At 42.8% G+C, this 57,671-nt stretch carries 46 protein-coding genes and 5 tRNA genes (1 of these 51 only partly in view); 29 read left to right on the forward strand and 22 right to left on the reverse strand.

Annotation, left to right across the window (positions count from 1 at the left end; all coding sequences use genetic code 11):
• The 5 genes from QEP06_RS08180 to QEP06_RS08200 form a co-directional block, all read right to left on the reverse strand.
• Positions 1–137, reverse strand: partial view of a peptidoglycan DD-metalloendopeptidase family protein gene (locus tag QEP06_RS08180; RefSeq protein ID WP_285269828.1) — the 5' end (the start) only. It extends 1,447 nt beyond the left edge of the window; the window shows 137 of its 1,584 coding nt (coding positions 1–137); its start codon is at positions 135–137; its stop codon lies off the left edge, out of view.
• Entirely contained in the window at positions 134–922 is a 789-nt protein-coding gene (gene lolB1, locus QEP06_RS08185; RefSeq protein ID WP_285269829.1) for a lipoprotein insertase outer membrane protein LolB1, read from the reverse strand. The genes QEP06_RS08180 and lolB1 overlap by 4 nt, the downstream gene beginning before the upstream one ends.
• A gap of 101 nt (positions 923–1,023) precedes the next feature.
• Positions 1,024–2,043 carry a sugar phosphate nucleotidyltransferase gene (locus QEP06_RS08190; RefSeq protein WP_251832342.1) on the reverse strand — a complete coding sequence of 340 codons (1,020 nt, stop codon included), beginning with the start codon at positions 2,041–2,043 and terminating at the stop codon, positions 1,024–1,026.
• A 44-nt stretch (positions 2,044–2,087) separates the two neighbouring features.
• Positions 2,088–2,525, reverse strand: coding sequence for a dUTP diphosphatase (gene dut / locus QEP06_RS08195; RefSeq protein ID WP_285269830.1), 438 nt, complete (start codon positions 2,523–2,525; stop codon positions 2,088–2,090).
• Between the two features lies 1 nt (position 2,526).
• Positions 2,527–3,984: a lipopolysaccharide biosynthesis protein gene (locus QEP06_RS08200; protein ID WP_285269831.1), complete on the reverse strand. Its 1,458-nt coding sequence runs from the start codon at positions 3,982–3,984 to the stop codon at positions 2,527–2,529.
• Positions 3,985–4,115: 131 nt separating this feature from the next.
• Between QEP06_RS08200 and QEP06_RS08205 the strand changes: the two genes are divergently transcribed.
• Positions 4,116–5,450 (forward strand): dihydroorotase, encoded by a 1,335-nt coding sequence (locus QEP06_RS08205; protein ID WP_285269832.1) that lies wholly within the window; start codon positions 4,116–4,118, stop codon positions 5,448–5,450.
• Between the two features lie 105 nt (positions 5,451–5,555).
• Complete coding sequence (locus tag QEP06_RS08210) at positions 5,556–8,480, forward strand: M16 family metallopeptidase (RefSeq protein ID WP_425256195.1); 2,925 nt, start codon at positions 5,556–5,558, stop codon at positions 8,478–8,480.
• 165 nt (positions 8,481–8,645) lie between these two features.
• Here QEP06_RS08210 and QEP06_RS08215 read toward each other — a convergent pair whose 3' ends face one another.
• The 3 genes from QEP06_RS08215 to QEP06_RS08225 are packed head-to-tail and all read right to left on the reverse strand — an operon-like array spanning position 8,646 to position 11,246.
• Entirely contained in the window at positions 8,646–9,236 is a 591-nt protein-coding gene (locus QEP06_RS08215) for a hypothetical protein (protein WP_285269833.1), read from the reverse strand.
• Positions 9,236–11,062 (reverse strand): AAA family ATPase, encoded by a 1,827-nt coding sequence (locus tag QEP06_RS08220; protein WP_285269834.1) that lies wholly within the window; start codon positions 11,060–11,062, stop codon positions 9,236–9,238. Before QEP06_RS08220 ends, QEP06_RS08215 begins: the two co-directional genes overlap by 1 nt.
• Entirely contained in the window at positions 11,046–11,246 is a 201-nt protein-coding gene (locus QEP06_RS08225; RefSeq protein WP_285269835.1) for a hypothetical protein, read from the reverse strand. Before QEP06_RS08225 ends, QEP06_RS08220 begins: the two co-directional genes overlap by 17 nt.
• A 234-nt stretch (positions 11,247–11,480) precedes the next feature.
• Here QEP06_RS08225 and QEP06_RS08230 point away from each other — a divergent pair, with 234 nt between their 5' ends.
• The 3 genes from QEP06_RS08230 (at position 11,481) to QEP06_RS08240 (ending at position 13,571) form a co-directional block, all read left to right on the forward strand.
• Positions 11,481–11,609 carry a hypothetical protein gene (locus QEP06_RS08230; RefSeq protein WP_285269836.1) on the forward strand — a complete coding sequence of 43 codons (129 nt, stop codon included), beginning with the start codon at positions 11,481–11,483 and terminating at the stop codon, positions 11,607–11,609.
• A gap of 372 nt (positions 11,610–11,981) precedes the next feature.
• Positions 11,982–12,860: an SDR family oxidoreductase gene (locus QEP06_RS08235; protein WP_285269837.1), complete on the forward strand. Its 879-nt coding sequence runs from the start codon at positions 11,982–11,984 to the stop codon at positions 12,858–12,860.
• A gap of 69 nt (positions 12,861–12,929) precedes the next feature.
• Entirely contained in the window at positions 12,930–13,571 is a 642-nt protein-coding gene (locus QEP06_RS08240) for an SOS response-associated peptidase (protein WP_285269838.1), read from the forward strand.
• A 21-nt stretch (positions 13,572–13,592) separates the two neighbouring features.
• On the opposite strand, the gene QEP06_RS08245 is transcribed toward QEP06_RS08240, so the two are convergent.
• Together QEP06_RS08245 and QEP06_RS08250 are read right to left on the reverse strand one after the other, a co-directional pair.
• The gene (locus QEP06_RS08245) at positions 13,593–14,795 is read right to left on the reverse strand and encodes an oxygenase MpaB family protein (protein WP_285269839.1); all 1,203 of its coding nucleotides are present in this window, start codon (positions 14,793–14,795) and stop codon (positions 13,593–13,595) included.
• A 110-nt stretch (positions 14,796–14,905) separates the two neighbouring features.
• Complete coding sequence (locus tag QEP06_RS08250; RefSeq protein WP_285269840.1) at positions 14,906–16,381, reverse strand: aminotransferase-like domain-containing protein; 1,476 nt, start codon at positions 16,379–16,381, stop codon at positions 14,906–14,908.
• Between the two features lie 87 nt (positions 16,382–16,468).
• Between QEP06_RS08250 and QEP06_RS08255 the strand changes: the two genes are divergently transcribed.
• Positions 16,469–18,352, forward strand: a complete 1,884-nt coding sequence (locus tag QEP06_RS08255; RefSeq protein WP_285269841.1) for a TonB-dependent receptor plug domain-containing protein — start codon at positions 16,469–16,471, stop codon at positions 18,350–18,352.
• Positions 18,353–18,642: 290 nt separating this feature from the next.
• Here QEP06_RS08255 and QEP06_RS08260 read toward each other — a convergent pair.
• Positions 18,643–18,713, reverse strand: a tRNA-Gln gene (locus QEP06_RS08260).
• A 147-nt stretch (positions 18,714–18,860) separates the two neighbouring features.
• Here QEP06_RS08260 and recA point away from each other — a divergent pair.
• Both recA and htpG read left to right on the forward strand, forming a co-directional pair.
• Positions 18,861–19,862 (forward strand): recombinase RecA, encoded by a 1,002-nt coding sequence (recA, locus tag QEP06_RS08265; protein ID WP_285269842.1) that lies wholly within the window; start codon positions 18,861–18,863, stop codon positions 19,860–19,862.
• A gap of 125 nt (positions 19,863–19,987) precedes the next feature.
• Complete coding sequence (gene htpG, locus QEP06_RS08270; RefSeq protein WP_285269843.1) at positions 19,988–21,880, forward strand: molecular chaperone HtpG; 1,893 nt, start codon at positions 19,988–19,990, stop codon at positions 21,878–21,880.
• 79 nt (positions 21,881–21,959) lie between these two features.
• Here the strand turns inward: htpG and QEP06_RS08275 are convergent, their stop codons facing one another.
• Positions 21,960–22,265, reverse strand: a complete 306-nt coding sequence (locus QEP06_RS08275; protein WP_285269844.1) for an MGMT family protein — start codon at positions 22,263–22,265, stop codon at positions 21,960–21,962.
• Positions 22,266–22,316: 51 nt separating this feature from the next.
• Here QEP06_RS08275 and QEP06_RS08280 point away from each other — a divergent pair, with 51 nt between their 5' ends.
• Complete coding sequence (locus tag QEP06_RS08280; RefSeq protein ID WP_251832325.1) at positions 22,317–23,291, forward strand: deoxyhypusine synthase family protein; 975 nt, start codon at positions 22,317–22,319, stop codon at positions 23,289–23,291.
• A 79-nt stretch (positions 23,292–23,370) separates the two neighbouring features.
• On the opposite strand, the gene QEP06_RS08285 is transcribed toward QEP06_RS08280, so the two are convergent.
• The 6 genes from QEP06_RS08285 to QEP06_RS08310 all read right to left on the reverse strand — a co-directional run bounded on the left by QEP06_RS08285 (position 23,371) and on the right by QEP06_RS08310 (position 32,100).
• The gene (locus tag QEP06_RS08285; protein ID WP_285269845.1) at positions 23,371–23,754 is read right to left on the reverse strand and encodes a GreA/GreB family elongation factor; all 384 of its coding nucleotides are present in this window, start codon (positions 23,752–23,754) and stop codon (positions 23,371–23,373) included.
• 333 nt (positions 23,755–24,087) lie between these two features.
• On the reverse strand, positions 24,088–24,480 hold the full coding sequence (gene arfB, locus QEP06_RS08290) for an alternative ribosome rescue aminoacyl-tRNA hydrolase ArfB (protein WP_285269846.1): 393 nt from the start codon (positions 24,478–24,480) through the stop codon (positions 24,088–24,090).
• Positions 24,481–24,485: 5 nt separating this feature from the next.
• A complete protein-coding gene (locus tag QEP06_RS08295) occupies positions 24,486–25,541 on the reverse strand; it encodes an AMP-binding protein (protein ID WP_285269847.1) in 1,056 nt (351 codons plus the stop codon).
• A 168-nt stretch (positions 25,542–25,709) separates the two neighbouring features.
• The gene (gene argS, locus QEP06_RS08300; RefSeq protein WP_285269848.1) at positions 25,710–27,488 is read right to left on the reverse strand and encodes an arginine--tRNA ligase; all 1,779 of its coding nucleotides are present in this window, start codon (positions 27,486–27,488) and stop codon (positions 25,710–25,712) included.
• Between the two features lie 85 nt (positions 27,489–27,573).
• Complete coding sequence (locus tag QEP06_RS08305) at positions 27,574–29,172, reverse strand: SusD/RagB family nutrient-binding outer membrane lipoprotein (RefSeq protein ID WP_285269849.1); 1,599 nt, start codon at positions 29,170–29,172, stop codon at positions 27,574–27,576.
• Positions 29,173–29,178: 6 nt separating this feature from the next.
• Positions 29,179–32,100 (reverse strand): SusC/RagA family TonB-linked outer membrane protein, encoded by a 2,922-nt coding sequence (locus tag QEP06_RS08310; protein WP_285269850.1) that lies wholly within the window; start codon positions 32,098–32,100, stop codon positions 29,179–29,181.
• A gap of 134 nt (positions 32,101–32,234) precedes the next feature.
• Between QEP06_RS08310 and QEP06_RS08315 the strand changes: the two genes are divergently transcribed.
• Positions 32,235–32,852 (forward strand): ribonuclease HII, encoded by a 618-nt coding sequence (locus QEP06_RS08315; protein WP_251832318.1) that lies wholly within the window; start codon positions 32,235–32,237, stop codon positions 32,850–32,852.
• Positions 32,853–32,916: 64 nt separating this feature from the next.
• On the opposite strand, the gene yidC is transcribed toward QEP06_RS08315, so the two are convergent.
• Both yidC and QEP06_RS08325 read right to left on the reverse strand, forming a co-directional pair.
• A complete protein-coding gene (gene yidC / locus QEP06_RS08320; protein ID WP_285269851.1) occupies positions 32,917–34,731 on the reverse strand; it encodes a membrane protein insertase YidC in 1,815 nt (604 codons plus the stop codon).
• A 139-nt stretch (positions 34,732–34,870) separates the two neighbouring features.
• On the reverse strand, positions 34,871–36,487 hold the full coding sequence (locus QEP06_RS08325; protein WP_285269852.1) for a CTP synthase: 1,617 nt from the start codon (positions 36,485–36,487) through the stop codon (positions 34,871–34,873).
• A gap of 209 nt (positions 36,488–36,696) precedes the next feature.
• Between QEP06_RS08325 and QEP06_RS08330 the strand changes: the two genes are divergently transcribed.
• The 4 genes from QEP06_RS08330 (at position 36,697) to QEP06_RS08345 (ending at position 40,090) form a co-directional block, all read left to right on the forward strand.
• Positions 36,697–37,509 carry a phosphatase PAP2 family protein gene (locus QEP06_RS08330; RefSeq protein WP_285269853.1) on the forward strand — a complete coding sequence of 271 codons (813 nt, stop codon included), beginning with the start codon at positions 36,697–36,699 and terminating at the stop codon, positions 37,507–37,509.
• 171 nt (positions 37,510–37,680) lie between these two features.
• Entirely contained in the window at positions 37,681–39,027 is a 1,347-nt protein-coding gene (gene radA, locus QEP06_RS08335; protein ID WP_285269854.1) for a DNA repair protein RadA, read from the forward strand.
• Positions 39,028–39,103: 76 nt separating this feature from the next.
• On the forward strand, positions 39,104–39,442 hold the full coding sequence (locus tag QEP06_RS08340) for a four helix bundle protein (RefSeq protein WP_341850013.1): 339 nt from the start codon (positions 39,104–39,106) through the stop codon (positions 39,440–39,442).
• 69 nt (positions 39,443–39,511) lie between these two features.
• Positions 39,512–40,090 (forward strand): acyl carrier protein phosphodiesterase, encoded by a 579-nt coding sequence (locus tag QEP06_RS08345; RefSeq protein WP_285269855.1) that lies wholly within the window; start codon positions 39,512–39,514, stop codon positions 40,088–40,090.
• On the opposite strand, the gene QEP06_RS08350 is transcribed toward QEP06_RS08345, so the two are convergent.
• The gene (locus QEP06_RS08350) at positions 40,087–40,605 is read right to left on the reverse strand and encodes a DUF6702 family protein (protein WP_285269856.1); all 519 of its coding nucleotides are present in this window, start codon (positions 40,603–40,605) and stop codon (positions 40,087–40,089) included. The two genes, QEP06_RS08345 and QEP06_RS08350, sit on opposite strands and share 4 nt — an antisense overlap.
• Positions 40,606–40,729: 124 nt before the next feature.
• On the opposite strand from QEP06_RS08350, the gene QEP06_RS08355 reads away from it, so the two are divergent.
• From QEP06_RS08355 to QEP06_RS08385, 7 genes are all read left to right on the forward strand, one after another.
• A complete protein-coding gene (locus QEP06_RS08355) occupies positions 40,730–41,308 on the forward strand; it encodes a HupE/UreJ family protein (protein WP_285269857.1) in 579 nt (192 codons plus the stop codon).
• A 68-nt stretch (positions 41,309–41,376) separates the two neighbouring features.
• Positions 41,377–43,749 carry a M1 family metallopeptidase gene (locus tag QEP06_RS08360; protein WP_285269858.1) on the forward strand — a complete coding sequence of 791 codons (2,373 nt, stop codon included), beginning with the start codon at positions 41,377–41,379 and terminating at the stop codon, positions 43,747–43,749.
• Positions 43,750–43,914: 165 nt separating this feature from the next.
• Positions 43,915–44,193 carry a co-chaperone GroES gene (locus tag QEP06_RS08365; RefSeq protein WP_285269859.1) on the forward strand — a complete coding sequence of 93 codons (279 nt, stop codon included), beginning with the start codon at positions 43,915–43,917 and terminating at the stop codon, positions 44,191–44,193.
• Positions 44,194–44,307: 114 nt separating this feature from the next.
• Positions 44,308–45,930, forward strand: coding sequence for a chaperonin GroEL (gene groL, locus QEP06_RS08370; protein ID WP_251832307.1), 1,623 nt, complete (start codon positions 44,308–44,310; stop codon positions 45,928–45,930).
• Positions 45,931–46,500: 570 nt separating this feature from the next.
• Positions 46,501–47,010 (forward strand): ferritin, encoded by a 510-nt coding sequence (locus QEP06_RS08375; RefSeq protein ID WP_285269860.1) that lies wholly within the window; start codon positions 46,501–46,503, stop codon positions 47,008–47,010.
• A 13-nt stretch (positions 47,011–47,023) separates the two neighbouring features.
• Entirely contained in the window at positions 47,024–48,910 is a 1,887-nt protein-coding gene (locus QEP06_RS08380) for a DUF3857 domain-containing protein (RefSeq protein WP_285269861.1), read from the forward strand.
• Positions 48,910–50,838 (forward strand): DUF3857 domain-containing protein, encoded by a 1,929-nt coding sequence (locus QEP06_RS08385; protein WP_285269862.1) that lies wholly within the window; start codon positions 48,910–48,912, stop codon positions 50,836–50,838. Before QEP06_RS08380 ends, QEP06_RS08385 begins: the two co-directional genes overlap by 1 nt.
• A gap of 40 nt (positions 50,839–50,878) precedes the next feature.
• On the opposite strand, the gene QEP06_RS08390 is transcribed toward QEP06_RS08385, so the two are convergent.
• Positions 50,879–54,043: a UvrD-helicase domain-containing protein gene (locus QEP06_RS08390; protein ID WP_285269863.1), complete on the reverse strand. Its 3,165-nt coding sequence runs from the start codon at positions 54,041–54,043 to the stop codon at positions 50,879–50,881.
• Positions 54,044–54,132: 89 nt separating this feature from the next.
• Here QEP06_RS08390 and rpsU point away from each other — a divergent pair, with 89 nt between their 5' ends.
• From rpsU to tuf, 8 genes are all read left to right on the forward strand, one after another.
• Positions 54,133–54,330: a 30S ribosomal protein S21 gene (rpsU, locus tag QEP06_RS08395; RefSeq protein ID WP_251832302.1), complete on the forward strand. Its 198-nt coding sequence runs from the start codon at positions 54,133–54,135 to the stop codon at positions 54,328–54,330.
• A gap of 79 nt (positions 54,331–54,409) precedes the next feature.
• A complete protein-coding gene (locus tag QEP06_RS08400; protein ID WP_285269864.1) occupies positions 54,410–55,303 on the forward strand; it encodes a tyrosine-type recombinase/integrase in 894 nt (297 codons plus the stop codon).
• A complete protein-coding gene (locus QEP06_RS08405) occupies positions 55,300–55,590 on the forward strand; it encodes an HPF/RaiA family ribosome-associated protein (RefSeq protein ID WP_251832300.1) in 291 nt (96 codons plus the stop codon). The genes QEP06_RS08400 and QEP06_RS08405 overlap by 4 nt, the downstream gene beginning before the upstream one ends.
• A 103-nt stretch (positions 55,591–55,693) precedes the next feature.
• Positions 55,694–55,767 (forward strand) — tRNA-Thr (locus QEP06_RS08410).
• Positions 55,768–55,783: 16 nt separating this feature from the next.
• Positions 55,784–55,866 (forward strand) — tRNA-Tyr (locus QEP06_RS08415).
• Positions 55,867–55,950: 84 nt separating this feature from the next.
• A tRNA-Gly gene (locus QEP06_RS08420) sits at positions 55,951–56,023 on the forward strand.
• 51 nt (positions 56,024–56,074) lie between these two features.
• A tRNA-Thr gene (locus QEP06_RS08425) sits at positions 56,075–56,149 on the forward strand.
• A 293-nt stretch (positions 56,150–56,442) separates the two neighbouring features.
• Positions 56,443–57,630 carry an elongation factor Tu gene (gene tuf / locus QEP06_RS08430; protein ID WP_251832299.1) on the forward strand — a complete coding sequence of 396 codons (1,188 nt, stop codon included), beginning with the start codon at positions 56,443–56,445 and terminating at the stop codon, positions 57,628–57,630.
• Positions 57,631–57,671: the final 41 nt, after the last annotated feature.

Raw genomic sequence — 57,671 nt, forward strand, 5'->3', positions numbered from 1 at the left:
GTTTTGGCCAGGTTTGAGTTGATCGCCGCAATTTGTTTTTTCAGTTCTGCATTCTGCTTTTGTAATTGTTCCTTTTTTTGAGAAAATAAAATTCCGAACAAAAAAATCCCTATAAAAAAGCTTATTTTCCTTATCATTTGATCTCAGTTTTCGTATAGTTAGCCGGCACCGAGTACGGTGTCGCCATTTTCGAGCCTTCAAATTTCGTGTTTTCAAGCGCAATCTGGCTCGTTTTCTGGCCCTTTATATTTATTTTAACGTTTTTAGGCAAACGCATATTTTCGAAAGTTACCCAGTTGCTGTAAGAAACCTCAAGCCTGTCCGAAGATTTTACATCCGTCAAAACCACATTCATCAGATCAAAAGTCGGAGAATACTGCAGAGCTACCGCGTAATCAGATTGGTTGCCATTGCTCCCGAAGCGAATGTTTTTTGTAGAATTGAGCCTGTATCCCTGCACGGACTGACTGAAACTGAAATCTTTCTCCTGAACAGGAATGAAAGTACGTCCGAGCAAAAGGTTTTGCAGCGCCGCAAAGTCGATGAAATCTACATTCAGCATCTTGTTCAGATAAGAAAAATCGGACTCAATGTATGTTTTATTCCATTTCTCATAACCCTGGATTCCGTTTGGTGTTGCGATTCCGCGGCCCACATTCAGGAACACGGCGATCATATTCATCCAAACTTTTTGGCCATCTTCAATGTAGATTGTCGCATCAAGTGTTGGGATGAATGCACCTGTTTCTACATCAACCCGCGAGCTGATTTTCACCTGATCGAAATCAGGTTTCTTCGAGATTTCCCGGAAAAACGCTGCGTTCGCAACAGGTACGGCAATTGGCTTTTCGGGCTTCGCAGTGGCAGTTTTGCAAGAGACTAATGCAAACGAAAGGAGTAGAAGGATGATATAATTTTTCATAATCAGTATCTTTTTTTGGTAGTGTTGAATTTTTAATAACGGCAAACGCTGCCTAATGTTTTACCGCACACTTTACGCCAAAAGACATTTTCAGGCTGAATTTAGCTTTTAGAAAGGAAGTCGAGCACCGAATAGTCGCCAAGTGAAATCTCTCGAGCCACCCCGAAGTACTGCGCAGAATTCCCGATCATCGAGTTGCTTAGATTGCCGTGGTCAATCAGCGTATTTTCCTGAATGAGTGAATGATCGATGTTTGAATTGATGATCTTCGTGTTGTTGCCAATGGATACGCACGGGCCGATTTTAGAATTTGAAATCTCCACATTTTCGCCGATGAAACACGGCGGAATGATAAGGCAGTTCTCTATTTTGGCCGACGCGGGATAATTCGCCACATTATCTTTTTCATATTGCAACACTTTGCCGTTCGTCTCTACCGTGGCGTTCTTGTTCCCGCAATCCATCCAGTCATCCACCTTTCCGAGGGAGAATTTTCCGCCTTTCTGTCTGAGGTTTTCAAGCGCGGTCGTCAGTTGGAACTCGCCGCCTTGCTTGATGTCATTGCTCATGATGTAATTGATCTCATCCATCAGCTTTTCGGCGGAGTTGAAATAATAAATCCCAATGATCGCGAGATCAGATACAAACGTCTGTGGTTTTTCAACAAAATCTGTGATAAAACCATAATCATCCAGTTTCACCACCCCGAAAGCCGATGGATCCTCCACTTTTTTCACCCAGATCACGCCGTCTGAATTTTTATCCAGCGCAAAATCAGCTTTGAAAAGAGTATCGGCAAATGCTACCACCACATCGCCCTGCATCGAGGCTTCCGCACATTTTATAGCGTGCGCTGTTCCTAGCGGTTCATCCTGTGTATACACACTGCCTTTGGCGCCAAGCGATTCAGCAATTCCGATTAGCGAGGCTTCTACTTCCGGCCCGAAATCGCCGATAATGAAAGCAATTTCCTCTATTTTTTCACCTGCAACTTTCGCGATGTCTTCTACCAGCCGCTGCACGATGGGTTTGCCCGCAATAGGGATCAGTGGTTTAGGAACGGTGAGTGTGTGAGGTCTTAGTCTGGAGCCGCGGCCCGCCATTGGAACGATGATTTTCATATTTGTCTTAATTATTTTGCACGCAGCTGCGTGGTTTCTTTATTTTATATATTGTTTGAAGTGCTGCCGAAACCGCCCTCGCCACGCGAAGTTTCGATAAGTTCTGCAGTTTCCTGCCAGGTAATGGTTTCGTGTCGGGCAATGACCATCTGTGCGATTCTGTCGCCGTCATTAATAGTGAAATTTTCTGAAGACAGATTGATTAGAATGACCCCGATTTCACCGCGGTAATCTGCATCAACGGTTCCCGGTGCATTCAGCACGGTGATTCCGTTTTTAATGGCCAGTCCGCTTCTGGGTCTTACCTGCGCCTCGAAGCCTGCAGGTAATTCAAGGAATAAGCCTGTAGGAATGAGTTTTCTTTCGAATGGTTTCAGCGTGAGGCTTTCGTCAATATTGGCGTACAGGTCCATGCCGGCTGAAAGTTCTGTCTGATATTTCGGTAGCGGATGTCTTGATTTGTTAATGAGTTTTATATTCATTCTATCTTTTGATTTTTTGAAGAAGACTTTCGGGTATTAGTTTTTGAACTTTTATTAAAATCGCCGCTAAAACTATAAATATTAAGTTGCCGAGCCAAATTTCGCTCCTGAAATTCTGGTAAATCACCAGAGAAAATATCATTGTGAGCAGGATGATGACTACGTTATTGAACACATTATAAGGAATCGGGTGTTTTCTTTGGCCCCAAAAATAGGATACAAGCATCATCATAAAATACGACGCTAAAGTTGCCCACGCCGAAGCCCAATAACCGTATCTCGGGATAAAATAAAAGTTCACGGCAATCGTCACAGCTGCACCCAGGACCGAAATGTAGGCGCCAACCAACGTTTTATCGGCCAGTTTATACCAAACCGAAAGGTTTAAATAAATACCTAAAAACAAACTTGCGAAAAACAGAACCGGCAGAATGGCGATGCCTTCGTAATATTCGGCATTATTCAGGTAGAATTTCGAAATCCAGTCGAGGTTTATGCACAAGAACAGTACGATCAGGCAGTTCACGGCGATGAAGACATCCATCAGTTTTGCATAAGTTTTCCCGGCGTTTTCATTTTTTGAATGGCTGAAGAAAAATGGTTCAATACCCAGCACATAAGCCTGACGGAAGAGCACCACGAAAGTCACAAGCTTCGCCACCGCACCATAAACGCCGAGTTCGTGCCTTGCGATTTCGTCTGGTAACAGGAATTTCAGAAACTGTCGGTCCAGTGTTTCATTAATGATGCCGGCAAGACCCGCAATGGTGATTGGCCACGAATATTTCAGCATTCTGCGCCAAAGTTCCCACGAAAAATAGCGGAGTTTGGCGACGAAGATGTCTTTAAATAAAAGCAGGAACGTACCGGCGCTCGCGACCAGGTTCGCTACGAAAACATAGCCAATGCCGAATGCCGGATTGTATCTGTAACCGAAAATTCCGCCTTCCAGCCGCGGCAAAATCTGGAGAAAGAACACCACCAACACAAAATTGATGACGCCGTTTGCAATCTTTACGGAGGCGTATTTGAGCGGTCTTTCATTCTTTCGGAGCATCACAAAAGGCATTGCGGAAAACGCGTCGAGGGACAGGATCAGCACCAGGATGGTGAGCAGATTGACCTGTGTCGGCGTCTTGAACGCAATGGCAAGTTCTGTCCTGAAAGTAAGTGAGAATGCAAGAAAAATCAAGGTCGCAACCAGCACGCTGAAGAATGCTGTAGAGATCAGTTTGCGGTCATTTTTTTCATCGATTGCGAATCGGAAGAATGTGGTCTCCATGCCGTGTGTGAGCAAAACCGCGATCACACCTGCCACCGAATAGAAATCAGCGAACGGCGCATAGGCTTCTGGCCCGAAAGCATCGGTGATATAAGGGTTGATGATGAAGGGAAAAAGACGGATCACCACGGTCGTAAGTCCGTAAAGTGCAGTTTGTCCCAGCAATTTCTTGTACAAATCCTGAATTTTGTGCAAATGTATCGTTTTAATTAAAACCTCGGAAATTGGAAACGCAGTGTGGAAATCGACCTCCGCTGGAATAGGTTTGAAAAACTTAAATTTACGCTTCGAAAAATTTAAATACAACCATGAGAATCCTTATAAAGAACGCCCGTATTGTTAACGAGAACGTAATATTGGAAAGTGACCTGCTCATCGTGGATGACGTTATACACAAGATTGAAAAAGATATAGATGCAGGAACAGCAGACCGTGTGATTGATGCTGAAGGAAAGTATCTTCTTCCCGGTGTGATCGATGACCAGGTTCATTTCCGCGAGCCCGGACTTACTCATAAAGGTGATATTGAGAGCGAGTCCCGCGCGGCAGTTGCAGGTGGTGTCACCAGTTATATTGAGCAGCCCAACACGGTGCCTAATGCGGTGACTCAGGATTTATTGGAGGACAAATATCAGATTGCAGCCCAAAAATCATTCGCCAACTACTCCTTTATGATGGGCGGCACCAATGATAATCTGGATGAAGTGCTTAAAACCAATCCGCGCAATGTTGCCGGTATCAAACTTTTTCTCGGTTCCTCAACCGGAAATATGCTCGTCGATAATCCAGAGACCCTGGAAAATATCTTCAGCAAAACAAAAATGCTTATCGCCGTACATTGCGAGGACGAAGCCACCATCAAAGTCAATACCCAGCGGTATCTTGAGGAATACGGTGAAGATATCCCCGTGAAATTGCATCATTTGATAAGAAGTGAGGAAGCGTGCTATATTTCCTCTTCGAAAGCGGTGGAACTTGCTGAAAAAACCGGGGCGCGGCTTCATGTTTTTCATGTTTCTACGGCCAAAGAGACGGGTCTTTTCCGCAATGATATTCCGTTAAAGGATAAAAAAATCACTGCGGAAGTTTGTGTCCATCATCTAACATTCACCGATTTGGATTACGACACAAAAGGCACTTTAATCAAATGGAATCCGGCGGTAAAAACGCAGCAAAACAAGGACGGCTTGTGGAGAGCCCTTTTGGATGACCGGATCGACGTAATCGCGACCGATCATGCGCCGCATACGTGGGAAGAGAAGCAGAATGTGTACACGAAGGCACCTTCGGGAGGGCCGCTGGTTCAGCATGCTCTGCCCGTTATGATTGAGCATTTTAAAAACGGAAAGATTTCTATTGAAAAGATTGTTGAGAAAATGTGCCACAACCCGGCGATACTTTTCCAGATCGAAAAACGCGGCTTTATCCGTGAGGGTTACAAAGCCGATCTGGTTTTGGTTGATGATAACTCTGAATGGACAGTTTCAAAAGATAACATCCTGTACAAATGTGGCTGGAGTCCGCTGGAAGGGATGACGTTACATGCTGAAGTAACGCACACATTCGTCAACGGAAATGTGGCTTATGAGAACGGGGAAGTGAAGGCTGAAAAGTTTGGCGAAAGACTGCTCTTCAACAGATAACCGGATTCATGGGGTTTATTCAGATAAAATTTTCAGGAAAATTAGTGCTGTCATGCAACAAAATGACAAACCAATCGTCTAATACCGTATTAACAACAATATATTATGATCAGAAAAAAGTTTTTGATGCTTTTTGCTGTTGGGATTCTCTTCACCGCTCAAGCGCAGGATTACCAGTGGAAGGAAGCTAAGAGTGCTGGCTACACGTATAAATATGTGACCAACGATCCCACGCAGGCAAGGTTTTATACCCTGCAGAACGGACTCACCGTAATACTGAGCCCCACCAAGAAAGACCCGAGGATTCAGGCGTATATCGCCACGAAAGCGGGCAGTAAGACAGACCCGGCAACCAACACAGGTCTGGCGCACTATCTGGAGCACATGCTCTTCAAAGGAACCGACAAGTACGGATCTCTGGACTGGACAAAGGAGAAAGCCGAACTCGACAAGATTGATGCGCTGTACGAACAGTACAACAAGTCCAAAGATGAGGTGCAGCGTAAGGCCATCTACAAAAAGATCGATTCCGTTTCAGGTGTGGCTGCAAAATATGCCATTGCGAATGAGTACGATAAAATGATGACCGCCATGGGCGCCCAGGGTACCAACGCGTGGACGAATTTCGAAGAAACTGTGTATACAGACGATGTTCCCTCCAGCTCACTGGACCGTTACCTGGCTGTTCAGGCTGAAAGGTTCAGAAACCCGGTACTGAGGATTTTCCATACTGAGCTTGAAGCGGTATACGAGGAGAAAAACCGGACTTTGGATAATGACGGCAGAAAAGTTTTCGAAACGCTGTTCGCCACACTGTTCAAGAACCATAATTACGGTAAGCAAACCACGATCGGAACCGTGGAACATTTAAAGAACCCTTCGCTGGTTGAGATCCGCAAATATTTCAACAATTACTATGTGCCTAATAACATGGGCGTCATCCTATCCGGTGATTTTAATCCGGATGAGGCAATCGCGAAGATTGACCGGGCTTTCTCCTATATGAAGAACAAGCCGGTGCCGAAATATACCTTCCAGCCGGAGCAGCCTATGACTGCTCCCGTGGTTAAGGAAATCGTAGGGCCTGATGCCGAAAACCTTACCATCGGTTACCGCTTGCCGGGGAACAAGGATAAAGATGTGTTGCTTGCCGATTTGGTGGGGTCCATCTTGACCAACGGAAAAGCCGGACTTCTAGACCTGAACCTGGTTAAGAAACAGAAACTTCTGCGTGCAAGTGCCTTCACCTACACCTTGCAGGACCACGGAATCCTTTATCTTTCCGCTGCGCCAACTACAGGGCAGACTTTGGAAGAAGTACAGACTTTAGTGCTCAGCGAAATCGAAAATCTGAAAAAAGGAAATTTTGATGCTGATCTCATTCCCTCTATTGTCAATAACATCAAGAAAGAGAAAATCCAGAGTCTGGAACGTTACGGCGACCGCGCTTCTATGCTGCAGAGTGCCTTCAATGCCGAGCTGGACTGGAAAGATCAGGTGGCGTATGTAGATGATATCTCCAAAATCAAAAAAGAAGATGTTGTAGCCTTTGCCAATAAATATTTCGGCAATAATTACGTGGCTATCTTAAAGAGAAAGGGCGAAAACAAGAACCCTCAGAAAATTGAGAAACCGGCCATTACACCTGTTGAAACCAACCCGGACAAACAGTCCGCCTTTGTAAAAATGGTGAACGAAATGCCGTCTACACCTTCAGAGCCTGTATTCCTAAACTTTGATAAGGATATCCAGAAATCAAAACTTGGAAAGGCGGAAGTTCTTTACGTGCCGAATACTGAAAACCAACTGTTCAGACTCAGATACCGTTACAAAATAGGAACACTTAACGATCCTAAACAGTCGCTGGCATCTCAGTACCTTCAGTTCCTTGGAACCGATAAGAAATCTTCAGAGGAAATTTCAAAGGAATTCTACAAGATCGCTTCCAGCTTCAATGTATCTACCGGTGAGGAATACACCATGGTGACCATTGAAGGTCTGCAGGAGAATTTTGATAAGGCGGTGAAGCTTTACGAAGACCTTGTGATGAACGCGAAGCCGGACGAAACCGCTCTTGCAGCGCTGAAAGCACGTATCGCGAAGTCCAGAAAAGATGCGAAAGCCAACAAAGGCGCCATCCTGCAGGGACTTACAAGCTACGCAATGTACGGCCCGAAGAACAAATTCAACAACACACTTTCCGATGCGGAAATCAACGCGGTTACCGCGCAGGAACTGGTGGACAGGATGAAGAACCTGAACAATTATGAGCAGACTGTGATCTATTACGGTCCGGAACCGATTAAAAATCTGACGGCAAAACTCGGAACCATGCACAAAGTGCCGGCAACATTTGCCTCTGCAGGCCCGCTGAAGACTTTCAAACAGCTTCCGCAGACCAAGACTCAGGTGCTGTTCACCGATTATGATATGGTGCAGGCCGAAACCCGTTGGATTCTCAATACAGACACCTACGATCCGGCAAAAACACCTATGGTAATGGTTTTCAATAACTATTTCGGTGGCGGTATGGGTTCTGTGGTTTTCCAGACCATTCGTGAGAGCAAGGCTTTGGCCTACAGTACTTACGGGTATTATGTGCAGCCTTCCAAGAAAGACGACCAGTATTATATGATGAGTTATGTAGGTAGCCAGGCCGATAAGTTTGGTGATGCCGTAGGTGCCATGAACGAACTGCTTACAACAATGCCTCAGCTTCCTGTAAACCTGGATCTGGCGAAGAATTCGGTTAAGAAAGACATCCAGACCGAAAGGATTATGCAGGACGATATCATCTTCCGCTATCTGGCCGCGCAGCAGCTCGGTCTGAAAGACGATATCCGCAAAGATCTGTACACCAACGTGGACAAGATCACGATGACTGACCTTCAGAAATTCCATGCGACCAATATTTCAGGGAAACCATACACCTATGCGTTGGTAGCTTCTGAAAAGAACCTGAAAATGGACGATCTTAAGAAGATTGGCGAGGTGAAGAAAATCACACTGGAAGAACTTTTCGGGTATTAAACCTTATAGAATATTGCTTATAGAAACTGCTCCGGATTGGAGCAGTTTTTTTTTGGTTATTGCGGTAAACGTAAAGCTGTCATTGCGGGGAGGAGGTACGTTGTTTTGCGTCATTGCGAGGAGGAGGCACGACGACGAAGCAACGACAGTTGGATCCTGGCTCTATTATACAAATTTCTCGTCTTTTTTTAGATTTAAATTTCCACAATTACATCTTACATATTCCGTGGAACTAATACTCTCATAATGGCAGTATGATTTACAATCAGCGCAATACATTTCTGCTTCAATCTCAAGCCACTTTTTAAAAATTGATTCAATTTCCGGAGAAGTGAATTGCGAAGATTCATCTTTCCAGTGAGCACAATAATTACGAAAGATTGTTCCTTGCTCAAATTCTCCAAACAGGACAGAAATTTTATGTTGCTTATTTGGAGATTTTAATTTGTCTTTTATTCTCTTAACTAGCGGTTCATAAAATTCAGAAAGTGTATAAGTGTTTTCTAATTTATATCTCATTGGAGTTTGTAAATTCTCATTTATGATTCCAAAAACCATTTCAAGATACCTTCCTAATTTTTGTCCTGCCCCAATTGGATCATCATCAATAATTAGCTTTTCTATTTCTTCATTATAATTATTTGAAAAATTACATCTTGGACCCGTTGTATAATCCCAACTTGAAAATTTATATCTATTCCATTGCGGAAAATGTCTTTGCATTGTATCGAAAAACACTTGGTCATGAGTAAGCATTAAGATTTAAAATCACTAAACTTAGATGCTAATAATTGAGCTACTTTTGGTCTTTTAAAAGCATCAAAACTATTTACAACATCATCTAATATCATAAACTTGAAGTTTGAATTAAAGTGCTTTACTGCTGCTAAAAAAATTGAAAGTCCAAAGCTATTGATTTGACTTTCACTCATGAATTTATACGCGGGTATGATCTTCTCATTTACGAAATCAATTTCTAGCTCTACCGCTTTATTCTTTCCAACTACTAATTTGATTTCAGGATTTTTCAAGTATTGGTTTGTTCCTTCTAGAAAATTATAACAGTCAATTAAGTCAGTTTGTATTTGCGTGAAAGTATGCTGAATTTGATCTTGAATAAACTCGGTCAATTTCGAGAATAAAACTCCAAGCTTGTCGCAGATATTAGATAAGTAATTAATCTTTTTTTCATTTCTTAAGTAGCTTGTGTATGCTACTTTTAATTGAATTAAATTGCTAAAATCGGTTGCTAATTTTGTGGTTTTTTCATCTTCGGAGAAAGATTTGATTAAATCTAACACAGATTCTTTATAGGTGATTTCCATATCACTTATAGTATCAATTTTTGAAACTTCATCTAATACGCTCAAGTCAAGTGAAGTTAAATCTTTTAACTGGGTTTTTAATGTTGAAAGGATTTTGGGTATTTGTATTTCTATTTTATCAATATCCTCATAAAATAAAGCAAAGCTTTCTTTTACTCTCTGACCTTTTTCTGATTGTATGATTGCTATTTTGTGATTGAATTGTTCAAATTTATTAATCAGAGCATCTCTTTTTAAAATATAATCTTGCTTTTTACTATTTAATTCTTCTAATGTTTTATGTTTTAAAGCAATATGCTCTTCTAAATTTCCTTCAAATAATTTATCACAAATTGGACAAGTTGATTTGTCTTCAAGATTTAAAAGAGTTTCTTTTGCCGTTGTATATAAGTCAATTAGAATTAATTTAGTAATGTTTGCTTCGTCTTTTTTTAAATCAATGAAAACTGTTTCTAAATCTTCACAATCTTGTTTGAATTTAGAAATAGGATAGAATTGATTTAGACGTAATAAAAATGAATTCCATTGGTTTAACGCAGTTGCTATTGGATTTCCTTTTACTATTTCAGAAAGAGCTTTCTCGATTTTATGAATATGTTTGTATTCAGTAATTTCTTCAATCTCATATTTTTTAGCAATGTCATTCACGAACGAAATTACCTTTGCTTCATCTACGTCCTGAATTTTAGTAATTGCTGTTATTGCTTTTTTATTTACTTCAATTTGTGCGTTATATTGAGCTAATTGAGTTGAAATTCTGGTAAAGCTTGCTTGAAGATCTGATTGATTTTTTGTGAATTTTTCTAAACCAAAAAATTTAGCGATGTATTTGTATTTTTCTCCTTTTGTTTTAAATACAAATTCTTGTAAGTCAGAGTATCTCAGGAAATTTGGATATATCGTATAATTTTTAAATTCATCATATTCTCCAGAATTTATTGGAGATGTCACCTTTGTTTTGTTATATAATGCTTTTACGGAATTTATGCGTGTATGTGAAAATTCAACATCTATATAAACATTATTTCCATTACTTAATTTATGAGGATAGTCCTTTTCAGAAACTCCTTCCTTAGTTAGGAATTCAATTTTAGAATTTATTAGCCATTCCCAAGAATCTACGATAGAACTTTTTCCAGTTCCATTTCTACCGTAGATTAGCGCTGATGTTGCATTTCTCCCTTTGATGAAATCAAGTGTTACAGGAGATTTTATTCCACGAAAGTTCTCAACTGTAATTTTATTCACTTTCAGCATCACTTTCAATTTTTAATAGTTCATCTACTTCCGCATCAATTTTTTGCACGCCAATGGAAACTTTTCTTTCGAACTCCGATCCATTGAAACCGGAATCTGAAAAATAAGATTCCAACTTCATTATGAATATTTCAAGTGTTGGTTCGTCAGTTTTTGTTTGGTCAAGCCAAGTTTTAAATTCCATATTGATATTTTTGGTTGTTATTTGCTGATTGCCGAAACGCTTGCTACCAACGCTTGTATAAACACAACAAGCTTATACAATCCAACAAACTCGCGTGGCATTTATATATTAATCATCATACTTTCTCCGCGCTAATCTACTCAAAAAACCCACCCACGCAAATACTTCCCGCCAAATAGTTTTACGGAATAACCCGAATATGCCAATATCATTAATTACCCTTGAAATATTCAGTTGAAACTTTACCAATTCAGCAATATTTCTTTAATTTTGATAGAGCCCGAAAGCGTAGATGCGCAGCGCGATGAAGGTTGGTTTAAGCACAAAAATGGGGCGGTGCTGCTAAGTTTCCGGAAACTTTAAAGCACGCACGCAACAGACTTTCCGGACTTCCGGAAAACCTCCTGCACGACAAAGCAAACCCAAAGTTAAAACGGGAGTTTTGAAATATGGAATTGCCGCGCTGCACTCCGCTCCGCTCGCAATGACGGCGTTGGAAGTTTTGTTGGGTCAAGTATCCGGTGGCTGAGGCTCTCGAAGGTACCTGGCATTGGTCCACTGGTTCCCTTTGCAATTACCAGTGCATTTTCGTCATGCTGAAAGCATCTCTGCAAGATTCTTCCGGAATCCATGCACCACCAACTCCCCAAAACTATTTAGCAAATAGCAATCTTAAAAGCACCGCTTCAAATTTTCATTAACTTTAAGCCTCAAACTCAACCTCAACCTTACCCTATGAAATACACAGAACCCATGCTGCGCGAAGGCGCCCTGAAAGATAAAGTCGCGATCGTAACCGGTGGCGGCAGCGGTCTGGGAAAAGCCATGACCAAATACTTCCTGGAACTCGGTGCGAAAGTGGTTATCACATCCCGTAATCTGGAGAAACTTCAGGCCACCGCTAAAGAACTCGAAGACCAGACGGGCGGAAAAGTGCTTTGTGTACAGTGCGACGTAAGGAACTGGGACGAAGTGGAAGCCATGAAAGATTCCGCAATAAAGGAATTCGGACAGATTGATATTTTGCTGAACAATGCTGCCGGCAACTTTATTTCGCCTACGGAAAGGCTTACGCATTCGGCCTTTGATTCCATCCTTGATATTGTGCTGAAGGGCACTAAGAATTGTACGCTCTCCATCGGTAAATATTGGATAGACAATAAAATTCCGGGAACCGTGTTGAACATCGTCACTACTTACTCGTGGACGGGCTCTGCTTACGTAGTTCCGTCGGCGTGTGCAAAAGCCGGCGTACTGGCGATGACCAGAAGTCTGGCGGTGGAGTGGGCGAAGTACAATATCCGTTTCAACGCCATCGCACCGGGACCTTTCCCGACCAAAGGCGCCTGGGACAGACTTCTGCCGGGAGATCTTCAGGAGAAATTCGACATGCGGAAAAAAGTGCCGCTGCGCCGCGTGGGCGAACATCAGGAGTTGGCCAACCTGGCGGCATACCTTGTTTCGGATTATTCTGCCTACATGAACGGCGAAGTAGTGACAATCGATGGTGGTGAATGGCTTCAGGGCGCCGGCGAATTCAATATGCTGGAAGAAATTCCGCAGGAAATGTGGGATATGCTGGAGGCGATGATCAAGGCGAAGAAATCGCAATAAATCAATTTAAACTCAGATGTTTCGTCTGGGTTTTTTTATTTTTAAATTTAAATTTTCAAAGTCAGTCTTATGTGTTATTATGTTGATTCTTCACTTACTAAAAAAGATATCAGGCGCATCTACAATATTGGTACGGAGGGTGCGGATTATACACCGACGGCCTTCATGAGCGGTTTTTCCCATGAAAAACTGCCGGTGATTCTGGATGAAACGCCGCAGGAGCTGAGTGCTGCCCATTGGGGTTTTATTCCTTTTTGGGCTAAAGATGAAGAGATCCGCCGGCAAACTTTGAATGCAAGGATTGAAACCATCAAAGAAAAACCCACCTTCCGTAAAAGCTATGACAGCCGGTGCCTGGTGCTGGTAAAGGGTTTTTATGAATGGAAATGGCTCGATACCAAAGGGCGCGAAAAGCACAAGCATTATTTGACCCTGAAAAACCAGGAGATTTTTTCGCTCGCCGGAATCTACAGCCACTGGACAAATCCCGAAACGGAGGAAGAACTGACCACATTTTCGGTAGTGACAACGCAGGCAAATGAACTGATGGCCGAAATTCACAACATCAAACACCGGATGCCCGTGGTGCTTTACAAAGCCACAGAAAATGACTGGCTGCGCGGTGCCGAAATTGAAGAATTCGCCTATCCCAATCACGAGTGTGATTTGCAGGCCATGGATCTGGATTACCGGCCGACGCTTTTTGACTGAGTTTTAGAATCGTTTCCTGATTTAATGATGTCTTGCCGGCGTATGCTTAATATAATCTGAAAGCACTTTCATCTGGTCGCGGTGGCCTTTTTCGACAAGTTTTTGGTATTTCGCAGGATCGTTCAGGTCATAGAAACGCTGCACGGTTTTGTTCACTTTAATGATCAGCTGCGGGAATATGGCAGCTGTGCGAACCTTTGGAATCTGAAGCCGCTCATTTATTTCCGTATCCAAAAGGAACCAGTTCATGCTCTGATGAAGTTTTAATAATAGTCTCCGCTGAAACATAAAACGGTTGATTGTGTTGACCAGGTTTTCATCGAGCAAAGCCTGCGCAAGCTGCACCGAATCTTCATCGCCCTTATCCTGCACGCTGCTCCACAGATAGAGTTGTTCTACGGCCTGCTGACGGTTTTCGGGCAGATATTCGGGCGGTATACCCAGCAGATAACCGATGTATTTCCACAAATGAAATACACCCTTTTCTTCCTCCGGCGAGATCTCGATGCCCAGTTTTCTTAAACCCTGCATCAGCACCAGGCTGAAGCCGGTGTAGGTGGCGATCATATCCCAGAAATTGATGGGTTCGCCCCATTTTTCTACGTCCCAACTTTCCCTTTTCTTGTTGATCTGCAGGCGCGCGTATGAATGCATGAGGCGTGTCCGCGCCGTGAGCTGGTAGGCTTCGGAATTTAACTGCAGTCCGTTTTCACGCGTTACGTGGATCCAGAATTCGAGTGTGTCTTTTAATCTTTTTACTGCGCCTTTTTTCAGGATGCCGGTGAAGATAAGCGGTTTGTTGAGGTAGGCATAATCGTATCCGCCCATCAAAGAGAAATCGCGCAGGATAATGAGCGAATTCACGCCGCTGCGCATACAGAAGCGCGCGCCTGTGTTCGCAAGTTCCTGATTAAACCATTCGGGGATTTCCTGCATTTGGAGAAACAGATTTTTCACGCCGGGCGGCAAATCTGAATCCTTATCGACCGGCTGTTTTGTGGCTGTTTCAATGATGCGCGACGCCTCGGGATAGGGCATGGAGAGGTAAGTTTCCTTTACGGCGGCATCTCCAGGTTCATCCACAAGATAGTAGAGGTGCGAAAATCGGTCAAACTTGCGGATGTCGGGCGACAGTTCAGCCCAATCGAGTAATTCTTTGCCGTTACCCGATTCCCAAAAATTCCTGAAGTGCGGTGAATTGTAAAATATTGGCTTTGCCTGCATGGGTTTCGTACACCAAAATTTGCGCCTTTTTGCAGTGCAGAAGCAAAAGGGACCACATTTAGGCCCGACAAGAATACTTCTGCAGAAGATGCTATTTTCAGCATCTAAACCTATTTGGCTATTTCACGATGAGACGCTGCAAGCAGCCGCACCGCTTCTTCCATTTCCGGGAGGTTGAGATGCGCAAAACCCAGTCTCAAACCCGTAACCTTTCGGTTCTGGTAAAGACAGGTCATCGGAAGAAACAGGCCGATTTCCTGCGCTTTCTTATGCAAATTGATCAGCGAAACCGGTTTTTTAAACTGGATCCAAAAGGCCAAACCTGAGACAGGAATTGTAAATTCGATATGTTCTTTAAAGTACTCCCTGAGTAATTCTGCAAATACTTCTTTGCGCTCGGCGAGTACCTTGTTGGATTTTCGTTGATACCGATGAATATCGCCCTGATGAATTAATTCGCCCAACGCTTTTTCCATCATGGCGTCGGGTTTGCCAAAGATATTCAGGTATTTCGCACTTTCATTTAATAGATCTTTGGGACCGATCAGGAAACTGATTTGGAAGCCAGGATGCAGAAACCGCCCAAAGGTGCCCAGGTAGAGCACGCGCTTCCCACCATTTTTCCGTAAAAGGGTTTGTTTTTTATTTCTCAAGCCCGAAAATTCAAAATCGGTGTCGTCTTCTATTATAATGAAATCATATTCTTCAGCTAAAAGTAACAACTGGATTTTCCGCTCTTCAGAAAGTGTCACCGTGGTCGGATATTGACATTTGGAATTGATATAAACCATCCGGATGTCTCCTGGCTTAAATTTATTCCTGATGTAATCGACATTCATTCCCTCTTCATCTAGCGGAATGGTTTTCAAATGAGCACCTGCCTGACTGTAGATCATGTTGGGTAAAAAATAACTGAGTTCTTCCACCAGAACAATATCACCTTTATTGATCAGCAATCGCGACAAGATTGAGTGTATTTGTTCAGGCCCAGAAGCGGGCAAAAAAAAATCGCGTGATAAGTGAAAACCTCTCGTAACGTTCAGATAAAAACTGAGTTGATCTCTGAAAAACGAGCTGCCACGTGTATTGTTATGGGCGCTGGCCGACTGTTTTTTTCTATGAAGAACCGAGGTGTAAAAACGTGCAAGTTCTTCAGCTTTAATAATTCTATAATCCGGGGTTCCATCCGTAAAATAAAGTTTCTCCTGAGTTCTTTCTAAAGGCGTATCTAAAATAAATTCTTTTCTGAAACGAAATGGGGCTTTTTCAGGAGGATGCCGGAAAGCGTGGGAGCCTTTGATCTGTTTTGAGGAGATTTCCGGATTTCTCACGAAGGTACCAATATTAGGAACAATTTCCAGCCAACCCTGATCCTGTAGTTCTGCGAATGCGGCCACAATAGTTTTCCGGTGGACGTGGAGGTTTTCAGAGATTATTCTGCTGCCGGGAAGCAGATCCCCATCTTCCAGGATATTGCTTTTCACAGCATTAATGAACTGATAAACAATCTGAAGATAAACCGCTTCTTTTTTATTGCGATCTAATTTAACAAAAGAATGAAAAGGAATGCTTACCGGACTACGCACTATTTATATTTCGGACTACCAAAAATAATGTTTTTAATGGAATCTTTGCAGCCCGATAACAAATAATACCGTTTTAGAATACCAGTTATGAAAAAAGCAATACTCAGTTTTGGACTTCTTTCCACCATATCAATTTTCGGTCAACAAACCAGTTATGATACCGATTCGCAGATGAAGAGTACTGAGGTAGATGAAGTACTGATTCAGGGCAACCGGCTTCAAACTCCTTTCAGTGAGGCCACGCGAGATATTCAGGTCATCAGTCAGAAACAGATTGAAGCGCTTCCTGCAAAATCAATTAATGAAGTTTTGTCGTATATCAGTGGTGTGGATATCCGCCAACGCGGTCCTTTTGGGACACAGTCTGATATTTCAATTGATGGTGGAACATCCGAACAAACTATAGTTCTCATCAATGGCGTGAAAATGATCGATGCGCAATCTGCTCACAATATGATGAATCTTCCCATCCCATTAAGTGCTATCGATCATATTGAGGTTATCCGTGGTGCAGCCGCCAGAATTTATGGAATCAATGCATTGACCGGTGCAGTAAATATTGTAACAAAAAAAGGAAAGCGATCATCTGTAACTGCCGATCTGCAGGCAGGCAGCTCTTTTCAGTCGAAGGACGAAGGAGATGGCTCCGGAATTTATGCAGGAAATGCTGCGGAGGCGACGGGAATCTTTGGAACAGAACAGCAAAGTCAGCTTTTTTCCTTTGCTCATAGTGATTACAATGGGCAGCGGTACAATTCGGCAGGTAAAATTACCCGTGTTTTTTATAACGGAAACTATGCCTTTAATAAAAACAACAGCATTCAGGCTATGGCAGGTCACGTACATAATCACTTTGGTGCGAATGGTTTTTACGCTGCTCCGGGAGATGTCGATTCTGAAGAAGTTACGGAAACTTCCGTTTTTAGTCTCTCGTCCAGACATACTTTTGGCAATTTTACCCTTTCCCCGAGGATTAGCGACCGTTACGGGGAAGATGACTACCGCTATTTCAGGGATAATTTGAGTAAAGGCCGTTCCGTTCATTATACCAATACATTAATGCTGGAACTCAACAGCAGTTTGAAAACAGGAATCGGAACTTTCGGGTTTGGGGTGGAATCCCGTTTGGAAAAAATCAGCAGCTCAAATATTGGAGAACACGAGCGTGATAATCACGGAATGTATGCCGAACTGAAAACAGGTTTCGGAGAACGAATACATGGGACGGCGGGCATTTACGGCAATTACAATACGGATTTTGGGTATCAGGTATATCCCGGAATAGATGTAGCGTATCTTTTAAATGATTATTGGAAAATTTCGGCGAATATTGGTTCTGGGCAGCGCATTCCGTCTTTCACAGATCTTTATCTAAACCAAAGACCCGGGAATGTTGGAAATGAATTACTTCAGCCCGAAAGTGCCTGGAATTATGAGGGAAATGTTCAGTTTAATAAAGGCAATGTTCAGTTTAAGACCGGATATTTCTATAGAAATATTAAAGAATTTATCGACTGGGTGAGAGAAAATCCTTCAAAGCCTTACGCTCCTGAAAATTTAGGACAAACAAAAATGCAGGGTGTTTATGCACGGCTGCGGCAGGATTTCAAAGTTGCCTATAAGCAATCCTTCGGCTATGATGTAAGTTATAATTACCTAAAGCCTTCCTTTGAAAGTACTACTGAAAAACAGTCCAAATATACCTTAGAATCTTTGAAACATCAGTTGGTGGCGGGAATTCATTATTCCATTAATGATTTTTCGGTGCAACTTAAAAACCGTTTATTAAACCGCGAGCTTGGGGATTCTTACAACGTTGCCGATGTTCATTTAAATTATAAAGTGCAGAATATTTTGCTTTATACCGAAGTAAGCAATCTTTTTAATGCCAAATATTTGGAAGCCGGTGCGGTGCCAATGCCTACCCGATGGTTTTCTTTGGGCGTAAAACTTCAATGGTATCAGGACTAAATTATTTTAAATCTAAAAAAAAAGATTTTCGCAGATCTTTTATCTTTTTTTAGAACACTTCATCGTCATAAACACTAACGCAAGTATAGAAGCTTTTAAAACAAAAAAAACAAAAACTTAACAATGTAGCTACGGGGTTTAACAGATCCATAATATTCCTGTTCCGAATGACACCAATTCTGGCTTAGTTCAAATTTTGGAACTGATTCCTTGCTCCGAACTCATTACGTACGTATTACCTATATAAACAAAAAACGCCCTGAAAATCAGAGCGTTTAATCAAAATTTTGTAGACCCACAGGGATTCGAACCCCAACTGATGGTACCAAAAACCAGAGTGCTACCGTTACACCATGGGTCTGTTTTCATTTTGGTGGTGCAAATCTAAAAAATATTTTCATTCGATGCAAAAATTTTCCCACAAAAAATTTATTTAATCTTTTTGCCGCGTTTTTTTGTGGCTCTTTCTGTCTGAAATTTCGTATTTTTGATAAAATATTATTTTAAAATGAGCAGTACTGACGATAAGAAAAAAGCACTCGCGCTGGTGCTTGATAAATTAGATAAAACCTACGGTAAAGGGACCGTGATGACGCTTGGCGACGCTTCTGTGGATGATACCATTGAGGTGATTCCTTCAGGATCGCTGGGTCTCGATTTAGCTTTAGGCGTAGGCGGGTATCCGCGCGGAAGAGTTATCGAAATCTACGGACCGGAATCTTCGGGTAAGACGACTTTAACGCTGCACGCGATCGCGGAAGCGCAGAAAACCGGCGGTATTGCCGCTTTCATCGATGCTGAGCATGCGTTTGACAGACATTATGCAGCGAAACTCGGGATTAATCTGGATGACCTGATTATTTCGCAGCCGGATAACGGTGAGCAGGCGCTTGAAATTGCGGATAACCTGATCCGTTCCGGCGCGATCGACATCGTGGTAATAGACTCGGTTGCTGCTTTGACGCCAAAAGCGGAGATCGAAGGTGAAATGGGTGATTCCAAAATGGGACTTCACGCCAGGCTGATGTCGCAGGCTTTAAGAAAACTGACAGGAACTATTTCAAAGACAAAATGTACGGTGATATTTATCAACCAACTTCGTGAAAAGATCGGGGTGATGTTTGGGAATCCGGAAACTACCACTGGTGGTAACGCGCTTAAATTCTATGCTTCGGTAAGAATCGACATCCGTAAAGCCAGCGCGCCGATTAAAACCGGCGATGAAGCTGTGGGAAGCCGCGTGAAGGTGAAAATCGTGAAGAACAAAGTTGCACCTCCGTTCAAAATGGCTGAATTTGACATTATGTACGGTGAAGGTGTTTCAAAAGTGGGCGAAATTCTCGACATGGCTGTGGAAACAGGTGTGGTGAAGAAAAGCGGCTCATGGTTCAGCTATGATGAGACGAAACTTGGGCAGGGTCGTGACGGCGTTCGCGATATGCTGAAAGACAATCCTGAACTTGCGGAAGAGCTTGAACTGAAGATCAGAGAAGTTATTAAAAATAAATAATCCGGTTTTTTTTAAATACATAAAGACAGTTTCAGGCTGTCTTTTTTTGTGCTTAATGCCAAAATGTCCAACTTATCCGGCTGGTACCCAATTTGAAAAACACCAGCCATAAAATTTAAACCATTATGACTAAAGGAAATATCAATGTTTCAGTGGAGAATATCTTCCCACTGATTAAAAAGTTTCTCTACAGCGACCACGAAATTTTCCTGCGGGAACTGATTTCGAATGCTACAGATGCTACTTTGAAACTGAAACACCTCACAAACATCGGTGAAGCTAATGTTGATTACGGAACGCCTCAGATCGAAGTTAAGATCGACAAAGAAGGCAAGAAGTTTCACATTATCGATCAGGGAATCGGGATGACCGGTGAAGAAGTGGAAAAATACATCAATCAGGTTGCATTTTCCGGTGCTGAAGAATTTCTGGAGAAATACAAAGACAGCGCGAAAGACGCGGGAATCATCGGCCACTTCGGACTTGGGTTCTATTCCGCGTTTATGGTGGCTGAAAAGGTGGAGATCATCACCAAATCTTACAAAGATGAGCCGGCAGTACGCTGGATCTGCGACGGCAGCCCCGAATATTCAATCGAAGAAACTACCGATAAGTCTGACCGCGGAACCGAAATCATTCTTCATATCGCCGAAGATTCTACCGAATTTCTGGAAGAATCAAGAATTCGCGAATTACTGATGAAGTATAACAGGTTTATGCCTGTACCGATTAAATTCGGCACCAAAACTGAAACTTTGCCTTTGCCGGAAGATGCTGCTGAAGATGCAAAAGCTGAAACCCAGGAAGTTGACAATATCATCAATAATCCAACACCGGCGTGGACAAAAGCACCATCGCAACTGAAGGATGAAGATTACAATAATTTCTACCGCGAACTGTATCCGATGCAGTTCGAGGATCCGCTTTTCCACATTCACCTCAATGTAGATTATCCGTTCAACCTGACAGGAATTTTGTTCTTCCCGAAATTGGGTAATAATCTGAACATCGAAAAGGATAAAATCCAGCTGTACCAAAACCAGGTATTTGTGACCGATGAGGTGAAAGGAATTGTACCGGATTTCCTTATGCTTTTAAGAGGTGTGATCGATTCTCCGGATATTCCGCTGAACGTTTCGCGTTCTTATCTTCAGGCTGACGGCGCGGTGAAGAAAATTTCATCCTACATCACCAAAAAAGTAGGGGATAAGATGGCTTCGCTGATCAATGAAAACCGTGAGGATTTCGAGAAAAAGTGGAATGACATCAAAATCGTGATTGAATACGGAATGATTTCCGAAGATAAATTCTACGATAAATCCGACAAGTTTGCGCTTTATCCGAATGTTGACGGCAAGTATTTCCTTTGGAGTGAGCTGGAGGAAAAAATTAAAGCCAACCAAACAGACAAAGACGGCAACCTCGTAATCCTTTACGCCAGCAACGAGCACGATCAGCACAGCTATGTGCAGGCCGCGAAAGACAAAGGGTATGAAGTACTGCTTCTGGATTCACCGATCGTGCCGCATCTGATTCAAAAGCTTGAAGGTTCGAAAGAAAAAATTCAGTTTGCGCGAGTGGATGCCGATCACATCAATAATCTGATCAAAAAAGATGAGCCCGTAATCTCAAAACTGAATGAAGAGGAAAAGGAAACTTTAAAGAAAACCGTTGAAGAAGGCATTTCAGATTCAAAATTCACGGTTCAGCTTGAAGATCTAGACAGCAGCGATGCGCCGTTCATCATCACTCAGCCCGAATTTATGCGCCGTATGAAGGATATGCAGGCCACGGGCGGCGGCGGAATGTTCGCGATGGGCGGTTTCCCGGAGATGTATAACCTCGTGGTGAATACCAACAGTGAGCTGGCCGGAAAAATCCTTACCACGGAGAACGCAGAAGAGAAAACTTCCCAAATTAAGCATGCGCTGGATTTGGCGAAGCTTTCGCAAAACCTTTTGAAAGGGAAGGAGTTGACTGATTTTATCCAGAGAAGTTATCAGGATCTGGCGAAATAGAATTTTATTTACACAAGCTAATAGCTTTCAAATAAAACCGGTGGAATTTTTCTGCCGGTTTTTTTACGACAATTTTTGATTATAATTCTTCGATGGGATTCCAGAAGATGTTTTTATAATCAACAATTCGTCCGTCCACAACTTCAATTCCTTCACGGTATAGTTTAATTGTAAAAGCTTGCAGACAACTGGCGGTAATTCGTCCCGACGAATTGCAAACGCGGTGCGCGGGAAAGTCATCACCGTAATTCCTGAGTACATTGCCCACATGCCTTGAATGATTGGGATAGCCGACCGCTTTTGCGATCGCGCCATAAAAAGTGACGCGTCCGGGCGGGATCAGCCGGATCACCTCAAAAACCTGCTTACGGAACAATTCATCCATCCTTCAAAATTAAGATTTTATAAATCCTTATCTTTGCACAAAGCAAAAATTATGAACAAACCGATTACAGAATTTATCGAAAAATATTACCTGCATTTTAACTCGGCGGCTTTGGTAGACGCTTCTAAAGGTTATGTGGCGCACCTGAAAGACGGTGGTAAAATGATGATCACGCTGGCCGGCGCTATGTCTACGGCGGAAATCGGTAAGATCTTAGCCGAAATGATCCGTCAGGATAAGGTGGATATCATTTCATGTACCGGAGCAAACCTTGAAGAAGATTTAATGAATTTGGTTGCGCATTCACATTACGAAAGAGTGCCGCATTACCGCGACCTTACCGCACAGGATGAATGGAATTTGCTTGAAAGAGGCCTAAATCGTGTGACAGACACGTGTATCCCGGAAGAGGAAGCGTTCCGCAGACTGCAGAAACATATCGTGGAAATCTGGAAAGACGCGGAAGCCAAGGGCGAAAGATATTTCCCACACGAATATATGTACAAAATGCTACTTTCAGGCGTTCTGGAACAATACTACGAAATCCCGAAAGAGAACTCTTGGATGTTGGCCGCGGCGGAGAAAAACCTGCCGATCGTGGTGCCGGGCTGGGAAGATTCTACGATGGGAAATATTTTCTCAAGCTACTGCATCAAAGGAGAACTTAAGGCTTCAACGATGAAGTCGGGTATCGAGTATATGATGTATCTGGCTGACTGGTATCCGAAAAATTCGGGTGGAAAAGGCGTTGGTTTCTTCCAGGTCGGTGGCGGTATTGCGGGAGATTTCCCAATCTGCGTGGTTCCGATGCTGTACCAGGATATGGAAATGACCGATATTCCTTTCTGGAGCTATTTCTGCCAGATTTCAGATTCTACCACGTCTTACGGATCTTATTCCGGTGCCGTTCCGAACGAAAAAATCACTTGGGGAAAACTCGACATCAACACACCGAAGTTTATCGTTGAAAGTGATGCAACCATCTGCGCACCGTTGATGTTCTCTTATATCCTGGAAAATTCTTAAGTGCTTAAACTTATAAAAACTAAAAGTACAACCGGTTTGGTTGTACTTTTTTTGTTTAGTTATGGAAAAACAATCGAGCTTAGTTCTGCGACCAGGGCTCAACTTTCAGAATTTCTATTTTTCGTTCACCATCCGCGAAAGGCCACTCAATCACATCACCTACTTTATAGCCTAGTGTCGCCAACGCGATGTCAGAAAGGATAGAGTGCTTGTTCTTTTTAGGCTTGGCCTGTTTTACACCCACAAAAATGTATTCTTTCTCCTGGTTTTCGGTGTGGTCTTTTATTGTCACTTTCGTGTCTACGGTCACCACATCTTCCGGAAGTTCGCGGCGGCGAACCTGTACTGCATTCCGCAACTCGGCGGTCAGCCTTTCCTCTTCAGCTGCTGTTACCTGTTTTCTGCGTAAGTGATCTTTGATTGCGTCGTAAATTCCTGTAGTTAAAATTATCTGTTCTGTCATTTCTTTTGATTTTTGTTTGAAGATTTGCAGTGCATTCAAATCCAGACCCGCCGCGCGTGGGGGAGTCAAGTTTTGTAGTTACTGCTTTGAAAAAATTTAGTTAAAAAATGGAGTTTCCCCGTCGCTCATTCGGACAGGGTTCAGGAGATAAAGTCTTTGGAACTTTTTAGGAACGAATCGGTGTGTAGATAAAGCAATGATTGCAATAGCCTCGCTGCACGATTCGTATCGGATGTAAAGGTTAGTGTTGTCATTGTATTATTCTTGTCTGAGTACAAACATACTGAATAAAGTACTATAAAACAAGTATTTAGCAATCATTAACAAATCCGTTCAAAAGCGGAACTTCCGCTGCTCTTTCTTTTCGGAGATCTGCTTTTTCGCCTTGATTCGTTTTTCAATCTGTCTTTTTGAAGGTTTTGTTGCTTTTCGCGGCTTCTGTCTCACCAGCGACCTGTTTACGAGTTCCAATAGCTTTTGAACCGCAATTTTTTTGTTCTGTAGCTGAGTCCGCGATTCCGAAACGGTGAGTTGCAACACACCCTCAGCGTTAATCCGGTTGCGGAGTTTATCTTTAATTAATTCAATATCTTCAGTACTGAACATTTTAGTCTCGGATACCGGCCACATCACCGTCACCGAAGTTTCCACTTTGTTTACGTTCTGCCCGCCCGCGCCACTGCTGCGTGAGGTTTTGAACGATAATTCCCTGGTGAAATCTTTCATTTTTATTAATATTTTGATTTTGAAAGATCTTGCTGAAGCGTTAACCGGTCGATTTTACCGTTGGGCAGCCGGGGGAATTTATCAACAAAGATAATGTCGCGCGGTTTTTGGTTTTTTGAATATGTCCTTTCGATTTGGTTTAAAACGCCATCGATTAGCACGGAATCTACATTGACCTGTGGGCCTTCGATTGCCATCACCAGTTTTTGTCCGAGTTTTTGGTCTGGAAGTCCCAAAAACAAGACGTCATTATTTATTGTCTTCTTAACCAATGACTCTAAGATTTCAGGCTGAATCTTCAGTCCGCCGGAATTGATGACGTTGTCTATACGTCCCAGGAATTTGAAACTGGAATCTGTTGTCAGTTCAACTAAATCGTTAGTATTTAGAATTTCAGGATTGAGCTTGGGTGCGTAGATTCGGAGACAACCGCGATTATCGAGTGAAAGGTCCACACCTTCAAATATTTTAAAGTGCGTTTCCGTATTAGGGTAAATTTCCTTGAGTGCAATGTGCGAAAGCGTTTCAGACATTCCGTACGTTTCATAAATCCGCACCTTCGCGCCTGAAGCATGAAATGCTTTGTGGATATTTTGCTTTAAAGTTTCCGAAACCTGGGCTCCGCCGATGATCATAGTTTTGATGAGGTGGAGTTTGTCCAAGCTGTTCTCGACCTGCAGCGGCGACATCGCACAGAAATCTACGGGTTCAGAAAAGTTTGCGAGCGGATTTGACGTAGGATTTGTAACCCAAAGTTTTAGTTTACGTATTGCTGCGCGTACCAGCATCATTTTTCCTGAAATATATTCAACCGGCAGGCAAAGCAGTGCGGAATCACCCGGGTTCAGCCCCAGAAAATCGCAGGTCATTGCGGCGGAAGCACGCATACGTTTTTTTTCGATGTCAAATATTTTCGGTACACCTGTGGAACCAGATGTCTGAACCGGCACGGTTTCGCCTTCGGAAAACCAATCATGCAGAAAATCTGAAACCTTAATTTCAAATGGTGTTTCAGGTCGTAGGAATGGCTTTTCCGGATATTGGGTGAAATCGAGGAGCATCTTTTTGCAATTTGTGTGGGAAATATACGGGGTCCCGCGTGAGGGCGGAGGCGGAAATCCTTTGTTGGCCGCCGCCAGGCGGCTAACGAAGATTGGGAGCCGGAGACCGGCCCTCCTGTTAACGGCGGGGCGGATGCCGCGCCGTTAACAAAGGGACACGCCCAAATTTTACATTCGGTCCACGGTACCTATACCGAGCAATTTAAGGCCTTTGTTGATGATTTTGGCGGTTAAGTCTGAGAGTTCGAGCCTGAACTGGCGCGTATTTTCATCATCCTGATTTAGGATAGGGTTGTTCTGATAAAAGGAATTGTAAGATTTCACCAAATCATACACATAATTGGCCACCACCGCCGGCGAAAGTGTGTCTGCAGCCTTCGTAACGGTGTCTTTGAATGTGGCGATGTTCATGATGAGCTCTTTTTCAGTCTGAGTCATCCCATAGGACGAGATTTTTCGTTCCTGATAGTTTGCCTTGGTAAGCAGCGACTGGATCCGGGCGTACGTGTACTGGATGAACGGGCCGGTGTTGCCGTTGAACTCCACGCTTTCTTTGGGATTAAACAGCATTTTTTTGCGCGGATCCACTTTCAGCATAAAATATTTCAGTGCACCAATGCCTACCGTTTCGTAGGATTTTTCTTTGTCGTCGGCTGAAAGTGCATCGAGTTTTCCGAGCTCTTCAGCTTTTTCCTTCGCGGTTTCATACATTTCCTGCATTAGGTCATCGGCATCCACCACGGTGCCTTCACGGGATTTCATCTTGCCCTCCGGAAGTTCTACCATGCCGTAAGAAAGGTGGTATAGATTGTCTGCCCAGCTATAGCCGAGTTTTTTGAGAATTTTGAAGAGGACGTCAAAGTGGTAGTCCTGCTCATTGCCCACAGTATAAATTAGTTTTTGGATGTCATTATCTTTGAATCGCTGCACGGCAGTGCCCAGATCCTGGGTCATGTACACAGAAGTTCCGTCGGAACGCAGCAATAGTTTTTCGTCAAGGCCTTCATCTCGCAGGTCGCACCACACGGAGCCGTCATCTTTTCGGTAGAGTACACCGCTCAACAGGCCTTGCTGGATGATGTCTTTCCCTAAAATATAGGTTTCGCTTTCATACTGAACCTGATCGAAATCAACACCCAGTCTGCTGTAAGTTTGCCCAAAACCATCGTATACCCAGTTGTTCATGGTTTGCCAGCATTCGCGTACAGCAGGGTCGTTTTTCTCCCAGTTAAGAAGCATTTTCTGGGCTTCAAGGATGATTGGAGCCTGTTTTTTGGCTTCGTCTTCGGTTTTTCCCTGAGCAACCAGTTCTGCTATTTCCTTTTTGTAAACTTTATCGAATTCTACATAATAGTTGCCGACAAGTTTGTCCCCTTTCAGCGAGAGTGATTCTGGAGTAGAGCCGTTCCCGAATTTTTCCCATGCAAGCATTGATTTGCAGATATGGATCCCGCGGTCGTTGACGATCTGCGTCTTAATCACATTATATCCGTCTGCTTTCAGAATCTCCCCAACGGAATATCCGAGGAGATTGTTCCGGATATGGCCAAGGTGCAAAGGTTTGTTGGTATTTGGGGAGGAGTACTCAATCATTACGGTTTGCTGCTTATCCGACGTTTGATCGAGGTTTTCTTTGGCAGAATAAAAATTGTTCAGAAAGAAGCTGTTCTTGATCTTGAGATTAAGAAAACCATTGACCACATTGAAGCTTTCTACAAAATCTGATTGCGTGGAGAGTGCATCGCCGAGCTCTGTTGCCACATGATCCGGCGTTTTCTTTACGATTTTGACAAGCGGGAAGGTGACTACGCTGAAATCTCCTTCGAAGCCGCTCCTGTTTTGCTGCACCTCGAGTTTGAGATTATGTTTATGGTTAAGATCATCGATCTGAAAGACATTTTGGATGACTTCACCGATTTTATTTTCAATAATATTTTTAATATTCATAGTCGCATATTTTCTCAAAACAAATATACGGAAATAAAAAAACCACCCGCGAGGGTGGTTTGAGATATAAACTAAGTTATTCACATTAGTTCTTATCCCAGATCAGCTTAGTAGACATCTTATCACCTCCACTACCGAGGGCGGTGGATGCACTAGCATAATTTTCCGCGTTCAAGGTTTTAATAATAGTTGGGTAATAAAGTCGAGCAGGTATATCTGTTAAGCCCGTTACAAGTGGCGTAAACGTGTAAGTGGTTGCTCCGGTATCTGGATCTGGTACCAGTAGTGGTGCAGTTTCGCCAGGTAATAACAGAATACTTGTATCTGGATAACCAGTTCTTCTATACTCTGCCCATGCTTCATAAGGTTGCATAAATAATGCAACATATTTTTGGGTTAAAACACTTGCTGCAGTTGCAGGTGGCAGTGCTGCAACAAAGGCATTCGCAGAGGTTTCACTTACACCCCATTTTGTCATTGAAGCTTTAACACCTTTTTCATAATTTGATTGACTCCAACCGTTTGCCTCACTAAGCAGGAATTCTACTTCTGAGTATTCCATAAATAACTCGGTGTAGTCTTGTCTATACACATATTTACTGAAAAAGTTATTTCCTACCTCAGCCTGCGCAGCTTGAAAGTCTTCCGGTAATCCATAAGGCATACCCACATATTTTGTTAAGTCTGTTGATTCTACATATGTTCCGTTAAGAATTGTAGCTTTGGACGTGCCCTGTGGCGTTGCGTACTTAAATAATCTTGGATCTAGGCCAAATGTACCTGTATCACCTTTCAGTAAATCGATGAATGTTTTAGAAACAGAGAAATCGGATCTAGTTCTAAAATCGTTATACATTGGGGAAGGGTTCGTTAGATTATTTTCATACTTAACGCCTACATTGTCTGCGTTTGATGTCATGACACCTTGAGCGATCGCATCGGTGATATGAGCTTCAGCTCCAGGAACTGCACCTTTTACTCTAGTTGCAACCCGTAGCCTTAGTGAATTAGCAAACCTTTTCAGCTTGCCAGCATCACCTTGAAATAAAACATCTGCTGGAGCGAAAACAGGTTGGGAAGATTCAATCATTTCCGAAGCTTCTTTTAACTCCTTAAGAATGTCGCCGTAAACTTTTACTTGAGAAGCAAATTTTGGTTTAAGGTATTCATTTACATTTAATGCCTGGAAGTCTGGATCATCGTTACCATAGGAATAGTAAGGTATATCCCCAAATGAGTCGGCTAAGTTTAGAAATACATAAGACAGCATAACTCTCGAAGCAGCTATCTGATTAGCATTAGAGCCGTATGCACTTGCTGCAGCCGCCGTTTCCGGATCACTGTTCATGTCAATTACTTTTTTATAATTTGATGCTGCAGTGTAAAGTTGCGTCCAGAGGGCATCGCCACTAGTCAATCTGTACGCATACTTATCTTCATCGTTATAAGCTGTTTGTGCCGAGTATTGCATCCACGGTAGTGTTACACGCGCAGACTCAAACGAGTTTCTTGTTCCATCAGCAACAACTCTGTTTGCATAGTTAAATACACCATAGGTCAGAGGTGATTCTGGATTGTTCGGATTTTCATTTATTTCATTAAAATCCTGCCGACAACTTACCATGGCACTAGATGTAAATAGTGCAGCTGATAGAATCAGTGCTATTTTTTTTATATTTTTCATTTTATATTAAAATTTAAAGTTAACATTAACTCCATATTGTCTCGTTGAAGGTAGTGAACCTCCCTCAAGTCCTTGGATGTTTCCTGAACCGTAAGATGTATTTTCCGGGTCCATACCTTTCCATGCAAGATTCCATGCGAGTAGATTTCTACCAAATGCTGAAATTCGGATTCCGTCAAGAAAGCCTGCAACAAGCGATTTTGGCAAGTCATAGCTTAAAGTTACATCTCGCAATTTAATGTAATCTGCATCAAAAACATTAAGGGCATCAACTCCCCCGTAATGCATTCCACCAAATTCATTGGCAGTAATTCTAATGTTGTTTGGGTTACCATTCTCAAGAACACCATCCAATACTACACCAGCTTCTCTATTTCCGCCAAATCCAGTTTCTTCCAACATCCCACTATACATTCCCCACATATGGGTAGTAGAGAAGTACTTGCCGCCTTTCTGCATGTCAAACAGGAAAGATAAGCTCAGATCTTTGTATTTTAACGAGTTTCGAAGACCCATGTTATAATCAGGTAGTGTAGATCCTAAATTTTTAATTGCAGTAGGAACATACAAGCCGTCTTCACCAATTATCTTATTACCATTACTATCATATGTAAAGTCTGTACCGTAAATAGCACCATATGATTCTCCCTCAACTGCTAATAATCTAGCTTGGAAAGGAGCGTTCGTAAGTTGATATGTGGAAACTCCTTCATATAATTTTACGATCTTGTTTTCATTTTGAGCGAAATTCCAGTTTAGTGTCCATGAGAAATTCTCGTTCTTAACTGGTGTTACATACACCATCGCCTCAATACCCTTATTAGTAATCTCACCGGCATTAATCAAATTATTACGGAAACCAGTTGCCGGGTCAACACTTAAAGGAAGAATTGCATCGGTAATTTTAACGTCATAGTAAGTAACATCAAAACCTAAGCGATTTCTTAAGAAGTTCATTTCTAAACCGATCTCTTTTGTTTCCTTTAGCTCAGCTTTTAGGTCAGGATTGTTGTTTTGGGTGAACAATCCATATCGAGGAATATTATTGAAATTGGTGAATTGAACAGAATAATTTGCAAGTTGGTAAGGATCCGTGTCGCTGGCAACACTAGCCCATCCAGCGCGAAGTTTACCGAAAGACAACCAGTTAGCATCTAATAAATTGGAGAACACAAAGCTACCCGTGATACTAGGATAAAATTTATCCTCTTTTGTGGTAGAGAACCAGTCATTTCTACCCGTAGCTTCAATAAACACCGTTTCTTTGAATCCTACTGATACCGAACCAAAAACACTGTTCACTCTCTTTTCGTAAGTAGAGTTTGTTGCTAAAGGATCATTGATACTGTTTTTCAGATTATAAAAATTAGGAATTACTAATCCTCCTCTTGTTGCTCCGTTTAAGTCACTTCGTTTCACATTTCGTCGGTTGGCTCCAACAAAAGTTTGTAAAGACCATGAATCTGATATTTCCGGATTCCAGTGCAATCTACCTTCATAGTTAAACTCGGTAAAGTTTCTTTTAAATACGGAGAATCCAGATACTGCTTGTGATCCAATTGCTACCCTGTTGTCGTTATCCTGGCTATAGATGTCGGCGTACACCTTACCGCTAGCATATAAGTTTGGCAGAATGTCATAAGTGAGGCCCGCGAAACCATAAAATCGGTTTCTTCTGTCATTACTGACATTTTCATTGATAGTCCAATATGGGTTATCAGAATAATAAGGCTCACCATTGTCCCAAGCAGTTCTATTCCAGCTACGTTGCATACCGTTTGACAATTTATAATCTTTCATTTTACTGAAATCAAGCTGCCTTTGGCCCCACTGATAAAATTTTTGTGCTACAGAATTATCGCCATATCCTTGTTCTGGCCTATTAAAACCATGTGTTTGAACAAAATTTAATCCTGATTCTACGTTTAGTTTCTCGCTCAGTTCACTATTTGCATTAATGCCGAAATTATGGCGGTCAATTCTACTGGTCGGTACGATACCTGTGATAGCGGTGTTTGTGTATGAAAGGCGGATATTACTCTTGTCGAATGATTTTGAAACAGCGAGGTTGTTTGTTAACGTTATACCTGTGTCAAAAAATGAATCCACATCGTTTTGGGGTGCCACCCAAGCCACTTCCTTCAAATAATCATTTGGAAACTCTTCTTGGTCAAAAGCATACCAAGGTAGATACATTAAATTAGGGTTATACCTTGGACCCCAAGACTCATCCATTCTGTATTCATTCAAATTATAAGTTCGCCCGTTAATAACCTGTGTGGGTAATGTCAGAGAAGAACCACCACCGTAATAATTCTGCAATTTCGGACGGATATAAATGTTTTCGAATGAAATTCCAGTACTGTACTCTACCGATGCTTTTCCTCTCTTAGCTTGTTTAGTGGTATAAATAATCACACCATTCGAAGCTCGCGACCCATACAGTGCGGCAGCGGGGCCACCTTTTAGGACAGTAACAGATTCAACGTCGTCCGGGTTTATATCAAAAGATGCGTCACCATAATCTCTTCCTCCTGCACCGCGCTGAGTGTTTGTGTCATTTACATTACTATTGTCCAGCGGAACTCCGTCCACAATAATTAACGGTCTGTTTTCTCCAATAATGGAGCTAACGCCGCGCATAACAATTCGAGTAGAACCACCCATCGATGAAGGGGCTGTAACTTGCACTCCAGCCACATTGCCAGATAATGCGCTTAAGGCATTGCTTTGACCCGCATCGGACAAGGTCTCTCCAGCAACTTGTTGAGCGGCATACCCAATGGATTTCTTCTCTCTTTTAATACCCAAGGCAGTTACTACAACTCCTTCGATGTCCTGCGTTCTGGCGGTGTCAACCTGTGCATTCAGCAAAGCGAATGACGAGGTTAGCACTACTGCTAAAACGCTTGTTGTTAGTTTCTTCATATCAAATTAAATTTTTCATTGTAACAAATGTGCAAAACTTTCATAAATTGAACAAACGTTTTGTTAAAAAATTCTTAATAACTTTGCATAATTAAATATATCGTAAAAAATCGATAATTCACCATCCTGTTTTTATGGACTTACTAATAAAATGGTCAGAAAATTATCTTGAAGCAGGGTGCGACGAGGTAGGGCGCGGTTGTCTGTGTGGTCCCGTAGTAGCCGCAGCGGTTATTTTGGACGAAAAATTTGTGCAAAATCTGGTAGATGATTCCAAAAAATTAAGTGCAAAAACCCGAAACTACCTCGACAGCTACATAAAAGATAACGTGAAAGAGTACGCAATTGCCGAACTGCCACCCTCGCACATCGATGAACACAACATTCTCAACGCAAGTATCCATGCGATGCACCGCGCGCTGGATCAGCTCCAAACCAGACCTGAACTCATTCTGGTTGACGGAAACCGTTTTCATCCCTACAATTTCATTCCGCATCAGTGCATTATCAAAGGCGATGCATCGGTACTGTCGATTGCCTGTGCGTCTGTGATTGCAAAAAATTATCGGGACGAACTGATGATTAAACTGCACGACGAATTTCCCGACTATGGATGGAAAACGAATATGGGCTATGCCACGCGTGAACACCGCGATGCACTGAACCGTTTGGGCCCGACGATACATCACCGCCGTTCTTTCCGGTTAGATTATAGCTATACAATAGCGGAAGAATTGGAGGACGCAGGCTGATATTCAATAAAATAGAAAAAACCGGAATTGACTTCCGGTTTTTCTTATATATAATAAGGAGTACTTATTTTTTCTTTCCAGCCTGCTGTTGCTGAAGTTTTTGCTGCTCCTGTGCCTTTTCCATCATCTCACGCATTCTTTTCTGGAACTTGCCTTCTTTCTTAGGCTCTTTCTGTTTGTTGGCCTGAATGGTCGCGTGTATTTTCTTCTCATCCAAAATCCAGTATTTGATGACGAGGATGATCAGAATGTTAATCGCATTCGACACAAAATAGTACCATGACAGACCAGATGCTGAAGTATTCAGGAAGAACAGGAAAGTAATCGGGAAGATATACATCAGCACTTTCATGTTCGGCATTCCTTCCTGCTGTGGCTGCTGAATGTTGCCCGAAGTCATCACCGTATAAATAAGGATTACCACCGTACACGCGATCGCGAAAATACTCAGGTGTTCTCCCAGGAAAGGGATGTTAAACGGAAGTTTGATCACATCATCATACGCCGTAAGGTCTTTGGCAAACCAGAAACTTTTGCCCCGAAGGTCAATCATATTCGGGAAGAAGCGGAAGAGAGCGTAGAAGATCGGAATCTGCAGAAGCGCCGGCAGACAGCCCGCCATTTGGTTCACACCGGCTTTCCGATAAACCGACATCACTTCCTGCTGTTTTTTCATAGGATCTGCGTCTTTGTATTTCGCGTTCACCTCATCAATCTCCGGACGAATCACACGCATCATTGCACTTAGTTTATGCTGCTTGAACATCACCGGCGACAGAATGATTTTCACGATGATCGTCATTAAGAAGATCACCCAGCCTGCGGCAAGTCCCCAACTCGAAATCAGGTTATACATCGGGATGAAGAACCAGCGGTTCATGCTGCCGATAAATGACCAGCCAAGTGGTAGCAGTTCGTCGAAATTCTTGTCGTAAGATTTAAGCAATGGCAAATCGAGCGGCATGAAATACCATTTGAAATTTTGGTTCAGTTCGCTGCCAGCCAAATCTACCTGCCCGTCAAAATTGAATTTCTTCAGGAATTCGCCTTCATCGATCATTTCCTGTTCTCCTTTAGAGTTCTTGAAGCCGTTTTGCGGTTCAATTACTGCTGCAAAGAACTGTTGTTTTATACCCAGCCAGTTCAGCGTTTCGTCCGGCTCGTCCATAGATGTGCGGCCATCATAGTCGAAGCTGCTGTAGTTATCAAAAGTATAATTGAATTCTGTATGGGTTTGCTCCTGTGCACGGCCTTTTTCCATTTCACGGGCGTTGAAATCCCAGACGAAATTCGCTTTTTGATCAGAAACCAATTGGCTCAGACCTTGTGTTTTAACATTGAAATCTACGGTATATTTATCCATCAAGGTATAGATAAACTGGATTACGGCACCATTTACATTGGCCTGCATCGTTACCGTGTTACCGTTTTGCGTGGGCGTGAAAACTAAATCCTTCGTGTTGAAAGTTTTTCCGGTCTTATCCTTAAACTGAAATCCGTACGTAGAATTGTTTTTGTCGAAGAGTAAAAGCTCTTTGTCGTTCGTGTCTGTCTTACGGTTGTACGCTTTATATTCATTAAGCTGAACGGTAGATATCTGGCCACCAAGTGTAGAAACTGCGAGTGTAAGTTCCTTATTTTTAAGCTGAACCTGCTGAATGGAAGTGGTTTTTACGCTGTCATTCAGATTGGTAACAATTGCCGGTTTCGTGGCGTTCTGGGCTGCAACTTTCGCGTTAGCCGTCTTGTTCTGAGCATCGATTGCCATCTGTTCCTGGGCCTGTTTGTTTTGAAAATAAAACATGGCACCTATCAATATCAGGGAAAAAAGTGCGAAACTGATCAGCTGATTTTTATCTAAACCGTTATTTTGCTGCATTTTGTATAAATAATTTTATGTTGCTGGCTACGCCGTAATTTTAGCGCATATACCTGCTATTTTGGGCTGACAAAAATACTCATTTTTTTATAATGGTGAATTTTTACCTTCCCGGCTAAATCTATGTCTTTGTTTTTTACTAAGGGCGTCGGTTTTGCGATGCGGCTTTGATCAACGCCTCAAAAAGCGGATGCGGCGTGGCCACCGTGCTTTTGTATTCGGGATGGTACTGCACGCCGATGTAAAACGGATGGTCTTTAAGTTCGAGCGTCTCTACCAAGCCGGTTTCAGGATTAAGACCTGAAGGCAGAAGGCCGTTGCGTTCGAATTCTTCCTTATATTCAGAATTGAATTCATAACGGTGACGGTGCCGTTCAGAGATATTCCGCGAGCCATAGATTTCCATCAAGGCTGTGTTTGGTTTCAGTGCGCACTTCCAGGCACCCAAACGCATTGTGCCACCTTTGTGAACCACGTTCTTCTGCTCTTCCATCAGGGAAATCACAGGTTCCGGCGTGCCGGTGTCGAATTCTACGGAATTAGCTTTTTTGTAACCAAGGACATTTCTCGCGAACTCAATCGTCATGATCTGCATTCCAAGACAAATCCCCAAAAGCGGTATTTTATTTTCACGCGCATACTTTGCCGCCGTGATCTTTCCTTCGATACCGCGGTCGCCAAAGCCCGGCGCAATCAACATGCCGTCGAGCCCGGCAAACGTTTCTTCCGCATTTTCTTCGGTAAGCTCGCCACTGTAGATCCACCGGATCCGCACTTCGGTTTCAAGGTCAGCACCCGCGTGAATAAAGGCTTCCGCGATTGACTTATAAGAATCCTGCAGGGAGACGTATTTTCCGACAAGACCGATCTCTACGGACTTTTTTGGATTTCGGTAACGCTTCAAAAAGTTTTTCCAGTCTTTTAAATCAGCTTCTTTGTCATTGTTAAGGTCGAGTTCCTTTAATACCACATCATCAAAATCCTGTTTCTGCAAGTAGATCGGAACTTCATAGATGGTTTCGAGGTCTTTACACTCAATCACGTTTTCAAGCGCGACATTACAGAACTGCGCAAGTTTTGCGCGCTGCTCTTTCGGGATTTTATGTTCGGTCCGGCAAACCAAAACATCGGCCTGAATACCGCTTTCCATGAGCTGACGGACAGAATGTTGCGAAGGTTTAGTCTTGAGTTCACCGCTAGCAGCCAAATATGGCAACAGTGTAAGGTGAATCACCATCGAATTGTTTTCACCAAGCTCCCATTTCAGTTGTCGGACAGATTCTATGTACGGCAAAGATTCTATATCGCCTACAGTACCACCGATTTCGGTGATGATGATGTCGTAGTTTTGTTTTGCTAAAATTTTTATCCTGCGCTTGATCTCGTTTGTGATGTGTGGGATCACCTGCACGGTTTTGCCCAGAAAATCACCTTTCCGCTCCTTTTCTATGACGGTTTGGTAGATTTTTCCTGTCGTAACATTATTGTTTTGGGATGTGGCCGAATCCAGGAAACGCTCATAATGTCCTAAATCGAGATCGGTTTCAGCGCCGTCTTCAGTTACGTAGCATTCACCGTGTTCGTAGGGATTTAAGGTGCCGGGATCGATGTTGATGTAGGGGTCAAGCTTCTGTATGGTAACATTGAAGCCGCGGGATTTCAGCAAAAGCCCCAGCGACGCGGAGACAATTCCTTTTCCTAAAGATGAAGTAACACCGCCGGTAACGAAGATGTATTTCGTGTTCTTTTTGCTCATTACAATAGGTTTGTGCAAAGTTAGGCGAATTTGCATGACGCGGCAAATTAAACTGTCCCGCGATTTTTTAATCTTTATTCGGGTATGAATGAAGGTTATCGCCGAGGGCAAGATTTTTGATAAGGGAAGAATTCAGAAAAAATTACTCGCGCAATGATGGAGTCATCAGAGTGAATTCTAAAAATATTTTAAAAAATCTTACCACAACAATGAAAAAAATGAACAGTCAGGTTTGGGCACTGGTGATTTTTTCGCTTGTATTCGCGGTTGTGTATAAATTCTCGTTGTGGTACGCGGCTAGTCTGGGCAATGTTTCTTCGTTTGTTTTCAGTTTCGAGAAAGATATTCCGTTTATCCCTTGGACAATCATCCCGTATCTTTCCAGCGGTGCCTTTTTTTGCATTGTTTTTTTACAGATCCGTTCCAGAGAAGCGCTCAGGCTATTCCTGAAACGGGTTGTGGCAATGACGCTTCTGGCCGGAATCTTCTTTATATTTCTGCCTTTACAGTATTCTTACGCCAAGCCTGAAGTTAAAAATCCCGTTTTTGGAGCATTATTTTGGTTACTCGAAGGTTTTGATGACCGCTATAACCAATCACCGTCACTGCACGTGGCGTTTGCATTCGCATTCTGGACGGTATTTCGGGAACTTAAAAATAAATGGCGCACCGTAGCCGCCATTTGGCTTGTGATGGTTGCACTCTCTACACTGACAACTTTCCAGCATCATTTGATTGATATTTTCACAGGCAGTATTCTCGCGCATTTTGTATTTGTACTGTTCCCGTCACAAAACAGGCAAGTGGGTTTTCGGAATTTGCATGTGGCCAATTGCTATTTCTTAATTGGCTGGGCTACGGTGTTTACGGCTTTTCTTTTAGCGGAATTCTACGCTTTTTACTGGATTCATCTCTGTTGGCTGGGTGTGGCCATCTTTGTCCTGGGTTATCTGTATCAAACGAACCGGGTTGGATATCTTCGCCTGGCACAAATTAAAATAAGAACCTCCAACAACCGCTAATGGAGGGGAAAATGTCTGAACTTCTAGCCGGGATCGCAGCGGCATCCCGCGGCGAGGCGCCAGCCGAGCCGCGGATATAGCGAAGAGCCCGACCGTACCTGAAGACGGAAACTAAATTTCTTGCTCCTAAAATATACCTTCAGTCTAAAATTTTTTCAGGAAATTAGCGCTATGGCAAAATTAAAAACAGCATTTTTCTGTCAGAGTTGTGGCACGCAGTACTCTCAGTGGCACGGGCAGTGCAAGAATTGCGGCAACTGGAACACGCTGGTGGAGGAAATTGTAGAAAAATCTCCGGTAAAAGACGTCGCAAGCCGTTCCAAACAACATATTATCAATATTATTGAAGTGGAAACGCACGAAGAACCGCGCATTTTCACGCCGAGTGAAGAACTGAACCGTGTCTTGGGTGGCGGTATTGTGCTTGGATCTGTGACGCTGATCGGCGGTGAACCCGGAATCGGCAAATCTACTTTGCTGCTGCAGCTCGCGCTGAAAATGAAGAAGAAAATCCTGTATGTTTCGGGTGAGGAAAGTGCGTCGCAGATCAAGATGCGCGCGGACCGGCTTACCGAACTGCAGAACCCAAACTGTTTTCTGTTTACCGAAACTTCGGTGGAAAAAATCCTACACGAAGCAAAGAAACTACAGCCCGATTTCGTAATCATCGATTCTATACAGACGCTGCAAAGCCAACTAATCGAAAGTTCACCGGGAACGGTTTCTCAGATCCGTGAATGCTCAAATGAAATCATCAAATACGCTAAGGACAGCAACACACCGGTGTTTTTAGTGGGTCACATTACCAAAGACGGCCAAATCGCAGGACCGAAGGTTTTGGAACATATGGTAGATGTGGTGCTGAATTTCGATGGCGACCGAAATCACCTTTTCCGGCTGTTGCGCGCGAGCAAGAACCGTTTTGGTTCTACGGCGGAAATCGGGATTTATGAGATGGTATCGCAGGGTTTGAAGGAGATAAAAAATCCTTCCCAAATCCTGATAACAAAAAAATTCGAAGAACTTTCAGGAAATTCTGTGGCGGTGACGCTGGAAGGAAACAGGCCGATGTTGCTCGAAATTCAGGCGCTGGTAAGTACGGCTGTTTACGGTATGCCACAGCGAAGCTGCACAGGTTTCGACTCGAAGAGGCTGAATATGCTCCTCGCAGTACTGGAAAAACGCGCCGGATTTCAACTGGGCGCGAAAGACGTCTTCCTGAATATCACCGGCGGTATAAAAACCGATGATCCCGCGCTCGATTTGGCCGTGATTGCGTCTGTACTTTCCTCAAATGAAGATATCGCGATCTCGGAACATTATTGCTTTGCGGGTGAAATCGGGCTCAGCGGTGAGATACGTCCGGTGCCGCAAGTGGAACAACGCATTTCGGAGGCCGAAAAGTTAGGTTACGAACGGATTTTCGTGTCAAACCTAAATAAAATTCCGAAGAACAAATTCGGCATCAAGATCATTGAAGTGAGCAAGATTGAGGATTTTCATGAAGCACTTTTTTAGAAGAAGGAAGTATGGAGTTTGGAGTATGGAGTAATATAAATTAGTTTAATCCTTTATGAGATAAATTAGGGGCGATATTGTAAGGGAATTAAGTTTTGAGTTTTCTTTGGATGTGATTGATCTTTACAAATATTTGATGTCCGAAAAGAAGGAGTCTGTATTGAGTAAGCAACTGTTGAGGTCCGGAACTTCGATTGGTGCCAATCATTGGGAAGCTAAAAACGCAGAGTCTCCGGGTGATTACATTCATAAAAACCCAATTGCTCAGAAAGAGTGTGTTGAATCCATTTATTGGCTTGAGCTACTGCGAGCCTCCGATTATATTTCTGAAACTGAATTTATCGAACTAAATACCAAAGCAACGTCTTTATTGAAAATCATCAAGAGCATCATCCTCACCAAAAACAAAATTTAAAATAACCCCTCTTCCTATTTAGAAGTAAAAACCTCAATCCTCCAACCTTCATCCTCGATCCTTACAGAAATGAACTTCCTTGCCCATTCATACCTTACTTTTACCAACGAGCAGATCGTAGGGCAGTTTCTGCAGGATTTTATCCGGAACAGCGAGCGGTTTTCGTTTCCGGAAAAGGTGGGTGAAGGCATCACGCTGCACCGCGCAATCGACACTTTCACCGATGCGCACACCGAAATTCACGAGGCGAAGAAAATTTTCAGTCCGCTGGTCAGGTTATATGCCGGTGCTTTTGTGGATGTATCGTTTGATTATTTTCTGGCCAATTCAATGACTGAAAGAGATCTTTTCGAGCATTCCCAAAAGGTTTACCGCGTACTTCGCCGCTTCGAATCTATTTTTCCCGCCACATTTTCCAGAATGCTGGATGGGATGGAGAAAGACAATTGGCTTTACCATTATAAAGATGATTCGGGCATCGGGTTTTCATTCCGAAACGTGCTCCGCAAAGCCAAATATCTTGATGAAAATCTGGCGGTGTTTGAGGTTTTTTTAAGCAACAAAGAAAAGCTGCAAAGTCATTTTGATGCATTCTTTCCGGATCTGCAGCGGCATGTCGCTAAAGTTCATGCAGGTTTTAAGGTTTAAAAAGTCTGGTAAAGATAGCGGTCCGGATAATTCAGTCTTTCGCTGCGGCGCTGCCCACCGACGATGACGTGTACGATATTCATCTGGTCATCAAAAAGATTATACAGAAAGCTCACGGCGGTCTCCACTTTTTTCGGGGTCGCTGTTTTTTCGGATTCAAGGTAAATATTCACCGCTTCGGAATCTTCTTCGTACCCTAGATAATTTATTTTGAGAAACTTATTGTCGGTTTTCAGTTTTAAATATTCGCTGCAGTATTCGGTCAGGTAAGAATTTATCTGCGCGCGGTATTTTTCGTCATTAAAATGAACCGCCTTGCCGAATTTTTGCTTCAGTGCATTTTCAAGGTCGTCTAAAAAAAACTTTCCGCTGATCTGAAAAGTCTGTGATTTTGAATCATATTTAAATTCAACCGAGCCTACATGATAAGGATGCACATCGTCAGCCGGAAAATTTGCCGCCGAGAAATGGAGTGAAATAAAAAACAGAAGGAAAAGTGCGAAAAGTTTTCTCATTGGTGAATTCAATCATTAATAAAAGCCCAGAATTGCGAGTTCTTCAGGCATTTTGACTTTTAGTTTCAGGCAAAGTTAAATTATATTTTGTATTATCGTGACCCCTAAAAATACGGTACAGACAATGCAGGATTTTCTATTTTATTTAAAACTTGGCTGGGAACACATTATTTCGCTTGACGCGCTTGACCATCAACTTTTCGTCCTTGTTCTGGTGGCGGTTTTCGGGCTTAAAGACTGGAAAAAAATCCTGTGGCTCGTTACAGCTTTTACCATCGGACATTCCATAACGCTGGCGATGAGTGTATTGGATTTGTTACGCGTTCCGGGAACCTGGGTTGAGTTTTTAATTCCGGTAACCATATTTATTACCGCCACAGATAATATCCTGATGCGCAACCGCCCGAAAAACCTGATGCAGATGAATTATTATCTGGCGCTTTTCTTTGGTTTGATCCATGGGATGGGCTTTGCGAACACAGCCCGCGTGATGATGTCTGAAGAGCAGAATATTTTCTGGCCGCTTCTGGGCTTCAATATCGGTCTGGAACTGGGACAGATCGTCGTGGTGGCAATTATTTTGGCTGTTCTGTTTATCCTTGTCGACCTTTTTAAAGTCAGCAGAAAAGATTGGGTGATGTTCGTCTCCTCGGCGGTTTTTGCACTTTCGCTGCAAATGTTATTAGAAAGAATCCCGTTTTAGATAAAAAATGATTCCATTGGGTAACGTTATCGTAAATTTGATGACTACTGATGTATAATTGTCCCGTTATGAATATCAAACATATCGCCCTGGCGGTCATAATGCCGCTTTTCAGCTTCTCACAAAATATCCAGAATAATCCTACAAGCAATCACGGAAACGGATTCGAACAGTTGGGAACCATCCTTCCCACACCGAATGTCTATCGTACCGCCTCCGGTGCACCGGGACAGCAGTATTGGCAAAACCGTGCGGATTATGATATTATGGCATATCTGGATGAAGATAAAAGAAATCTTCGTGGCTCAGAAACCGTAACTTATTATAACAACTCGCCCGATAATCTCGATTATCTTTGGCTTCAGCTAGACGAAAACGAGCAGTCTTCGGTGAAAAATGCCGGCTATCAGGAAAAATCGCTGCTGCCAAAGCAGATTACATCAGACAAGCTTTCCCCTACCAGCCTACCCGAAAAAGATAATGGGTATGGTGTAAATCTGACGAAGGTGACAGATGCTGCCGGAAAACCACTTAAATATGTGGTTAATAAAACCATGATGCGCATTGATTTGCCTAAAGTCTTAAAGAGCGGCGAAAAATTCGTCTTTAAAATCGATTGGAATTACAACATTCCAAACAGGATAGCGATGGGCGGCCGCGGTGGTTACGAAAATTTCCCCGAAGACGGCAATGATCTTTACACCATCACACAATGGTTTCCGCGTATGTGCGTGTACAGCGATTTCAAAGGCTGGCAGAACAATCAGTTCACCGGAAGAGGTGAATTTGCTTTAGCTTTTGGTGATTATAAAGTTTCTATGAACGTTCCGGCAGATCATATCGTGGCAGCAACCGGAACTGGGAAAAACTTTGAAAATGTACTGACGCCGGCACAGTTTGCGCGTTGGAAGCAGGCGCAAAATGCCAGCGAACCCATCGAAATAGTGACTTTGGATGAAGCGAAGAAAGCGGAGAAAACAAAATCAAAGCAAAGAAAAACCTGGATTTTCGAAGCAGAGAATGTGCGTGATTTTGCCTGGACGTCTTCAAGAAAATTCATTTGGGACGGAATGAAAGTTACCATCCCGGAAAATAACAACCAAGTGATGGCGATGAGCCTGTACCCAAAAGAAGCTTACAATCTTTACCGAAAATTTTCAACTAAAGCGGTGGCGCACACCATCAAGACTTATTCTGAATTTACCATTCCATATCCATATCCGGTTGCGCAGTCTATCGAGGCGGCGAACGGCATGGAATATCCAATGATTTGCTTTAATTATGGCCGAACCGAAAAGGATGGAACGTATTCTGAAGGAATCAAAAACGGAATGATCGGCGTAATTATTCACGAAGTGGGACACAATTTCTTCCCGATGATCATTAACTCTGATGAGCGCCAATGGTCCTGGATGGATGAAGGCCTGAACACATTTGTGGAATATTTAACGGAAGAAAGATGGGATAACAAATTCCCGTCAAGAAGAGGTCCGGCGCACACGATCGTTGATTACATGAAATTGCCGAAAGATCAGCTGGAACCCATCATGGTCAACTCTGAAAATATCATCAATTTTGGTCCGAACGCGTATGCAAAACCCGCTACAGGTCTTAATATCCTGCGTGAAACGATCATGGGCCGCGAACTTTTTGATGAAGCATTTAAAACATACTCGAAAAGATGGGCTTTCAAACACCCTGAACCTGCAGATTTTTTCAGAACGATGAATGATGCCAGCGCCGAAAATCTCGATTGGTTCTGGCGTGGCTGGTTCTACGGGATCGATCCGGTAGATATTTCAATAGACAAAGTTACGGTTGCTACAGCTGATGTAGATGCCGATGTGAGAAAACGCGAGATCACCTACACGGTGGATGAGCCTCAGGTAAACGATTTTGAAGATATTGCTAAAATCAGGAACCGCGAAGACAAAAACATTGTTTTCTACACAGATAAAGACAAAGAAACGCAGGATTTTTACTGGCGCTACAGCCGTGGCCAGGAGAAAGTAGACACGGAAAAGAAGTACACGCGAAAAATTGATATGGTGGAAAAACTGCCGAATGCGGAAAAAGCCCAGTTCCGGAATATGTACGGTTACCAGATCGACTTCAGTAATAAAGGCGGAATGGTGATGCCGATCATCCTTGAATTTACTTTTGAGGATGGAACTAAATTAAATGATAAAGCATCTGCTCAAATCTGGCGTAAAGACGAGCAGAAAGTATCAAAAACCTATTATTTCGACAAGAAACTGAAATCAATTCAGCTCGACCCGATGCGGGAGACCGCTGACATCGACACTTCGAACAACTTCTGGGGTGAAATGCCGGAACCTTCATCGAAGTTTGAAGTGTTTAAAATGAAAATGGAAGGTTCAGCACGCGGCGCCTCGAGCGGAACCGTCAATCCGATGCAGGCGGCCGGCAAGAAAAATTAGCACACAAAAAAAGTCATTCAGCAATCTGTTTGACTTTTTTTCTGCCAAAATTTCTGCTTTAAATATTTTTTCTGCCAGAATTTTACATAGTACTTCAATTCTTCATGATGGCAAACTTTTGGAGAATGCAGAGTCGAATATTAATAATTTAAACCTAAAAATATTATGTCAGTAAATTTCAAACCATTAGCAGACCGCGTCCTCATCGAGCCGACCGCTGCTGAAACTACTACCGCGTCAGGAATCATCATCCCAGACACTGCCAAAGAAAAACCACAGGAAGGAACCGTTGTAGCAGTAGGTCCCGGGAAAAAAGATGAGCCTACAACTGTACAGGTAGGTGATAAAGTTCTTTATGGAAAATATTCAGGTTCTGAATTAAAATTAAACGGAAAAGATTTCTTAATCGTAAAGGAGGGAGATCTTCTGGGAATAATTGGATAAATTTTGTAGAACGTACTATGTAAAATGTACGTTGCATTCCGTATTTAGATTATAGTCAAACTAAAAACATAAGTACTTTGTACATTCTACATCGTACATCAATACAAGAAAAAAATGGCAAAAGAAATTAAATTCGATATCGAGTCCAGAGACGCACTGAAGAGAGGTGTAGATGCTTTGGCAAACGCAGTGAAAGTGACTTTAGGTCCAAAAGGTAGAAACGTAGTAATCGAAAAATCTTTCGGTGCTCCCCACGTAACAAAAGATGGTGTTTCAGTAGCGAAAGAAATTGAGCTCGAAGACAGAGTAGAAAACATGGGCGCGCAGATGGTGAAGGAAGTAGCTTCCAAAACCAACGATATCGCGGGTGACGGTACTACTACGGCGACAGTTCTTGCACAGGCAATCGTTCGCGAAGGTCTTAAGAACGTAGCAGCCGGAGCAAATCCAATGGATCTTAAAAGAGGTATCGACAAAGCTGTAACTGCTGTAGTTGAAAACCTTAAGGCACTTTCTCAGGAAGTAGGTGATTCTTCAGAAAAAATCAAGCAAATCGCGGCTATTTCTGCGAACAATGATGATAATATCGGAACCCTGATCGCTGAAGCTTTCGGTAAAGTAGGGAAAGAAGGAGTTATCACTGTTGAAGAAGCAAAAGGTACAGATACTACAGTAGATGTAGTAGAAGGTATGCAGTTCGACAGAGGTTACCAGTCACCCTATTTCGTGACAAATCCTGAGAAAATGATTGCTGAACTTGAAAATCCATACATCCTTTTGGTGGAGAAGAAAATTTCTTCAATGAAAGAATTGCTTCCGGTTCTAGAGCCGGTAGCTCAGGCAGGAAAATCGCTGTTGATTATTTCAGAAGAAGTTGATGGTGAAGCATTGGCAACATTAGTAGTAAACAAATTGAGAGGTTCACTTAAGATTGCTGCAGTAAAAGCGCCAGGATTTGGTGACAGAAGAAAAGCAATGCTTGAAGATATCGCGATCCTTACAGGTGGCCAGGTAATCTCTGAAGAAAGAGGTTTTACAATGGAAAACGCTACTTTGGATATGCTGGGAACTGCTGAAAAAGTAGTGATCGACAAAGACAATACAACCATCGTAAACGGTGCAGGCGATGATGCTCAGATCAAAGGCCGCGTAAGCCAGATCAAAGCGCAGATGGAATCTACCACTTCCGATTACGACCGTGAAAAACTTCAGGAAAGACTTGCTAAATTGGCAGGTGGAGTAGCTGTACTTTACGTAGGTGCTGCTTCCGAAGTGGAAATGAAAGAGAAAAAAGACCGTGTTGATGATGCATTGCACGCAACAAGAGCGGCTGTGGAAGAAGGTATCGTTCCCGGGGGTGGTGTAGCGTTGGTAAGATCAATCTCCGCACTGAACATTGAAGGTGCTAACCAGGATGAAACCACAGGTATCAAAATCGTGAAAAGAGCGATCGAGGAGCCATTAAGACAAATCGTAGCGAACGCTGGCGGTGAAGGTTCTGTAATCGTGGCGAAAGTTGCAGAAGGATCTGCAGACTTCGGTTTCAACGCGAAAACTGACGAGTATGTAAACATGTTCGAGGCAGGAATCATTGACCCAACTAAAGTGGTACGTGTAGCGCTCGAAAATGCAGCATCAGTATCAGGAATGCTTCTTACAACCGAGTGTGTAATCACCGAAGTGAAGAAAGACGAGCCCGCAATGCCTATGGGCGGCGGCATGCCGGGGATGATGTAATTCTAGCGCGATAAACTATACGCAATAAGCAATAAGCTTAGAGCGTATTGCATAAAGCGTATTGCAATAAAAAACATCCGTTCAGAATTTTTTCTGGACGGATTTTTTTTTAGGAGCCGGGAACCTTCTTCCGGTCCCAAACCCCAGCGGTAAGGTAATTAACTGGTACAGACCTCCATTTTATACCTCCGCTGCGGTACAGCTTTTATAAGCTGAAGGACACCTAATTTGGGGTTGCGAAGGGCGAAATTCGGGGTCCTGAACTCTAAAATTTAGGTAATGAAGCCCGATGACGGGTTAAATTAATATTTCATCGCAGTTCAACACCTCAATCATGCATAAAAAAAGCCCACCGATGAGGTGGGTTTTTACCTGTAAATATGATGTGCGGGCAGAGATCCGAAAATGATTGTTGTCACATTTAAACAAAACAAAATTCGCTCAAACCACGGCTGGCAAACGCAACGTCTTAAACTTTAAATGTACCGCCGCGCAAATCAACCCTCAGCAGCGGTTTCTCTTTTCTTTTATCGCCCGAATTTATATATATTTGGCACAAACAGAATTATTATGATAAGTACTAAGATCGCTGACCTGATCAACCACCAAATTGCTAAGGAACAATACGCTGCGCAATATTATCTCTCTATGTCGGCCTGGTTCTATGCACAGGATCTGGACGGCATTGCCAACTATTTCCGCGTGCAGAGCAAAGAAGAACTGATGCATGCTGACAAAATGTTCGATTATCTTGTGGATGTGGGTGCAGAGATCGTGATGGGTGAAATTCCGCAGCCGCCGCACGGCTTCTTCAGCGCTAAAGAGATTTTCGAGAAAGCCCTGGAACACGAAAAAGTGGTAACAAAAAGCATCTTCAATATCCTGAAGAACGCCAATGATGAAGGCGATTTTGCCACGGTTTCTTTCCTGCAGTGGTTTGTGAATGAGCAGGTAGAAGAAGAAGCGAACGCCTCTCAGCTTGTGGCGAAGATAAAAATGGTGAGTGACAATCCGTCTGCGCTTTATCTTTTCGATCAGGAGCTTGGGCAGCGGGTTTTCAAGCCTACCGAAGGCAACTAATCTGCTTCATCTGATGAGAAAAATTTCAAATTTTTTGTTGCTGTTTTATGCAGTGGCATTCAGCGCACAGTCTTACGATACGGCGCTTATCCCAAATGAATTGCTGAAAGGCGCCCACGCCGTAATCCGCGAGAGTAACGAACATTATGTATTGAAATCTGTAAATGACATGCAGATCACCTCGGTGCGTGCCGTAACGGTGCTGAACAGCTCTGGTGACAGTTTTTCAAACGTTTTCATTCCGTACAACCCCAATACGAAAGTAAGCGGCATAAAAGTGGAACTTTTTGACGGTGAGGGGAAACTGATGAAAACCTATTCGAAGAAAGACTTCTCCGATTATACCAACAACCCAAGTGCTGCGCTGTACGTAGATGACCGGGTGCTGGTCTTGAGGCCGCTTCTCACCAAGTATCCCTACACGGTAAAGACTTCCTTTGAAACGAATACGTCGAACACCGTTTATCTGAGCGGCTTCAAACCGCTGAACGCTTTTGATATCGCGGTGGAAAGAGCGGTGATGACCATTCAGAATAATTCAGGTATAAAAATCCGCAAGAAGGTTTCAGAAAAGCCGATGGCAGTCTTAAATCAGTCGGAGGAGGGAAATATGTGGAAATACTCTTTCGAAAATGTCCAGGCACTTACCGAAGAACCATTTTCCCCGGACCTCGATTATCTGGTGCCACAGGTAGAATTCTCTCCCGAGAAATTTACCCTCGAAGGAAGACAGGGCGACATGACCGACTGGGATTCTTTCGGGAAATGGTATTACAGCCAGCTTCTCACACCGGTATCTGCAGTGACGCCGGAAATTGCAGCCGAAGTAAAAGCGCTAAACCTCTCGGGCAGCACTGCTGAGAAGGTAAAAACGGTTTACCAATACATGCAGAACAAAACGCGCTATGTACTCATTGCTATGGGAATCGGTGGTTGGCAACCGATGCCTGCAGCGGAAGTAAGCAAAAAAGGCTACGGGGACTGTAAAGCGTTGACCAATTATATGCGCACGCTACTGTCTGCAGCCGGAATTCCTTCTTATTTCTCGGTAATTTATGATGGTGACTCAGAGCAAACGTTTGATAAAGAATTTCCGAGGCTTTCGGGCAATCATGCAGTTTTGATGGTGCCAACCGAGGAGGGCAACCTGTGGCTCGAAAATACCTCGCAGCGGCATGCTTTCAATCATCTCAGTTTCACCTCGCATCACCGGAATGTACTTGCTGTAAACGAAAACGGTATCCAGATCGTGAATACGCCTGTTTACACACCCGGGCAGAGCAAAGAAAAACTGACAGCCCAGGTAGCGGTAAACGCAGAGGGTGGAATGACGTCCGTTGCTGATTTTAAGTTTTCGGGCGGGCAGTATGATATGAATCTGCGGCTTTTCAACCTTAAAAGCGATGAGGTAAAAGAAGCGATGAAAAACCGCTATCAGCAGCTGAAAATTGAGCAGATCGCGGTGAATGACTTGCAGAACAACCGTGACGAGGCTACAATTTCCTACGCACTGAATCTACAGGCAAACAGCTTCGCGAAAAAGCTCGGCACCGATCTCTTTTTTCCTGTGATGCCTTTTTATCCTACCGTAACTTTCACTGCAAATGAAGAAAGACAGCATCCGTTCGAGATTTCTTTTCCTTTTCAGGACGATTATGAGATTGAATATGCTGCACCGGAAGGTTACGCTTTCAAGGAAGTACCCGCATCAGTAATTACCAGCACGGAGTTCGGAAATTATCATATCACTTTTCAGCTCAATGACAAAAAACTAAAAGTGCACCGCGTACTCACCATCAATAAAGGTCTCTATCCAAAAGAAAAATACAAAGACTACGTTTCTTTCCGAAAAAAAACCGCCTCCAGCGACAACATTAAAGTTTTAATTTCCAAAATCTGATGAAAAAAATTCTATTCTTTATCTGCGTCTGTTCATTTGCAATCAGCCAGGCGCAGCATACATTTCTCAATGTTCCGAAACTGTCTGAAAAAGACGTGATTTCTGATAAATCTGAAAAATTCGGTGACGTACCGGCGGAGGTGCTTTACCGTTCGGTACATTTCCGTATTGATTATGACGGCACGATGAGCAAAAATGTAACGAGCCGGGTGAAGATTTATAACAAAGATAACGCGGCAGCTTACCTTGACCACGAAATCGGGACTTATGATGATGGTAAAGGTTCGCGCGAAGAGATCAGTAATCTTAAAGCAAATACCTACAATATTGAGAACGGCAAGATTGTGGCAACCAAAGTTTCAAACGACGAAAAATACAAATCCCGCGAAGACAAGAACTACCGCATCACAAAATTTGCCTTTGCGAATGTGAAAAACGGCTCAGTAGTAGAGTACAGCTACAGTATCAGAACTCCGTTTTTGGGCTCGACGCCACATATCCTGATTGAGGAAGAGATTCCGGTGCGGTATGTAGAATATGTGCTTGATGCGCCAAAACCTTTAGGCTACACCATCAATTACAAAGGCTCACTGAACCCCGATCACCGCGCAGTAGATGCAAGGAATATTTACGGAATGGAGTACCAGACCTACCGTTTCGCTTATGAGAATGTGCCGGCGTATAAGGAAGAGATGTACGTGATGAATAATGACAACTACAAAACCGGTATCAAGGCCGAACTCAATTCCACTTACATCAATCACGTATATAAAAATTACGCAAATTCCTGGGAAGATATCCGTAAGAGACTTTATGACAGTGAAGACTTTGGTGTGCAGCTCGACCGTATAAATCTGGTGAAGAACCTGCTGCCGGCGGAAGTAAAAAACCTCCCGGTGCAGGAGAGAGCGGCTACTGTGCTTAAATATGTTCAAAACAATTTTACGTACAACAAGGAAGATGATGTAGTGGTTGACAAAGGCATCAGAAACCTTCTTTCGACCAAAGTGGGCAACTCCGCCGAAATCAATATCCTGTTGACACTGCTGCTGAGAAGCGTCGATATTGCTGCAGATCCGGTAGCATTATCCACCGTTTCAAGAGGGATGTTGCTGGCTTACAGCCCTACGATAGCCCAATTAAATTATGTAATCTCATCCTTCGTAGATAACGGAAAAATTTATCTCTTGGATGGTGCTCACAAACACAGCGAGATCAATATGATTGCGCCGAAAGCCCTCAATTATCACGGACTGGTGATGGGTAAAAAAGAGGTGAAACAGATAAATATCGTCTATCCGGAAGTAAGTAAAACATTGCTTACGGTTGACGCCAAACTGAATGAAGACGGCACTTTTGACGGTACTTTCAAGGATCGCGATACCAAACTTTATGCAATGGTGGCTAATGAGCGCTTCACCAGTGATGCAGACAAGTACGCAAAATCATATAAAGAAAACTACAAGTTCTCCCTTTCGAACATGAAGCACGGCCTGCAGCCGAATAATGAATTTGAAAGCAGCTTCGACTTTTCATCGGATACTTTTGTGGACGTGATCGGCGGTAAAATAGTTTTCAATCCGCTCCTCTTTTTGTACACCCAAAACCATGATTTCAAGCAGACCACCCCGAGAAAGGCGCCGCTGGAGTTCTATTCTGCCAATGACAGAATTAAGAAAGTGACGATCACTCTGCCCGAAAATTATGTGTTTGAAAATGTGCCGAAATCGAAGAAATTCCGCACAGAAGACAATGCCTTGCAATACACTTATCTTGTAACAAAAGAGGGTAATAAACTCACCGTAGAAACCATCACGCAAATCGATGATGCGATGTTTCCGCGTGAATATTATCCGGCTTTCACCCAAATTTTCGACAATATCACCAAGCAGGAAGCACAGGTCGTAACCGCCGTGCGGAAGCAATAATCTAGCAAATGAAAATCCTGTTTTTACGAGCAGGATTTTTTTAAACATAAATAAGATTACTTTCGATCACTTTTTCGCCAAGCTTTTCCAATACCGCGCGGTATTCGTTGAGCTGCTGTTCGTGTTTTTCTTTAATGTCGCCGGTTTTGAAATCGAGGATGATGTAGCCGTCACCGGTATTGATGAGCCTGTCCGGACGGTAGATTTTTGATTCGCCGTCAGCCGAAATCATGATGTCTTTCTCGTTGATTACTTTTTGGCCAGCTTCGAAATAACGGGCGTACCGCGTATCATTGATTATGCTGAAAATGCGCCCGGCAATTTCATCTTTTTCATCCTTCGTGATGATGCCTTCCAGCACGTACGTTGCGAGTGTTTTCTCCACATCTGCCGCCGAATTGATCTTTGAAAGAACCTCGTGCGTGAAAATCCCGGTGCGCACTTTTTCTACGCGGTTTTGGTAAGATTTAGAAGGCGTTGCAATTTTTATAGCTTCCGGATTTGGCCTGATCTCATTTTTAAATGTAACGGATCTCGTTGTAAATTTTTCTGTTTCGGAAATCTCTTTTTTCTTTAAATCTTCCGGTGAAACCGGATAAAGATCATAAGAAGACAACTCTTCATTCTGTTCATCTTTCGGAATATTTGTCTTTAAAAAGTCATAGATTTCGAGATAGTTCGTGGTTTTATTCGGTTTTTCAATATAAAGGTAAAGCTGTTCAGCCGCGCGGGTAGTTGCCACATATTGCAGGCAAAACCGGTCGATAAGGTTTTGGTAAGTGTTTTCTTCATTGAATTTGGCCAGTTCTTCATCATAAACCTCCGCTTCGCTACTGAAGCTTTTCACATTTACCGAGGCCAGACCTTCGTGGTCTTTCACATCAAACCAGTTGTTGAATTTATTGTCTTTGTGGCTGTTTGCCATCGGGAGAAAAACGACTGGAAACTCTAGCCCTTTTGCTTTATGAATGGTCATCAGTTTCACCGCATCCAGATTGTCGGAGGCCTGAATGGTAGAGTCGTGCGCCTCTTCATCCCAAAATCTTAAGAATTCCTTCAGATTCGCGCCGGCATTTTGGCTGAAGGCATAAAGCATCTCAAGGTAATTGAACAGGAAATCGGCCTCCTTTCCGCTCACCGAAAATTCGTGCAGGTAATGCTCCACAAAATTGTAGAGGTTGAGGTTCAGCAAGTTGCCTGAATGTAGATTTAGGCCGTATTTATTCTTGACGAAATCCATCATCGCAGGTTTCGTTTTGCAACTCAGCATCTGCATCATCTCGGCACTGAAATCTTCTGTTTTGATGCGGCCCAGTACATCGAGATGATAAAGCATCTTTACCGGAAACTGCATGTTTTTGGGGTTTTGTTCCCATTTCAGAAATTCGGTGAGCGCCAGCAGTGTGGATGATAAATTAAGTGTTAGTCCGGATTCTGAAACACTTTTGATATATTCTTCCTGTCCGTTATAATTCACTTTAAGGTTACTCAAAAGCCTTGAAAACTGAAGGATTTCTTTATTAGAGCGGCACAGGATCGTAATGTCCGAAAACCGGAAGCCATTATCCAGACAGTCTTGTAGGTCTGTGCGCATTTTATTGGCCACTTCATCGAAATAGACTTCGCGCTTTGCATTTTCGATCAGATTGATGCGCACACGTCCGTTTCCCGAAGATTTCGGTATTTGCTGCGATCCTTTGCCAAAAATATCGCAGTGCGATTCCTGCGTATGTGTGGATAGAAATTGATATAAACCGTTGTTGAATTCCACAATGTTTTTCGCGCTGCGCCAGTTGTGCTCCAGGTTTTCAACGTCGGCAATCGCCTGCGATTTTTCTTTTCGGTTGATGATGTCGAGCATCAGTTCTGAATCTCCACCGCGAAACCGGTAGATACTTTGCTTCGGATCGCCGACGAGCGTGAAACTCATTTCGTCGCTGTTCACGGCATGATCGCGCAGCGGAATGAAATTTTGCCACTGCAAAAAGGACGTATCCTGAAACTCATCAAAGAAGTAATGCGAAAACTGCGTACCCACTTTCTCATAAATGAATGCCGTAGGCTCGGTCCGCAGCTGTTCGTGGATCATTACGTTGAATTTCGAGAGCAGCACGACGTCGTTTTTATCTTCTATTTCGGCCAGTTTATCCTGAATGTCTTTGTTCACCTTCAACGGCAAAAGTGCGTGCAGCGTCTTCTCTTCCCGCTGAATGGCGATATAGTTTTTAATGATTTTCCATCGGCTTTCAATCAGGAATTCAATGATTTCGAGAATCTCACCCTGCCGTTTTTTGCCGCTCGATGATGCGCCTTTTTCAAAAGTCTTTAAAGCTGATTCTTCATCTTTTGGAAACGGAATATCGGGTCTTTCTTTTTTAAAATATTTGAGCGTCTCGAAGAAAAATTTAGCAATACCGTTGACGGAGCCACCGGCGAAATCAGCAATTGTGAGGTCTCTTTCATTAAAAAGTTGAACGCAGGATTCTGCAATCTGCTGAGATTCTGCTTTAAGTGTTTTAATGTTGTCGCGCAATTTTTGTTTGGCCTGACCATAGACTTTCCAGTCGAAATCTTTGTTTTGGCTCAGCCGGAAATAATGTTTGTCCTGCACGAATTCTTTCGCAGAGTTATACAGCGTTTTGGTGAGGTTGACGCGCTCATCATTATCGAGGCTGTAGTTCACGAAATCCATAAACGCATCTGAAACCTCATTTTCATCACCTATTTCTTCGAGCATTTTCTCGACTGCTTCCACGAGATAAGGCTCTGCGTTAATTTCGAGGTTAAAATTTTGGGCAAGGCCCAGTTCGTATGAAAAACTGCGTACAAGTCTTGAATTAAATTTATCAATCGTGCCAATATTCAGCGCGGAATAATTGTGCAGTACATAATCGAGGATTTTTTTTGAGCGGCGGTGCAGCTCGCTAAGTGAAACTTCAGTTCCCTGAGCCTGCATTTTCTGCTGAATGTTTTTAAGTTCACCATTCTCAGCAAAATCTTCGCCCGCAAAAGCAGTAAGCCAACTTATGATGCGGTGTTTCATCTCGTTTGCGGCTTTGTTCGTGAAAGTAAGCGCAAGGATATTCCCAATCCTGTCTGGTTGGTTTGGATGTTTAAGACAGATTGAAAGCAGGTTGAGTACCAGCGCATACGTTTTTCCGGAACCGGCCGAAGCATTGATAACGCGGTAGTTTTTGTAGATCATGTGAAGTGGTAATTGACATTAAAAATAACAAAATATTTGTCAATCCGAAATATAATCTTACTTTTGCAATCCAAAATGAGATGTAAACTATGTTAATTATTCCAGTAAAAGATGGCGAAGCTATCGACAGAGCATTAAAGAAATACAAAAGAAAATTTGATAAGACCGGAACTATCCGTGCGCTCAGAAGCCGTCAGCAGTTCATTAAACCTTCTGTATTAAACAGACAGTCTAAGTTGAAAGCTGCTTACAAGCAGAAAAATGCCAGCCGCGACGAGCAGGCATAAGAAAATTTTCTTTGACGAAAATACCTCAATCACTTTTCAAATATTTATATTTGGAAGGTGATTTTTTTGTTTAGATACTATGATTGAGCGATTTCTCGAGTACATTGCGGTTGAAAAAAAATATTCGGCGAACACCGTGCTGAGTTATCGCCGCGACTTAAATGATTTTTCAGAATTTCTGCTGCGCACAGAATCTCACCAGGATTTTTCGGAAGTTGATAAAAAGATCGTACGGAACTTCATTTCGTCATTGGGTGAAAATAAGGTGGCGAAGCGGAGCATCAACCGTAAACTTTCTTCGCTGCGGAGCTTTTACCGCTTCATGATGCAGCTGGGCGAGGTGAGCGCGTCGCCATTAGCTCAAATCCAAACACTGAAATTCTATGCCGAACCTCATTCTCCATTTTCTGTGGAGGAGATGGAAAACCTTACAGATGAAGCATATAAGCCTATAAAGAAAGACGCTCTAAAAGAGCTTATCATCGAAACGCTTTACCAGACGGGTATGCGGCGCGCCGAACTTACAGGTTTGCTGCTTGAAAATGTAGATTTCGAAAATTTGCAGCTCAAAATTACAGGTAAAGGAAATAAACAGCGAATAGTGCCCATTTCGAATGATTTAGCGGCTAGGTTGGAACAATATTTGAAATCCAGAAGACCCTCCACAGGCAACGAGGGTTATTTTTTTGTTAGTGCCAAGGGAAGAAAGCTAAATGATAAGTTTGTCTATTCTGCGGTAAAGTCTTATCTTAGTCTTGTAACTTCGAAGCCAAAAAAGAGCCCACACATGCTGCGACACAGCTTTGCAACACATCTGCTGGAGGGAGGAGCTGAGATTTCGAAAGTAAAAGTGCTGATGGGCCACTCGTCTCTGGCGAGTACACAGGTCTACACCAGCGCGAACATAGAACAACTTAAAAAAGTGTTTAACCAGGCCCATCCGCGGGCTATAGAAAAAAGTAAAGATATATGAAGATTACAGTACAGTCAATTGGATTGACGCCACATGCACCACTGGAAGACCACATTGAGAAGAAATTGAGCAAACTGGAAACGTTTTATGACAAGATCGTGGAGTGCAACGTTTTCCTGAAAGTGGAAAATAATCCTGATAAAGAAAACAAGACGGCAGAGATCATACTGGCGGTTCCGGGCGATGATATCGTGGTAAAAAAGACGACGGCGAGTTTCGAGGAAAGTTTAGACCAATGTGCGGAAGTTGCTAAGCGACTGCTAATCAAGAAAAAAGAATTGGCGTAAGAAAAAATGCTAATTTTTTTCACAAATAATTTGTAGATTTCAATAAAACTCACTTATATTTGCACTCGCAAAAAGAGAAGAGTTCTATTGAAATCTATTTTTTGCCTCCTTAGCTCAGTTGGCCAGAGCACGTGATTTGTAATCTCGGGGTCGTGGGTTCGAATCCCTCAGGAGGCTCATTATTTATAAAATTGGGGAGATTCCAGAGTGGCCAAATGGATCAGACTGTAACTCTGCTGTCTTACGACTTCGCAGGTTCGAATCCTGCTCTCCCCACATTTTATAAAACAGTTTGCAGCTGTAGGAAAGAAAATTTCCTAAATTTGCAGACCGAAACCAACAATGTGTGCAAACACAAATGCGGAAGTAGCTCAGTTGGTAGAGCGTCAGCCTTCCAAGCTGAATGTCGCGAGTTCGACCCTCGTCTTCCGCTCAAACGAAAAATCACAACCAACGCGGCTTGTGATTTTTTTTTAGATTTTTTGCCGACTTAGCTCAGGGGTAGAGCGCTTCCTTGGTAAGGAAGAGGTCGTGAGTTCAAATCTCATAGTTGGCTCCAGGAAATCTCCCATAACGGGGGATTTTTTTTTGGAATTCTTCACGCTCCTGGCCCTGATGATACGGCGGACGCGATTGATTGAGAAATAGGATATTAACAGTAAGGCGCAAAACCGGAAATTTTGCAACTTCCATTTTTTTTGTAAATTTGCGCACTGGGATTCCAGGGTTTTGGTGACGTAAAGCATTAGATTTCAATACAGAAAATTTTAAACAAAAAGATTTTCAATATTTAAAAAATCACTATATTTGCGCACCGAAAATTTAAATAATAATTAAATAAATAATTAAATCATGGCAAAGGAAACGTTTAATCGTAACAAACCACACTTGAACATTGGTACCATCGGTCACGTAGACCATGGTAAAACTACACTTACTGCAGCAATCAGTAAAGTATTATCTGACAAAGGATTCGGTACTGCAAGAGATTTCTCTTCTATCGACTCTGCACCAGAAGAAAAAGAAAGAGGTATCACTATCAATACTTCACACATTGAGTACGAAACTGAAACAAGACACTACGCTCACGTAGACTGTCCCGGTCACGCGGATTATGTGAAGAACATGGTTACGGGTGCTGCACAGATGGACGGAGCTATCCTTGTAGTAGCTGCTACAGACGGACCAATGCCTCAAACGAGAGAGCACATCCTTCTTTGCCGTCAGGTAAACGTACCAAACGTACTTGTTTTCATGAACAAAGTGGATATGGTAGATGACCCTGAATTATTAGAACTAGTAGAACTTGAAGTAAGAGATCTTCTTTCTTCTTACGATTACGATGGTGACAACACGCCAGTAATCCAAGGTTCAGCTCTTGGAGCTCTTAACGGAGAACCAAAATGGGTTGCAACTGTAGAAGAATTGATGAACGCTGTAGATACTTGGATCGAACTTCCTGTAAGAGATCAGGATAAGCCATTCCTTATGCCAATTGAAGATGTATTCTCTATTACAGGTAGAGGTACTGTAGCAACTGGTAGAATCGAAGCTGGTGTAATTAACACAGGTGACCCTGTAGACATCGTAGGTATGGGTGATGAAAAACTTACTTCTACTATTACAGGTGTTGAGATGTTCCGTAAGATCCTTGACAGAGGGGAAGCTGGTGATAACGTAGGTCTGTTGTTGAGAGGTATTGAAAAAACTGACATCAAGAGAGGTATGGTAATCGCTAAGAAAGACTCTGTGAAGCCACACAAGAAATTCAAAGCTGAGGTTTATATCCTTTCTAAAGAAGAAGGTGGACGTCACACTCCATTCCATAACAAATACCGTCCACAGTTCTACGTAAGAACTACAGACGTAACAGGTGAGATCTTCTTGCCAGAAGGTGTTGAAATGGTAATGCCAGGTGATAACATCACTATTACTGTAGAATTGCTTCAGCCAATCGCTCTTAACGTAGGTCTTAGATTTGCGATCAGAGAAGGCGGTAGAACAGTTGGTGCAGGTCAGGTAACTGAAATCTTAGATTAATTTCTAAATAAATATTAAAGTTCCGCAAGGAAACTTGCGGA

This window comes from Kaistella rhinocerotis (assembly GCF_030243905.1).
In the GTDB taxonomy this organism is placed as follows: Bacteria; Bacteroidota; Bacteroidia; order Flavobacteriales; family Weeksellaceae; genus Kaistella; species Kaistella rhinocerotis.

What these genes read in the sequence shown, in the direction of transcription:
- lolB1 (WP_285269829.1), bottom strand. Translation starts at nt 922, where the DNA reads ATGAAAAATTATATCATCCTTCTACTCCTTTCGTTTGCATTAGTCTCT.
- QEP06_RS08190 (WP_251832342.1), bottom strand. Translation starts at nt 2,043, where the DNA reads ATGAAAATCATCGTTCCAATGGCGGGCCGCGGCTCCAGACTAAGACCT.
- dut (WP_285269830.1), bottom strand. Translation starts at nt 2,525, where the DNA reads ATGAATATAAAACTCATTAACAAATCAAGACATCCGCTACCGAAATAT.
- QEP06_RS08205 (WP_285269832.1), top strand. Translation starts at nt 4,116, where the DNA reads ATGAGAATCCTTATAAAGAACGCCCGTATTGTTAACGAGAACGTAATA.
- QEP06_RS08210 (WP_425256195.1), top strand. Translation starts at nt 5,556, where the DNA reads ATGATCAGAAAAAAGTTTTTGATGCTTTTTGCTGTTGGGATTCTCTTC.
- QEP06_RS08215 (WP_285269833.1), bottom strand. Translation starts at nt 9,236, where the DNA reads ATGCTTACTCATGACCAAGTGTTTTTCGATACAATGCAAAGACATTTT.
- QEP06_RS08220 (WP_285269834.1), bottom strand. Translation starts at nt 11,062, where the DNA reads ATGCTGAAAGTGAATAAAATTACAGTTGAGAACTTTCGTGGAATAAAA.
- QEP06_RS08225 (WP_285269835.1), bottom strand. Translation starts at nt 11,246, where the DNA reads ATGGAATTTAAAACTTGGCTTGACCAAACAAAAACTGACGAACCAACA.
- QEP06_RS08235 (WP_285269837.1), top strand. Translation starts at nt 11,982, where the DNA reads ATGAAATACACAGAACCCATGCTGCGCGAAGGCGCCCTGAAAGATAAA.
- QEP06_RS08240 (WP_285269838.1), top strand. Translation starts at nt 12,930, where the DNA reads ATGTGTTATTATGTTGATTCTTCACTTACTAAAAAAGATATCAGGCGC.
- QEP06_RS08245 (WP_285269839.1), bottom strand. Translation starts at nt 14,795, where the DNA reads ATGCAGGCAAAGCCAATATTTTACAATTCACCGCACTTCAGGAATTTT.
- QEP06_RS08255 (WP_285269841.1), top strand. Translation starts at nt 16,469, where the DNA reads ATGAAAAAAGCAATACTCAGTTTTGGACTTCTTTCCACCATATCAATT.
- recA (WP_285269842.1), top strand. Translation starts at nt 18,861, where the DNA reads ATGAGCAGTACTGACGATAAGAAAAAAGCACTCGCGCTGGTGCTTGAT.
- htpG (WP_285269843.1), top strand. Translation starts at nt 19,988, where the DNA reads ATGACTAAAGGAAATATCAATGTTTCAGTGGAGAATATCTTCCCACTG.
- QEP06_RS08275 (WP_285269844.1), bottom strand. Translation starts at nt 22,265, where the DNA reads ATGGATGAATTGTTCCGTAAGCAGGTTTTTGAGGTGATCCGGCTGATC.
- QEP06_RS08280 (WP_251832325.1), top strand. Translation starts at nt 22,317, where the DNA reads ATGAACAAACCGATTACAGAATTTATCGAAAAATATTACCTGCATTTT.
- QEP06_RS08285 (WP_285269845.1), bottom strand. Translation starts at nt 23,754, where the DNA reads ATGACAGAACAGATAATTTTAACTACAGGAATTTACGACGCAATCAAA.
- arfB (WP_285269846.1), bottom strand. Translation starts at nt 24,480, where the DNA reads ATGAAAGATTTCACCAGGGAATTATCGTTCAAAACCTCACGCAGCAGT.
- QEP06_RS08295 (WP_285269847.1), bottom strand. Translation starts at nt 25,541, where the DNA reads ATGCTCCTCGATTTCACCCAATATCCGGAAAAGCCATTCCTACGACCT.
- argS (WP_285269848.1), bottom strand. Translation starts at nt 27,488, where the DNA reads ATGAATATTAAAAATATTATTGAAAATAAAATCGGTGAAGTCATCCAA.
- QEP06_RS08305 (WP_285269849.1), bottom strand. Translation starts at nt 29,172, where the DNA reads ATGAAAAATATAAAAAAAATAGCACTGATTCTATCAGCTGCACTATTT.
- QEP06_RS08310 (WP_285269850.1), bottom strand. Translation starts at nt 32,100, where the DNA reads ATGAAGAAACTAACAACAAGCGTTTTAGCAGTAGTGCTAACCTCGTCA.
- QEP06_RS08315 (WP_251832318.1), top strand. Translation starts at nt 32,235, where the DNA reads ATGGACTTACTAATAAAATGGTCAGAAAATTATCTTGAAGCAGGGTGC.
- yidC (WP_285269851.1), bottom strand. Translation starts at nt 34,731, where the DNA reads ATGCAGCAAAATAACGGTTTAGATAAAAATCAGCTGATCAGTTTCGCA.
- QEP06_RS08325 (WP_285269852.1), bottom strand. Translation starts at nt 36,487, where the DNA reads ATGAGCAAAAAGAACACGAAATACATCTTCGTTACCGGCGGTGTTACT.
- QEP06_RS08330 (WP_285269853.1), top strand. Translation starts at nt 36,697, where the DNA reads ATGAAAAAAATGAACAGTCAGGTTTGGGCACTGGTGATTTTTTCGCTT.
- radA (WP_285269854.1), top strand. Translation starts at nt 37,681, where the DNA reads ATGGCAAAATTAAAAACAGCATTTTTCTGTCAGAGTTGTGGCACGCAG.
- QEP06_RS08345 (WP_285269855.1), top strand. Translation starts at nt 39,512, where the DNA reads ATGAACTTCCTTGCCCATTCATACCTTACTTTTACCAACGAGCAGATC.
- QEP06_RS08350 (WP_285269856.1), bottom strand. Translation starts at nt 40,605, where the DNA reads ATGAGAAAACTTTTCGCACTTTTCCTTCTGTTTTTTATTTCACTCCAT.
- QEP06_RS08355 (WP_285269857.1), top strand. Translation starts at nt 40,730, where the DNA reads ATGCAGGATTTTCTATTTTATTTAAAACTTGGCTGGGAACACATTATT.
- QEP06_RS08360 (WP_285269858.1), top strand. Translation starts at nt 41,377, where the DNA reads ATGAATATCAAACATATCGCCCTGGCGGTCATAATGCCGCTTTTCAGC.
- QEP06_RS08365 (WP_285269859.1), top strand. Translation starts at nt 43,915, where the DNA reads ATGTCAGTAAATTTCAAACCATTAGCAGACCGCGTCCTCATCGAGCCG.
- groL (WP_251832307.1), top strand. Translation starts at nt 44,308, where the DNA reads ATGGCAAAAGAAATTAAATTCGATATCGAGTCCAGAGACGCACTGAAG.
- QEP06_RS08375 (WP_285269860.1), top strand. Translation starts at nt 46,501, where the DNA reads ATGATAAGTACTAAGATCGCTGACCTGATCAACCACCAAATTGCTAAG.
- QEP06_RS08380 (WP_285269861.1), top strand. Translation starts at nt 47,024, where the DNA reads ATGAGAAAAATTTCAAATTTTTTGTTGCTGTTTTATGCAGTGGCATTC.
- QEP06_RS08385 (WP_285269862.1), top strand. Translation starts at nt 48,910, where the DNA reads ATGAAAAAAATTCTATTCTTTATCTGCGTCTGTTCATTTGCAATCAGC.
- QEP06_RS08390 (WP_285269863.1), bottom strand. Translation starts at nt 54,043, where the DNA reads ATGATCTACAAAAACTACCGCGTTATCAATGCTTCGGCCGGTTCCGGA.
- rpsU (WP_251832302.1), top strand. Translation starts at nt 54,133, where the DNA reads ATGTTAATTATTCCAGTAAAAGATGGCGAAGCTATCGACAGAGCATTA.
- QEP06_RS08400 (WP_285269864.1), top strand. Translation starts at nt 54,410, where the DNA reads ATGATTGAGCGATTTCTCGAGTACATTGCGGTTGAAAAAAAATATTCG.
- QEP06_RS08405 (WP_251832300.1), top strand. Translation starts at nt 55,300, where the DNA reads ATGAAGATTACAGTACAGTCAATTGGATTGACGCCACATGCACCACTG.
- tuf (WP_251832299.1), top strand. Translation starts at nt 56,443, where the DNA reads ATGGCAAAGGAAACGTTTAATCGTAACAAACCACACTTGAACATTGGT.